Below are 57,671 nucleotides of genomic sequence, written 5' to 3' on the forward strand. Positions count from 1 at the left end.
AGGACGTTGCCAGGCAAATCAAAGGACAACCTAAAATGGTTGTCCTTTTACTTTTTATCAGTAAAGTGAAAACTTAAGGTAAAAAAGTACGAAATGTTTATTAAGAAAACAATTATAGACATACACCCAATTGAAGATTACGACATACTATATTAATGGCGAAAGAGAATTCGAAAAATTGTATACAAATTAAAATTAAGGACAGAATGGGTGTATGGAGGTGGAGGGATTGAGTTCATTTTTAGCACATAAACATTATCTGGAAACGTGCGTTATTTGTGAGAATCTTAAACCAAAAGGCATACATCTATACACTTCTTTTATTTGTACAGAATGTGAAAATGATTTAATTCAAACTGATACAAATGATCCAAAATATAAATATTTTCTAAAACAGCTTAAAAAAATAACAAACCCAGAAATTTTTTCGTAACAAGTCCTTTTATCCCGCATTAACGGCAGTAAGCCCCCTCCAAGAATATAAAGGAACTAAATAGAATAAGCGGAGAGACAACTGCCCGTAAAAGCCCAATTGGTTCAACTAACAAACAGTGGGGGAGAATAATCCCCACTGTTTGAAGGTTCACCCTATGGGCTTTATTTTTTTTGCGAAAAATAGGAAAGGCTATCGTTTTTTGTTAAAATAGATAAGACTCTTATAAGGAAGATAAAATATGAACACTCAATGGAAAAAACCTTTATACAAAGCATTAATAGAACATGTAAACAAGAAGCCAATTTCTTTTCATGTCCCTGGACATAAATATGGATTAATTGATCAATCGGATGAGGATCATTTTTTTAAGCAACTATTAAAAATTGATGCAACAGAGTTATCGGGTTTAGATGATCTCCATTCGCCTGAAGGGGCTATATTGGAAGCGGAAATGCTTTTAGCTGAGTTATATCACACGAAAAAAAGTTTTTTTCTTGTGAATGGTTCAACAGTAGGTAACCTTGCGATGATTATGGCAGCCTGCTCGGAAGGGACACAAGTCCTTGTAGAAAGAAATTGTCATAAGTCTGTGTTAAATGCTCTTAGATTAGCGAAAGCAAGGCCAGTGTTCCTAGAGCCGGAATATAATCAGGAGTGGAAAATAGGAGCAGGCGTTAGTGTGGAAACGGTAAAACAGGCTATCAACCGATATCCAGACGCAAAAGCCATCATTTTGACTTATCCAAACTATTATGGAATGACCTATGATTTACAAGGAATTATTGATCTGTCCCACCAACATCATATTCCTGTATTGGTTGATGAGGCACATGGGCCGCATTTCATCGTCGGGGAACCTTTTCCAGCATCAGCTGTTCAATTGGGTGCAGACATGATCGTGCAATCAGCACACAAGACACTTCCCGCAATGACAATGGGTTCTTTTTTACATGTTAATAGTGACTTGATCAACATGGAGAAGGTAAAGGAATACCTTGAAGTATTCCAATCCAGCAGCCCATCGTACCCAATAATGGCATCACTGGATTTAGCAAGGAATTACTTAGGTACATATGAACAAAAGGATTTATCTTTTTTGCTGACTGAAATTAAGCACTTTAAAGAGGAGTTAGCTAAAATTCCAACGATTAAAGTGCTAGATTTTCCACTAAACCATGGGGATTTGCTAAAAATTACTATTCAATCAAGATGTGAGCTAAGCGGATTTGAGCTCCAAAAGAGATTAGAAGAGTCAGGGATTTATACAGAACTAGCAGATCCAAATAATGTGTTATTCATTCTGCCATTATTAAAGGATGGGCAGCATTATCCATTGGGAGAGGCAGCAAAGAAAATACAAAGGGCTCTTTTAGGTTTGTCTTTTTTCGAAGTGAGGGAAGAATTCATAATGGATCGTCACAAGATCTCAGAGCTAGCTATTCCCTATGAAGATATGGCAAGCCTAACCGTGAAAGAGGTAACTATTACTGAAGCAGCGGGATTTACTTGTGCGGAAACGATCATCCCCTATCCACCGGGGGTTCCATTAATATTAAAGGGCGAGAGAATAACAGGGGAAAAGCTTAAACAGCTTAATCGATTGTTACAATCCGGGGCAAGGTTTCAAGGCGGCTCCACTATAAAAAAAGGTAGGATAAAGATATTTAGTACAACTTAAGAAACATACATTTTGGAGGGTTTATTTTGAAGAGCAGCGGAACATTTATTACGTTTGAGGGACCGGATGGAGCGGGCAAGACAACGATTATTAAATTGGTAGCCCAAGAGCTTAACAACGCACTTCTTACAAGGGAACCAGGCGGGATTGAAATAGCTGAGCAAATTCGCAGAGTTATTTTAGATAAAGGAAATACGGCAATGGATTCCCGAACTGAAGCACTGCTTTATGCAGCAGCACGGAGACAGCATTTAATTGAAAAGGTAAAGCCGGCATTAGACAAGGGAAGAGTTGTTTTATGTGACCGGTTTGTTGATAGTTCATTGGCATATCAGGGCTATGCACGGGGGTTAGGAATGGACGAGGTGTTTACGATTAATCAATTTGCAATCGAGGACTTCATGCCTGAACTGACAATCTACTTTGATATTGAACCAGAGATAGGTTTAAAGCGGATTAATAAAAATAAAGGGCGAGAAATTAACCGATTGGATTTAGAGGATCTCGATTTCCACAAAAAAGTTAGAGAGGGATATCATCTATTAATGGAACGTTTTCCACATAGAATTGTGCGGATTGATGCTTCCGGTACAATGGATGAGGTTTTTCAAAAAACGATGCAGCTTGTAGAAGCAAAATTAGCAGAAAAAAGGCCTTCAATATAAGGCTTTTTTTCGTGGAAAAAGGGCGGAATGCAGCAATAAAAAGTTGGTTTATCTTGTCTTAGTGGAAAAAATCAACATACCATTTTGGATTAGTGAAGCTAGGCTCTGCTCACATCCTTTTGTTTTTACTAATAAAATTTTAAATTTAATAGTGTGTTCCTTCTACTTGCAAATGTAAGCGGGGCAATTACCTGTTATAATATAGATAGAGGAAACTAGAGTTGTAATAAATAGAGGAGAGGGTGTTTTCAAATGAAACTCATCATAGCCGTTGTACAAGATCAGGATAGCAATCGTTTATCTAAGGCATTAGTCGATAATAATTTTAGAGCGACCAAATTAGCTAGTACAGGTGGATTTTTGAAGTCAGGGAACACCACGTTTATGATAGGTACCGAGGATATCCGGGTTGACCGGGCTCTCCAAATTATTAAGGACAACTGCAAGTCGAGAGACCAGCTGGTAGCCCCTGTTTCACCGATGGGTGGGAATGCCGACTCTTATGTCCCTTATCCAGTAGAGGTCGAGGTAGGCGGAGCAACAGTATTTGTCTTACCTATTGAGCAATACATGCATTTTTAAACTTTTGTTGTTAATTTTTTGATAAGTGAGTGATTATATTGGGAAAAACATGGGATCAACTAGAAGAACTGCAGCCGACCGTGTTAAAAATGTTAAAAAACAGTTTGGTGAAAAATCGAGTGGCCCATGCGTACCTTTTTGAAGGCATGAGAGGGACAGAAAAAAAAGAAGTAGGTTTATTACTAACGAAGGCTCTTTTCTGTGAATCGTTAATAGAGGGCTATAAACCATGCGAGGAATGTAATAATTGCCGTCGGATTAATAGTGGAAATCACCCTGATGTTCATATTGTCGAGCCAGATGGGTTATCGATTAAGGTTGACCAGATCAGAAATCTGCAAGCAGAGTTTTCGAAAAAGGGTGTTGAATCCTTAAAAAAGGTGTACTTGATTTCTCATGCTGATAAAATGAGTGTGAGTGCATCGAATAGTTTGTTAAAGTTTCTGGAGGAACCAAGTCCTGGGACGGTTGCCTTCCTTTTAACAGAACAGCAGCAGCAAATTCTTCCAACCATACTTTCTAGATGCCAAATATTAGCATTCCATCCGTTAGCACCCCAAGTGATGGTGAAACAGCTAGTTGAAAATGGCGTAGAACCAGTAAAGGCACCCTTGCTTGCCCAGTTAACCAATAATCTGGATGAAGCACTCAAATTAAATGTCGATGAATGGTTTGCACAAGCCCAAAAAATAGTGGTAAAATTATTTGAGGTGTTGAAAAAAAATCCGTTGGAGGCGATGGTAACGCTCCAGGGAGATTGGTTTTTACACTTTAAAGAAAAAGAACAGATTCAACGTGGGTTAGATCTTTTACTTCTTATTTTTAAGGATTTACTTTATATACAATTAGATAAAGAGGAGCAAATTGTTTTTATACAGGAAAGTGAGCGGTTAAAGCAATTTGCCCTAAAAACATCTGGACGGCGCTTATCGGATCAAATGTCAGCTATTCTTGATGCAAAAAGGAAGCTGCAGGCAAATATGAATCCTCAGCTGATGATGGAACAGCTTGTGTTAAAATTGCAGGAGGGATCTTCATTTGTATGATGTTATAGGAGTACGCTTTAAAAAGGCGGGGAAAATCTATTATTTTGATCCAGGAGACCTCTCAATCGAAAAGGATGACTTTGTCATTGTCGAAACGGTCCGCGGCGTTGAATACGGCAGAGCGGTTATTGCCCGTAAACAGGTAGAGGAGCATGATGTTGTCCTTCCTTTAAAAAAGGTTGTCAGAATTGCCGATCAGAAGGATCGAATGATTGTGGAGGAAAATAAGCAGGAAGCCCAAGAGGCTTATGAGGTTTGTAATGAAAAAGTGAATGAGCATCAGCTGGATATGAAGCTAGTCGATGTTGAATATACATTTGATCGAAACAAGGTAATCTTCTACTTTACCGCGGATGGAAGAGTTGATTTTCGTGAGTTAGTAAAAGATTTAGCAGCGATTTTTCGGACACGCATTGAATTACGTCAGATTGGCGTCCGTGATGAAGCAAAAATGCTTGGCGGTATTGGACCGTGCGGGAGAATGCTATGCTGTTCTACCTTTTTAGGTGATTTCGATCCCGTCTCTATCAAAATGGCGAAGGATCAAAACCTTTCATTAAATCCTACAAAAATATCCGGTTTATGCGGCAGACTTATGTGCTGCTTAAAATATGAAAATGATGAATATGAATCCGCTAAAGAGGCTCTGCCGGATTTAGGGGAAATCATTGAAACACCGCAGGGTACAGGGAAAGTGGTAGGACTAAATATATTAGAGCGGGTACTTCAGGTGGAATTAAAGGAACAAGAACGGGTCCTAGAGTATACTTTGGATGAAATTATTAAAGAAGGTGCTTTTTCTATACAATCCACAGATTAATGAGGTGGAAGCCGTGGATAAAAAGGAAATATTTGAATCAGTAAGTAATATGGAAACACAAATCGGCCATCTTTACCAAAAGCTAGGAGAATTGAAGCAGCATTTAGCCGAAATACTAGAAGAAAATCATTATTTAAAGCTTGAAAATGAGCATCTAAGGCGCCGTTTAGATGTAACGATGGAAGAAGAAAAGGATGAAACAGATAATAAAAAGTCCGTAACAGGAGTCCAGGCTGTATCTCCGGGGGGGAAGCCCTTTGATATTGGGGAAGGATATGATAACCTCGCTCGTCTTTATCAGGAAGGCTTTCATATTTGCAACCTCCACTTTGGGAGCTTACGAAAGGAAGGCGATTGTTTATTCTGTCTCTCCTTTCTTAATAAGAAATAACATTAAGAGGCTGACCAACATCAGCCTCTATTTTCAGCTAATAAGGAATTATGAACTTTCTGTGGGAAGTTCATAATTCCTTATTTCGCATAAGTGCACAAAGGAAAGCTTCGAAGCATAAGCATCGCAGTCGAAAAGCTGTGCTTTTCGACGAACTATGCCTCTGTCTTCGCCTAACGGCTCGCCAGTCGGCAAGTTTTCTTTAGCCGATAGGAAAGTAAAACTTCCTATTAGGCATAAGTGCAACTACGCCTCTGTCTTCGCCTAAGGGCTCGCCAGTCGGCGAGTTTTCTTTAGCCGATAGGAAAGTAAAACTTTCCTATTAGGCATAAGTGCAACTACGCCTCTGTCTTCGCCTAAGGGCTCGCCAGTCGGCGAGTTTTCTTTAGCCGATAGAGAAAGTTTTCTTTATACTTTTAAAGAATAGGATGGTATTTGTGGTCAATTTGAGAGAAGATGAACGGTTAGATTATTTGTTAGCGGAAAACTTAAGGATCATTCAAAGTCCATCTGTTTTTGCTTTTTCGCTCGATGCCGTATTATTGGCGCGATTTGTTTACGTTCCCATTCAAAAAGGAAATTTAATTGATCTTTGCAGCGGAAATGGGGTTATTCCCTTATTTTTGAGTGCCCGCACAAAGGGGAATATAACGGGTGTGGAAATCCAAGAACGACTATATGATATGGCGATTAGAAGTATTGAATATAATGGGCTTCAGGAACGGTTAAAAATGATTTACGGTGATATTAAGGATATGCCCCAAAAACTTGGATTTGGAAAGTTTGATGTGGTGACCTGCAATCCGCCTTATTTTACGACTCCATCAAAAGAAGAAATAAATCCGAATGAACATTTGGCCATTGCCCGCCACGAGATTCTCTGTACGCTTGAAGATGCTGTAAAAGCTTCGAGTCAATTAGTACGGCAGGGGGGGAAAGTGGCTTTTGTCCACCGTCCGGGCCGCCTCAATGATCTGATTACGTTAATGCGCCAGTATCGGCTTGAGCCAAAGCGAATTCAGCTTGTCTACCCAAAGCTTGGCAAGGAAGCCAATATTCTTTTAGTTGAAGCGATAAAAGACGGGAGTCCTGATTTAAAAATCCTTCCGCCTCTAATTGTTTATAATGAGGTGGATGAATACACTCCAGAGATTAGAGAGATTTTATATGGAGAATAGCAGCCATTACTTTTATGTCCTAACCTGTTCGGATGGAAGCCTGTATGGCGGCTATACCAATAATTTGGAGCGTCGGATTAAGCTGCATAATGAAGGAAAGGGGGCTAAATATACTCGGGGCAGGGGACCAGTCGAACTGACATTTTTTAAAGGCTATGATCATAAAAGTGATGCGTTAAAAGCAGAGTATCAATTTAAACAATTAACAAGAAAGAAAAAGCTTGAATTTTTACGAAATAATACAAATAATGCTTTGAACTTTGAAAACAGTCTTGCTTCAGCGCCTAGCAATTAGTGTACTTCGCGCTTCTCCCTACGATAAGTTAACATCGACGCTTGCGCTCTTCGTGTGTTTTCTTTATCTCAGTCGGAGAGCTTTAGTCCATACGTTGCTGAACGGGCGCTTCAGCTTTAATAATTGGAAATAGGTGATAATGATGTGGCAGCAAAAAAGCTTCGAGAACGAAGAGCATAAAGGAATCCTATATCTAGTTCCTACTCCTATTGGGAATCTGGAGGATATGAGCTTTCGGGCAATTAGAATATTAAAAGAGGCAGATTTGATTGCTGCTGAAGATACAAGAAATACAAAGAAGCTATGTAATTATTTCGAAATTGGTACTCCTGTTGTCAGTTATCACGAACATAATAAGGAAACGAGCGGGGAGAAATTGATTGAAAAAGTAAAGCAAGGCTTAAAAATTGCTCTTGTAAGCGATGCAGGAATGCCTGCTATTTCTGACCCAGGATATGAACTTGTTGTGGCAGCCATTAGTGAACAAGCGGCTGTTGTTCCGTTACCAGGAGCAAATGCAGCACTTACCGCATTGATTGCCTCGGGACTACCCTGCCAGCCCTTATATTTTTATGGGTTTTTAAATCGAAACAAGAAAGACAAGCGAGCAGAATTAGAAGGGTTGAAAAAGCAATCTGCGACGTTGATTTTTTATGAATCTCCACATCGTATAAAGGAAACTTTATCGATCATGCTTGATGTTCTTGGTAACAGGAATATGGCTCTATGCAGGGAGTTAACTAAAAAGTACGAGGAATTTATTCGTGGAACCCTTGAAGAATCAATTGAATGGGCGCATCAGGATGAAATTCGAGGTGAATTTTGTATCATAGTTGAAGGGTCGAATTGCCAGCAAGAAGAAGAGTCCAGCTGGTGGCAGCATTTATCTCTTGAAGAACACGTAAATCACTACATATCAGTAAAAAGTATGCCGTCAAAGGAAGCGATTAAACAAACAGCAAAAGACCGCGGGCTTAACAAACGCGAAGTTTATCAGGCCTATCATATTGAGAATCATTAAAAAAAGCTCCAGCACTTATTTGGTGCTGGAGCTTGCTTCCTTACAAATATGCCTCTGTCTTCCTAAAGGCTCGCCAATCGGCGAGTTTTCTTTATTACTTCGCTACTTCAAAGTTTTTTTGAATTTCTTCTATTAATTGCTCTGCACCTTCACGGCTTAGAATTAATTTACCGCCTGCAAGAGCCATATTATCATCAGATACTTCACCAGTTACTTGGCAAGTCATATTTGGCTTGTATTTTTTTAAGATAATGCGCTCATCGTCAACATAGATTTCAAGTGCATCCTTTTCAGCAATTCCAAGAGTACGTCTTAATTCAATCGGAATAACCACACGACCTAATTCATCAACTTTACGAACAATACCTGTAGATTTCATACAATAATCTCCTCTCGTTAGTACACATATTTTTTAGCCGATAGAAAAGTAAACTTTCCTATCAGGCATAAGTGCAACTACGCCTCTGTCTTCGCCTAACGGCTCGCCAGTCGGCGAGTTTTCTATATCTATTTTTTAATTCGTCATTATTCGACAAATTTCTTATAAACCCATAATACCAGTACTTCCCATATCCGTCAATTATTTTATTTTGAAAAATAACAGAAATTTTTTCCAGTAATACGTTTATTGATTTGATAGGGTTTACCCCAATATTGATTCAATCAAACTACCATTTTAATATTATTGTTGTTTAAACCACAATTAACATTAGTTAGATATTATTCGACAAAATTCTACATTCATCAACCTTATCGCTCATATGTTTCGAAGGTTCACAATCCTTTATGGGTGCATCAGGAATAAAATTAAAAAAATTGCAAGTCTATGAATGACGCTTTCTTGCACAAATGTTCATTTTTCGGTATATTTTGATGATAGAAGCAGCAAAAAGAGGCAATAATGAATTAATGGAGTTTACGTTGCCTGCCTATTGGAGGGATAAGAAAATGGAGGAAAAATTAAAGACTTTTTATCTGACGACACCGATTTACTATCCAAGTGGAAATTTACATATTGGTCATGCTTATACTACTGTTGCCGGTGATGCAATGGCACGTTACAAGCGGATGCGCGGCTATGATGTGATGTATTTAACGGGAACAGATGAACATGGACAAAAAATTCAACGTAAAGCAGAAGAGAGTGGGATTACACCACAGCAGTATGTGGATGGAATTGTTACTGGAATCAAAGAACTTTGGAATAAGCTTGATATTTCTTATGATGATTTTATCAGGACAACGGAAGAAAGACATAAACAAGTTGTAGAAAAAATCTTTGCCAGACTTCTTGAACAAGGAGATATTTATCTTGATCAGTATGAAGGATGGTATTGTACACCTTGTGAATCCTTTTTTACGGACCGCCAGTTAGAGGATGGAAAATGTCCAGATTGTGGTCGTCCAGTTGAAAAAGTAAAAGAAGAATCATACTTTTTTAGAATGAGTAAGTATGTTGACCGTCTTTTACAATACTACGAAGAAAATCCTGATTTCATTCAGCCGGAATCCCGCAAAAATGAAATGATTAATAACTTTATCAAACCTGGTTTAGAAGACTTAGCTGTATCTAGAACAACTTTTGATTGGGGTATAAAGGTACCCGGGGATCCAAAGCATGTTATCTATGTATGGATTGACGCCCTTTCCAACTATATAACAGCTCTTGGCTATGGCACCGAAAATGACTCAAAATATTTAAATTACTGGCCGGCAGATGTTCATCTTGTCGGAAAGGAAATTGTCCGTTTCCATACAATTTATTGGCCGATTATGTTAATGGCATTGGATTTGCCGCTGCCTAAAAAGGTATTTGCCCATGGCTGGTTATTGATGAAGGATGGGAAAATGTCTAAGTCGAAAGGGAATGTGGTTGATCCTGTCACATTAATAGACCGCTACGGCCTTGATGCATTAAGGTATTATCTATTACGCGAAGTACCATTTGGTGCAGATGGAGTATTTACACCGGAGGGATTTGTCGAAAGAATAAATTTTGACTTGGCCAATGATCTTGGTAACCTGTTAAACCGAACGGTTGCGATGATTGAGAAGTATTTTAATGGTGTGATTCCTGATTACACCGGTTCTGCTGGGGAATTTGACGAGTCATTACTTCAAGTAAATCGTGAAACCATGTCAAAATACGAGGAAGCTATGGAGAAAATGGAGTTTTCTGTTGCCTTAACTTCCATTTGGCAATTAGTCAGCCGTACGAATAAATATATTGATGAAACACAACCGTGGACATTAGCTAAGGATGAGGAACGTAAAGGGGAACTTGCAAGTGTCATGGTTTACTTGGCAGAATCACTGCGAAGAATTGCTATTCTACTAAAGCCATTTTTAACCCGTACACCTAATGGGATTTTTAAACAGCTTGGCATACATGATGAGAATCTTAAAACATGGGAAAGTCTTGAAAGCTTTGGTATGATTCCAAGCGGAACAAAGGTGGAAAAGGATGCCCCGCTATTCCCAAGACTTGAAATTGCGGACGAAGTGGAATTCATCAAAACAAAAATGCAAGGCGCTAAACCTGTTGTTGAAGAAAAGAAAGAGGAAAAACCAGAGGCAATTGCTGAAATTGCTATTGATGATTTCATGAAAATTGATTTGCGAGTAGCCGAGGTTATTCAAGCAGAGCCGATTAAAAAAGCGGATAAACTGCTTAAGCTTCAACTTGACCTTGGTTACGAAAAGCGGCAAGTCGTTTCAGGGATTGCCCAGTACTATAAGCCTGAAGAATTAGTCGGTCGGAAAGTTATTTGTATTACAAATTTAAAACCAGTTAAATTACGTGGTGAATTATCACAAGGAATGATCTTAGCTGGATCAAAGGACGGACAGCTTTCTCTTGCCACTGTTGATCAAACATTACCAAATGGTGCGAAAGTGAAATAATGTAATAAAAGCGCCTGATTAGGGCGCTTTTGTTTTTGGAAATAGTGCCTCGGGGTCATGAGCTCCCGTTCAAGGCGCTTCCGCTTTTCGATGTTCCACGTGAAACAAATTTCGGGACATTTCCTTTTTTTAATTTGATTTTTGACATTGAAAGACAGAAAGTGCACATTTTAGAGAAAAAAATAGAAAAGAGGGCTTGATGTATTATGCTATTCGACACACATGCACACTTAAATGACACCCAATATAATGAGGATTTGCAAGAAGTCATTAATAGGGCTCAAAATGAGGGAGTTACCAATATGGTTGTTGTCGGATTTGATCGTCCGACTATTCAAAGGGCAATGGAGCTAGCGGAAACCTATGAATTTATTTATGCCTGTGTTGGCTGGCATCCCGTCGATGCCATTGATATGACGGATGAGGATTTAGTATGGATTGAGGAATTAGCTTCCCACCCAAAGGTAGTCGCAATCGGTGAAATGGGCTTGGATTATCATTGGGACAAGTCTCCAAAGGAGATCCAAAAGGAGGTATTTCGCAAACAAATCAGGCTGGCCAAAAAAGTGAATCTCCCAATCGTTATTCACAATCGTGAGGCTACCGCCGATATTGTGGAAATATTGAAGGAAGAAGGAGCTGAGGAAGTAGGGGGCATTATGCACTGCTTTAGCGGCAGCCCAGAAGTAGCACAGGAATGTGTAAAAATGAATTTTTATATTTCTCTTGGCGGCCCTGTTACCTTCAAAAATGCTAAAAAACCAAAAGAAGTGGCCGCTGAAATACCATTGGAAAAACTGTTGATTGAAACAGACTGCCCGTATTTGGCCCCGCATCCCTATCGTGGAAAACGGAATGAACCAAGTTATGTAAAACTAGTAGCTGAAGAAATTGCCGAAATAAAAGGGTTAACATTCGAAGATGTAGCGGTAGCAACGACACGAAATGCTAAAAAAATATTCGCCATAAAATGATAAGGGAAATTGTCGAAAGCCCTAGAAGCTTGTCCTAATTATTTCTAATAACAAAAAGTTCTACACGTCTCCTTTTCAACATAGGATAACCGTGTCGATAAGTTTTTCTTTGCAACATTTCCAGATTTGTGCATAATTAGAAATACGTTCACTGGATATGCAAGGATTGACAGCCGGCAGCATGGTATTAATTATCTCTCCAAGAAAAGGAGGCGTTTTTCATCGTATTCAAAAACATGAAAAACCTGTTTTCCCAGTCTTTGAGTAGGAGGTCATTGATCATTGTTTTTGCTAGTTTCGTAGTTTTGCTAACAGCTCTTGGAATTCTTTTTTTTGAAGGTTCGAAGAACACGGTGGCAATAACACTTAATGGCAAGCACGAGGTCGTAAAAACGCATGCAGATACCATCAAGGAATTATTAGATGAACTGGATGTACCTCATCGCTCACAAGACTACTTGTCTCCAAAGGCGAATTCGAAGGTGAAAGACCACATGAAAGTCGTTTGGAAACAGGCAAACAAGGTTCACATTGTTAAAGACAACGAGAAGAAAACGGTCTGGACTACAGCCGGAACTGTGGCTGAGCTCCTAAAAGAGCAGAAAATTGTATTGAAAGAGCAGGATCAAATATCACCAAAACCACAAACGGCAATAAAAAATAAGATGAATATTGATCTAAACATCGCATTTCATCTTACTTTTGTGGACGGAGGTAAGGAGCAGAATGTTTGGGCCACTTCGACTACGGTCGTTGACTTTTTAACCCAGCAGGGGATCAAGCTAAATGAATTAGACCGAGTTGAACCATCATTAACAGATACCATCTCAGAGAATGGTGTTGTTAACGTCATTCGCGTAGAAAAAGTCACCGATGTAGTGGAAGAACCAGTTCAATTTGCCGTGGTAACAAAAAAGGATGAAAGCTTAGAAAAAGGGAAAGAAGAAATCGTAGCCCCTGGTAAGCTGGGCCGTGTGTCTAAGCAATACGAGGTTGTGCTTGAAAACGGCAAGGAAGTTTCAAGAAAATTAATCAATGAGCAAAGCATTACAGAAAAGCAGGATAAAGTAGTGGCTGTCGGAACGAAGGAATTAGCCCTGCAAGTTTCACGTGGTGCAGATGAAACTGGAACAGAGTTTTACGTTACTGCAACTGCCTATACAGCCTCTTGTAATGGCTGTTCAGGACGTACTGCCACTGGTCTTAATCTCCGTGCTAATCCGAATATGAAAGTCATTGCGGTTGACCCAAGTGTAATTCCGCTTGGAACAAAGGTGTATGTGGAAGGCTACGGCTACGCTGTTGCTGCTGATACAGGCGGAGCAATTAAAGGGTATATCATTGATTTATTTATGCCATCGAAAGCGGAAGCGTACCGCTGGGGGCGTAAGAAGGTAAAGATAAAGGTTTTGCAATAATTTACTCTATGCAGAGGATCGTTTCCTCTGCATTTTGCTTTTTCCGAGATTTTCTTTATACTTACATCGATACAGTATATTTTTTCCGGTTTCTTACTTTCATTGTATGAATACGTTTAATAATATAGACGATGGACGTTACAAAAATGTTTCAATTATTTTTCATTTTTTACTAGAAAGTATAAAATTTTGACTTTGAGAAATGTCTAGATCCAGTGCTTAGCGACTAGGTAGTGACTTATCTAAACAGGCGCTTGCTCTTTTCTCATTACGGAGGCTTTTACATTTACCATGAGGATAAAAGAAATTATTGTCGTTGAGGGAAAAGATGATACGACAGCGATTAAACGGGCAGTTGACGCAGATACCATTGAGACGAACGGCTCTGCAGTGAATCAAACTACGATTGAAAAGGTACTGCGTGCCCAAGTGACACGAGGCGTGATTATTTTTACAGATCCAGACTTTCCTGGTGAAAAAATCAGGAAGACGATTGCAGCTGCAGTACCTGGCTGTAAACACGCTTTTCTAACGAAGGAAGCGGCGATTGCTAAAGGCGGCAGAGGTCTTGGTGTTGAACATGCGAGTCCAGAGGCAATTAAAGAAGCATTGAAGGATGCTCAAATCATGCATGAAACGATATCAGAAGAAATTACCCAAGAAGATTTACTTACTGCCGGTCTTATCGGCGGTGAGGGTGCGAAGGAACGAAGAATTATTCTCGGCAAACTTTTAAAAATTGGCTATACAAATGGAAAACAATTGCACAAGCGCTTAATGATGTTCCAAATCAGCAGGCAGGAATTTGCACAAGCACTAAGTGTTATACGTCAGGAGGAACAAAATGAATAAAGATATTGCAACCCCTGTGAGAACTAGGGCTATTCTCGAAAAATATGGTTTTTCTTTTAAGAAAAGCCTTGGTCAAAACTTCTTAATTGATACAAATATTTTAAAAAAAATCGTTAGCTTTGCCAATCTGAATGAGAATTCCGGGGCAATAGAAATTGGCCCGGGTATTGGCGCCCTTACCGAGCAGCTGGCACGGACGAGTAAAAAGGTTGTCGCTTTTGAAATCGATCAAAGATTATTACCCATCTTAAATGACACATTATCACCATATGAAAATGTCGAAATTATTCACAAGGATGTATTAGAGGCAGACATTCAAGTGGTGATGGAGGAAAAGTTTAAAGGCATTGACGATATAATGGTTGTTGCCAATTTACCCTATTATGTGACAACTCCTATCATCATGAAGCTCCTGGAGGATCGGCTGCCGATTCGCGGAATCGTTTGTATGCTCCAAAAAGAGGTTGCTGACCGTATTTCTGCTAAGCCTGGTACGAAGGACTATGGCTCGCTTTCGATTGCCATTCAATATTATACAGAGGCAGAGACCGTGATGATTGTTCCCAAAACTGTTTTTGTTCCGCAGCCGAATGTCGATTCTGCTGTGATCAGACTGATAAAACGGGAGCAGCCAGTTGTGACCGTAAAAGATGAAGCTTTCTTTTTTCAAGTAACAAAAGCCAGCTTTGCCCAAAGAAGAAAAACCTTGCTCAATAACTTAACAAGTCAGCTTCCTGAGGGGAAACAAAAAAAGGAGGAGATTCTCGCTGCCTTGAATGCGAGTGGGGTTGAACCTACCAGAAGAGGAGAGACTTTATCTTTAGAGGAATTTGGCCGTTTAGCCGATCAACTATATCCTTATTTCCATTAGACCTTTTTCTAAGAAGGTCTTTTTTTTGTGCATAAAAAGTCACCCATTTTCAAATACAGATTTTTCTCACATGGACACCATTGTTTGCATAGCCTATGAGAGAAACCCTATCCTGCATTAACGGGCAGTCAGACCTCCATTCCTTTTAGGAAACCTACCAAGGAATAGTGAGGGGCAACTACCCGTAAAAACACGATTGTTTCGACTAATTATCAGTGGGGAAAGACCACTACAGATGGAAGTTTCAACTTATACGAAGGGCCTCTTTTGCTGGTCTTATTGGAGTGACGGCAGTGGATATAAAAATAAATGATATTGTCGGTAGAAAATCATATAACTGTGATCTTCTATTTCGTGTGATTGATATGCAAAAAATAAATGACCAGAAATTCGCAATCCTTTATGGCGAGGATTTTCGTCTTGTTGCCGATGCACCTTATGCTGATTTAGTTGTTGTTAACCAGCATGAAAGGGTGAAACTAAGACAAGAATACAGGACGCTTGAAGAACAGTCGTTACGGCTTTTTACACAGGATGTTGATTTGTTAAAATCCAGGCAGGAATATGAAGTAACTGGAGGCTATGTTAAACCGAGCAATTATTTTCAAATCCCTGGGAAGGTTCTCCATTTGGATGGTGACTCTTCCTATTTGAAAAAATGTATGACATTATATGAAAAAATCGGGATACCGGTTTTAGGAATACACTGCCACGAAAAGGAAATGCAGAATAAAATTGCTGGATTAATTGACCTCTATCGTCCAGATATTCTTGTCATCACCGGGCATGACGCCTATTCAAAGGCAAAGGGGAAGATGACGGATATTAATGCTTATCGCCATTCAAAACATTTCGTCCAAACTGTTAGAGAGGCACGGAAAAAAATCCCTCATTTAGATCAATTAGTCATCTTTGCCGGTGCATGCCAATCCCATTTCGAATCGCTCATCCACGCGGGGGCAAACTTCGCAAGTTCCCCATCAAGGATCAATATTCACGCACTCGACCCTGTCTATATTGTCGCAAAAATAAGCTTTACCCCCTTTATGGAAAGAATTAACGTTTGGGATGTCTTACGAAATACATTAACAGGAGAGAAGGGGCTTGGGGGCATTGAAACAAAAGGTGTGTTACGAACAGGGATGCCATACAGACCCGTAAATGACCAAGAAGAATAAGCCTTAAATAAAATTATGAGGGAAATACTTTGAGAATTGTCCAGCTGCAGCGCCCAGCGACTAGTGGCCATCTCACTCCTCCCTACGATAAGTCAACATCGAATCGCTGTCGCTCTCCGTGTTGTCTAGCTGCAGCGCCTAGGGGCTCGGGGTCATAAGCGTGTCTAGTTGCGGCTCCTTAGGACTCGAGTCGTAAGCCACCCCCTGAAGAAGGCAAAAAGCGCCTTCTTCAGGGGTCGTCTTACGCTTTTGCTTTTCTGATTAGCTTATTTTTTGAAGCAATACATATTCCACCATAAAAAAGGTTACGATAAGAAATGTTGAAAATTAGAAGAAAAAGTAGAATAAAAAACATTGACAAACTTTTTGTCGGACTGATATAATTTATATTTTTGTTTGACAGGACTATGTCAGTGTGTTATACTTTACATAGTGAGGTGGATTGAATGCCAAAAACCTTAGCCGATATCAAAAAGGCTCTTGACACGAATTTAGGGAAAAGGTTGTTGCTAAAAGCAAACGGAGGACGCAGGAAAACGATTGAACGTTCAGGTGTTTTAGCTGAAACTTACCCATCTGTTTTTGTTATTGAATTAGATCAGGATGAAAATTCATTCGAGCGTGTTTCTTACAGCTATGCGGATGTATTAACAGAAACAGTTCAAATTACTTTCTACGATGATGCAACAGGACATGTAGCTTTAAGCTAGCATATAAGCAATGGATGGCAGTAAACATAGGGTTTACTGCTTTTTGCTATTTAAAGGATTATTTGGATATCATGAAATTCCTTGAGTATCTCATACTATGAATGCTGTGGTATGAAAGGGGTTGTTTAGATGGCTAGAAGAAGAGGTATTATGTCCGACCGTTTTAAAGAAGAGTTGGCAAAAGAGCTTGGATTTTATGATGTTGTTCAAAAAGAGGGATGGGGCGGTATCCGGGCAAGGGATGCAGGGAATATGGTGAAACGTGCCATTGAACTTGCAGAAGAACAGTTGATCAATCAGGGTCATAAGACTTAAGTCCCGAATAACCACTTTCGCATTTCGTTTAAACAAATCTTGACCACAGCCAGGCCAGTGAAGGGAAACCGAAAGGTCCCCTTGCTGGCTTTTTTCTTTACTCATTGTCCAAAAAATGACTTTTTCGAGTGCGTAATTAATGATAAAATATTAAATTTGACAGGATATATCATATCTCACGTCTTACATTTATCGTTTTGTGGTAAAATAGGACAAAATGTGGAATTTGGAATAGGGAATGCGGAAGCGCCTTTGGGTGCTAGAGCTGGACAAAACAAAAGTAGGTGGACGTAGTGAAGCTTTTAGTCAAAGCACCGGCCAAAATAAATTTAGCATTAGATGTTTTACATAAACGTTCCGATGGCTATCATGAGGTTGAAATGATCATGACCACTATTGATTTGGCTGATCGGATAGAACTAACTTTATTAAATCAAGATAAAATACATATTCTTTCTCATAATCGATACGTTCCTGATGACCAGCGCAACTTGGCCTTTCAAGCAGCACAACTGCTAAAGGACCGATTTGATGTGAAAAAGGGTGTGCTGATCTCAATTGAAAAAACGATTCCAGTTGCTGCAGGGTTAGCAGGAGGAAGCAGTGATGCTGCTGCAACCTTAAGAGGCTTAAATAAACTTTGGGATCTTGGCTTATCCATGGATGAATTAGCAGAGCTTGGGAGCGAAATTGGGTCGGATGTTTCTTTTTGTGTTTATGGAGGAACAGCTTTAGCAAAGGGAAGAGGAGAGGTCATCACTGAGCTGCCTGCGCCTCCGACATGCTGGGTAATCCTTGCGAAGCCATTCATTGGGGTTTCGACAGCAGAGGTTTACCGCCGGCTTGATGTGAATCGAACGAATCATCCTGATATTGCCGGCATGATTGAGGCCATTAACAATCATGACTATCAAAAGGTATGCGGGAAAGTTGGTAATGTTCTAGAGAATGTTACCTTAACCCTTCACCCTGAGGTTGCCCAAATAAAGGAGCAAATGAAGCGTTTTGGGGCAGATGCTGTATTAATGAGCGGCAGTGGACCAACCGTGTTTGGAATTGTCCAACATGACTCAAGAATGCACCGTATCTATAACGGATTAAGGGGATTCTGTGATCAGGTTTTCGCTGTTCGTATGCTTGGAGAACGACACTCGCTTGATTAAAGGCGTACAATAATGGTATCCTTAATTTAGAATATTCGGCTTTCTGGGGGTTTATGATGAAATTTCGCCGCAGTGAACGTTTAATTGATATGACGAATTATTTGCTGGATCATCCTCGCCAGCTTGTACCGCTCACCTTTTTTGCCGAGCGTTATTCGTCTGCGAAGTCTTCTATTAGTGAAGATTTGGCGATCGTAAAAGAGACTTTTGAACAAAGAGGAATCGGTACGTTACAAACAGTTCCAGGGGCTGCCGGTGGTGTTAAATTCTTCGTAAAAGTAAGCAGGGAAGAAGCGGAGCCCTTTATTAATGAATTATGTCAATTAATTGGGAATCCTGAACGGCTATTACCCGGCGGTTATTTATATTTAACCGATATTTTAGGAGATCCACAGGTTGTGCAAAAGGCCGGACGCATTATTGCCTCCGCCTACGCTGACACAAAAATTGATGTGGTTATGACAGTAGCGACAAAAGGAATCCCCCTTGCTTATGCAGTAGCAAGTCAGTTGAATGCACCGGTAGTGATTGTCCGTAGGGACAGTAAAGTAACGGAAGGACCGACAGTAAGCATTAATTATGTTTCCGGGTCTGCTAAGAGAATCCAGACAATGGTGCTTTCAAAGCGAAGCATGAAGCAGGATTCACGGGTCCTTATTGTTGATGACTTTATGAAGGCTGGCGGAACCGTAATGGGAATGATCAGTATGCTAGAGGAATTTAATGCCCATTTGGCGGGTATTGCTGTTTTAGTCGAAGCGGAAAAAATACAAGAACGATTAGTGGATGAATATTTATCGCTCGTCCAATTATCTGATGTCGATGTAAAAGACAAAAAGATTAGTGTACACGAGGGAAACTATTTTAACATTTGGAGGAGATAGCATGAAAGCAGTTCAAACCAATCAAGCACCTGCTGCCATTGGCCCCTATTCACAAGGGATCATTGTGAATAATCTGTTTTATAGCTCTGGACAAATTCCATTAACTGCTGAAGGAAACATGGTGGAAGGTGATATTAAAGAGCAAACCCACCAAGTTTTTCGTAATTTACAGGCTGTTTTAAGTGAAGCTGGTGCATCGCTTGAAACGGTTGTAAAGGCAACAGTCTTTATTAAAAATATGGATGAATTTGCTGCAGTAAATGAAGTATATGGTGAGTATTTCTCCACTCATAAGCCAGCCCGTTCCTGTGTTGAGGTTGCCCGTTTACCAAAGGATGCTTTAGTTGAAATCGAAGTTGTCGCGCTCGTGAAATAACGGGCGTTTTTTTTCGGCTAAATTAGTTCATAGTTGTTTCACTTTTCTGTCATTTATTGTCGACAATGTCCATTTTTTACAAAAGTTCACTATTTTGCCCTAATTTTTCAAAAAAATTTCAAATTTAAGAAGGATTATCAAAATAATTGTTGAATTTATTTAACTAGCTTTTATATAACAAAAGAGGGTGTGAGCACATGGAAGTAACTGACGTAAGATTACGCCGGGTTAACACGGATGGCCGAATGAGAGCGATTGCATCCATCACATTGGATAATGAATTTGTAGTTCATGACATACGTGTGATCGACGGAAACAACGGTTTATTTGTAGCTATGCCAAGTAAACGTACTCCAGATGGAGAGTTTCGTGACATTGCGCATCCAATCAATTCAGGAACACGCGGTAAAATCCAAGAGGCTGTTTTGGCTGAGTATCACCGTTTAGGTGAATTGGAAGTAGAATTTGAAGAAGCCGGAGCTTCCTGAGGATTTTTACAACTAGGGCCTTTCTTCTGAGTAAGGCTCTTTTTTTGTTTAGGAAACTTTTTTATGATAAAGTAAAATATCTGATCAAGGTCAGATTGCCCCAAGAATTTCCTCTATACTTCTCTCCTAATTTACTTAATATTGAAATATTAGACAATTCCTGTTCATTCCTTGAAAAGCGAGCCCATTTACGTTAATATTTTTAATGGATAAAAAGGTAAATTGGAGGACTGGCCATGTCTAATCGTTATGCTGTGATTTTAGCCGCAGGGCAAGGAACTCGGATGAAATCAAAGCTATATAAAGTATTACACCCAGTATGCGGCAAACCGATGGTACAACATGTAGTTGATCAAATAACAAAGCTAGACATTCAAGAAATGGTGACCATTATTGGCCATGGAGCTGAAATGGTACAGGCACAATTAGGTGACAGCAGTCATTTTTGCTTACAGGAGAAGCAGCTAGGAACTGCTCATGCTGTAATGCAGGCTGCGAGGCTGCTTGAAGGTAAAGAAGGCGTAACGATTGTTGTTTGCGGTGATACCCCATTAATTAAAGCTGAAACAATGGAGTCCCTTTTTAAACACCATGAGGAATTAGATGCAAAAGCCACGATCCTCACAGCAAGGATAGATGACCCGACAGGATACGGCCGGATCATTCGTAATGAAAACGGTCTTGTTGAAAAAATTGTTGAACACAAAGATGCGCAAGAAGCAGAACGGGAAATAAATGAAATTAATACAGGTACGTATTGTTTTGATAACCGTTCTTTATTTGAGGCGTTACAAAATGTATCCAATGACAATGTTCAAGGGGAATACTATTTACCAGATGTTATTGAAATCCTGAAAAAACAGGGTGAAGTGGTCACAGCCTTCCAAACAAATGAATTCGAAGAAACATTGGGTGTGAACGACCGTGTTGCCTTAGCTGAAGCAGAACGTATCATGAGTAAACGGACGAATGAAACTCATATGCGTAACGGGGTAACGATCATTGATCCTGCCAATACTTACATTGGAACAGATGTCGAAATTGGACAGGATACTGTTATCTATCCAGGAACTGTAATAAAGGGCAAGACTACCATTGGTGCTGAATGTCTTATTGGTCCAAACTCAGAAATTGATACATGCAAAATTGGAAATGAAACGGTAATTCGCCAATCAGTGGCACATAATAGCTCGATTGGTTCCCATGTCAACATTGGCCCATTTGCTCATATTCGTCCAGATTCAAATATAAGTGATGATGTGAAAGTCGGAAATTTCGTCGAAATCAAAAAGGCTGTTTTCGGAAAAGGAAGCAAGGTATCGCATCTTAGTTATATCGGTGATGCCGAGGTTGGCAGTGATGTAAACATCGGCTGCGGTTCGATTACAGTGAATTACGACGGTAAAAATAAATATTTAACAAAAATTGAAGATGGAGTCTTTATCGGCTGTAACTCCAATCTTGTTGCCCCAGTTACAATTGGAAAGGGTGCCTATGTGGCTGCCGGTTCTACAATCACTAAGAATGTACCAGGTGAAGCGTTATCTATTGCACGTGCACAGCAAGTGAATAAGGAAAATTACGTTCAAAAGCTTAATCTTAAGAAATAAGCAATGATAATTGGAGGGCCCTCATGTCAAATCAATATTTAGATCCGAATTTAAAGGTATTTAGTTTAAACTCAAATTTGCCGCTGGCAAGAGAAATCGCTAAAGTAATCGGAGTAGAACTTGGAAAATGCTCAGTCTCACGGTTTAGTGACGGTGAAATCCAAATTAATATTGAAGAAAGTATCCGCGGCTGTGACGTGTATGTAATTCAATCAACTAGCTTACCTGTAAATGACAATATTATGGAATTATTAATCATGATTGATGCGTTAAAAAGAGCTTCGGCAAAAACAATTAATATTGTTATGCCTTATTATGGCTATGCACGCCAGGACAGAAAAGCACGTGCCCGCGAGCCGATTACTGCAAAGTTATTTGCTAACTTGTTAGAGACTGCTGGTGCAACCCGAGTAATCTGTTTAGATTTGCATGCACCGCAAATTCAAGGATTCTTTGATATTCCAATTGACCACTTAATGGGTGTTCCTATTTTATCAGAGTACTTTAAAAACAAAGAATTGAATGGCGATATTGTGATTGTGTCTCCAGACCATGGCGGCGTGACAAGAGCTCGTAAAATGGCTGAACGCCTAAAAGCACCGATTGCAATTATCGATAAACGCCGTCCAAGACCGAATGTGGCTGAAGTCATGAATATTGTTGGGAATATCGAAGGGAAAGTAGCGATTTTGATTGATGACATCATTGATACAGCAGGAACCATTACACTTGCTGCTAATGCATTAGTCGAAAACGGTGCATCCGAAGTGTATGCTTGCTGTACACACCCAGTTTTATCTGGCCCTGCAATTGAAAGAATTGAAAATTCAAAGATTAAAGAATTAGTCGTAACGAACTCTATTGCTCTTCCAGAAGAGAAAAAAAGGGAAAAAATTATTCATCTATCTGTTGCGCCGTTACTCGGCGAAGCCATTATTCGTGTCCACGAAGAACAATCTGTCAGCACATTGTTTGATTAAAGAATGTTTAGACCTTCCTGTTTTAGGGCATTTTTATATTGTCTAGCCAGTTTTAACTAAAATAGGAAGGTGACTAAACACATGAGTACTGTTTTACATGCAAAGGAACGGAAGGAGCTCCGTCATTCTGCGTTAAGGAAAATCAGAGAGAATGGAAATATTCCCGCCATTATTTATGGTGCGAAGGTTGAGAGTAAACCGGTGTTTGTTAGTTCAGCTGATTTAACAAAAACGATTCGTACTGTTGGCAGGAATGGCGTTATTTCTCTCGATGTAGATGGCAGCAAGCATGATGTTGTGTTAACCGATTATCAAGAGGATTTTATAAAAAATGAAATTATTCATGTTGATTTTCTAGCGGTAGACAAATCTTCGAAGATCAATGTCGAGGTTAGACTTGTCCTTGTTGGGGACGCTGCCGGAGTAAAAGATGGCGGTGTCCTGCAGCAGCCCGTTCATCAAATATCGATTACTTCTACTCCAGACAATATTCCACCGCAAATTGAAGTGGATATAACGAACCTGCAGGTAGGAGAAACCGTTTTGGCTGGTGACATACCATCTGCTGGTGCATTTACCATTAATCATGAGGACGAGGAAGTTGTCGCCTCCATCCTTCCACCAAAACAGGAAGAGGAAATTAACGCAGGTGAACAGCAAGAAGAAGGCCACCCGGATAATGAAGAGGGAAGAGAAACAACTCGAGTCGAGGGTGAATAGAATGAAAGACGTAACCTCATAAAGGTTACGTCTTTTAACGCATGATTTAAGGGATTATTATAGTATGGGAGAATGGCGATGTTTCGAAAAATTTTTAACAGGCTGGCCGAACCGAAAGAGGTGGGACCCATGAAATGTATCGTTGGTTTAGGTAACCCTGGAAAGCAATATGAACAGACAAGACATAATATCGGTTTTGAAGTCATTGACGCCCTATCCAATCAATTTTCTATTTCGCTAAATCAGTCAAAATTTAAAGGCTTATATGGGATTGGTTTTTATAATGGGGAAAAGGTATTACTATTAAAACCCTTAACATATATGAATTTATCAGGGGAATCGATAAGGGCAGTTTTGGATTACTATCAAATAGAGTTAGAGGATTTAGTAGTGATTTATGATGATCTTGATTTGCCAGTCGGCAAGATCAGGCTTCGTCAAAAAGGGAGTCCGGGCGGACACAATGGGATCAAGTCAACAGTCGCCCATCTTGGCACGCAACAGTTTAATCGAATTCGGATTGGAATTGACCGGCCGCAAGCAGGAATGAGTGTTCCTGATTACGTCCTTGGAAGATTTCGGCCTGACGAAAAGCCCTTTACCGAGGAAGCTGTGAAAAGAAGCGCAGATGCCTGTGCTGCTTGGATGAGTAAGCCATTTTTGCAAGTCATGAATGAATATAATCAGTAATTGTTCATACTACATGCCGTTCTGTCATACATTTAGGTGAAACTGCAAAAAGTGAATTGAATATGAATAGATGGTGCACCATTAAGCTTGATGAATAAGTTCCTCCGCTAAGGTTAATACTACTAAGGAATCATAGATCAGGGAGGGACAGGCGTGGCCATCCATTACCATTGTCGTCATTGTGGTACAAAACTTGGTTCCATTGATAAAGCCTCAATACACTCCGAAACACTTGGTCTTCATAAATTAACGGACCAGGAAAGACAGGAAATGGTTGCGTATGACTCATCTGGTGATATTCATATAACAGCCATTTGTGAAGACTGTCAAGAAGCTTTAGAGCGGAATCCAGATTATCACCAATACGACTTCCTTATTCACTAGAATATAGAGTTTGTGTTTATCTACTTAGACAATTAGCTCCAGCGCCTAGCCCCTAGTGTACTTCGCGCTGAACGGGCGCTTCCGGTTTTCTAATTAGCTTTGGACATCACTCCAAAGCGTTTTTCTATTTTCTAATTTCTACTATAAAAATTTTATTAATATTAATTTTGTAGGAAGGGAGGAGAAACCTTTGAACGGTTTAAAGTCATTATTCCTTCAGCAGGAAGATGTCCACTCGGTTATTGCCGGTGTGGAGGAAGGATTGAAGGAACAGCTTGTTGCCGGCTTATCAGGTTCGTCAAGAACGGTACTAACCGCTTCCATTTACGAGCAGATGCAAAGGCCCATCATGCTCGTCACCCACAATCTATTACAAGCACAAAAACTCTATGATGATATTGTCAATCTACTAAGCGAGAAGGAAGTTTTTCTTTTTCCAGCCAATGAGTTAATTGCCGCCGAGCTAAGCATTGCGAGTCCAGAATTAAAAGCACAAAGAATAGAAGCCTTAAACCACTGGAGTAAATCTAAACAGGGGATACTAATTGTCCCGATTGCCGGTTTAAAGAAACTCATTCCGCCAAAGTCCCTATGGAAACAATATCAACTGCCGTTAACAGTAGGGGAAGATATAAATATAGATAAATTGTTAATTACATTTGTCAAAATGGGCTATGTACGTGCCGAAATGGTCACAACTCCAGGGGAATTCAGTGTCAGGGGCGGGATCATCGACATTTATCCTCTTACAGAGGCAGATCCGCTTAGAATTGAGTTATTTGATACAGAAATTGACTCGATTCGCTATTTTTCTCTTGAAGACCAGCGCTCCAAAGGGAAGGTCAAGAAGATCTTGATTGGGCCGGCAACAGAAATCCTGCTAGAAGATGAGGATTTTAGCCGGATGATTGGCAAGCTTGAAGAAGGATTAGCTCATAGTTTAAGAAAATTAAAAGATGATAAAGCAAAAATGCAACTGAGTCAAAATATCAGCCATGAGCTTGAGCAATTAAAAAATGGCCAAAAGCCTGACCAAGTCTATAAATACTTATCACTTGCCTACGACAGACCTGCTAGTTTGCTAGACTATCTTCCAAGTAATGGCCTTGTCTTTATTGATGAGATCAGCAGGGTTCAAGAGATGAATGATTCCCTTGTGAAAGAGGAAGCAGAATGGTATACAGGTTTACTAGGTGAAGGACAGATCATTCATGACTTACATATCTCTCATGACTTACCAGCCTTGTTGCAAAAAAGGGAATTTCCGATTCTTTATATGTCGATATTTTTACGGCATGTAGCCAATACAAGCCCGCAAAATATCATTAATATTTCCTGCAAGCAAATGCAAAACTTCCACGGGCAAATGCATTTATTAAAAGCAGAAATTGACAGGTGGAAAAAAGGGAATTATTCAGTTGTTTTTTTAGGGCAGGATGAAGAGCGGGTAAAGAAGTTAGAGCGTGTACTTGAGGACTATGAAATTGATAGCAGCGTCCTAAAGGGTGACCAGAAGCTTTTACCTGGTAAGGTTCAGATTATGAAAGGGACCCTGCATACAGGTTTTGAACTGTCAATTCAGAAAATAGCCGTCATCACCGAGGAAGAATTATTTAATAAACGCGTGAAAAAATCTAAAAGCCGGCAAAAACTATCCAATGCTGAACGGATTAAAAGTTACTCCGAGCTTAAAATTGGTGATTATGTTGTTCACGTTAATCATGGGATTGGAAAATATTTAGGAATTGAAACACTTGCCATTAATGGAGTTCATAAAGATTACCTGAACATCCGCTATCAGGGAACAGATAAGCTGTATGTACCTGTTGAGCAAATTGACCTGGTTCAGAAATATGTTGGTTCTGAAGGGAAAGAGCCAAAGGTATATAAGCTTGGCGGCAGCGATTGGAAAAAGGTTAAGAAGAAAGTCGAATCATCTGTTCAGGATATTGCTGACGATTTAATCAAGTTATACGCGGAACGTGAAGCGGCTGTTGGCTATGCCTTTTCCCCGGATGGAGATATGCAGCGGGAATTTGAAACATCGTTTGCCTATCAAGAAACAGACGACCAGCTGCGCTCTATCCATGAAATTAAAAAGGATATGGAAAGACCGCGACCAATGGATCGCCTGCTATGCGGTGATGTGGGTTATGGAAAAACAGAAGTTGCGATTCGCGCTGCCTTCAAGGCGATTGCTGACGGAAAGCAGGTAGCTTTTCTTGTGCCAACAACAATATTAGCGCAGCAGCATCATGAAACATTAAGGGAGCGATTCCAGGACTATCCGATTAATTTTGGTTTGTTAAGCCGTTTTCGTTCGAAAAAGCAGCAAACGGAAACAATTAAAGGTTTAAAGGCTGGGACAATCGACATTGTTGTCGGAACCCATCGCTTGCTTTCAAAGGATATCGTCTATCGTGATTTAGGGCTGTTAATTATCGATGAAGAGCAAAGATTCGGGGTTACCCATAAAGAAAAAATCAAGAAGTTAAAAACGAATGTAGATGTCTTAACCTTGACGGCAACACCAATCCCAAGGACACTTCATATGTCGATGCTTGGTGTCCGGGATTTATCGGTCATCGAAACGCCTCCGGAAAATCGTTTTCCCGTGCAAACCTATGTGATGGAGTATAATGGCTCGTTGGTACGGGAAGCGATTGAGAGGGAGCTTGCGCGCGACGGACAAGTCTACTTTTTATATAACAGAGTAGAAGATATTGAACGAAAAGCAGAGGAAATTTCCATGCTTGTTCCGGATGCACGGGTTACCTGTGCCCACGGGCAGATGACGGAAAACGAATTGGAATCAGTGATGATTAGCTTTCTAGCAGGAGAGTTTGATGTTCTTGTAAGTACAACGATCATTGAAACAGGTGTCGATATACCGAATGTGAATACTTTAATTGTCTTTGATGGTGACCGCATGGGGCTTTCCCAGCTTTATCAGCTGCGCGGCCGTGTTGGCAGATCTAATCGTGTCGCTTACGCCTATTTCACATACCGTAAAGATAAAGTGCTAACGGAAGTGGCGGAAAAGCGTCTCCAGGCTATTAAAGAGTTTACGGAGTTAGGCTCCGGTTTTAAAATTGCGATGCGTGATTTATCGATACGGGGGGCCGGGAATTTATTAGGTGCCCAGCAGCATGGTTTCATTGACTCCGTGGGTTTTGACCTTTATTCTCAAATGCTAAAAGAGGCGATTGAAGAACGGAAGGGAGACCTCGGAGCCGAAGTAAAGAAATCAGTTGAAATTGACCTGGAAATTGATGCCTACATTCCAGATACATATATTAAGGATGGGCATCAAAAGATCGAAATGTATAAGCGGTTTAGGGGTTTGCAGTCACTCGAGGATATGGAAGAGCTTCAAGCAGAGATGCTTGACCGTTTTGGTGAATATCCAGATGAGGTTGCCTATCTGTTCCAAATTGCTGAAATAAAGGTGTATGCCCTTTTAAATGGTGTGGATCAAATTAAACAAGTCAAACAAGAGGTAACCATTTTAGTGAATGAGCAGGTTACCAACACGATTGATGGAAGTAAAGTATTTGCTATTGGCAACCAGTTTGGCCGAAATGTAAATCCTGGTATGGAAGGCTCAAGGTTAAAAATCGTAATTAAAACGAAAGAGTATGATACAGCCCAATGGCTTCACATTGTCAGCGAAATGGTAAAAGGAATTCCATTAGCTAAGAGGGGAAAGGAAAACCCTGTTAAATAATTTGCTGTAAATCTCACTTTTTTTGGCCATATTTGCCGCTTCTTTTGACAGGTATCTTCAGCTAAGATTGGAGTTTTCCATGTATTTTTGAAAAAATATTTCGATAGTGTATAGAACTTTCCAGATGAAAGATACTAAGTTCAAAGTTGGTGATGATTGTAAGTAAAGGAAAGTTTGTCATTACCAAGTTGAAAAATCATCAGATGAAAGTGAGGCAACATTGGATGAAAGCAACTGGAATAGTTCGTCGAATCGATGATTTGGGTCGTGTTGTTATTCCCAAAGAAATACGCAGAACTTTGCGTATCCGTGAAGGGGACCCGCTGGAGATTTTTGTAGATCGTGACGGAGAAGTCATTTTAAAGAAGTATTCACCAATCAGCGAATTAAGCGATTTTGCCAAAGAATATGCAGAAGCCCTGTTTGATAGCCTCGGTAACCCTGTTTTAATTTGTGATAGAGATACGTATATTGCCATCGCCGGCGGTTCTAAAAAGGATTACTTAAATAAGAATATCAGTGAATTAGTGGAAAAAACAATGGAAGAACGGAACTCGGTGCTCCATACCCAGCAAGGTGACATTGCTTTGGCTGATGGAAATGATGAAACCGTCTCTTCTTATACTATAGGGCCGATTATTGCAAATGGTGATCCAATTGGTGCAGTTATTATTTTTTCTAAAGAAGGAACCCTTGGAGAAGTAGAACAAAAAGCAGTTGAAACAGCAGCAGGGTTTTTAGCACGACAGATGGAATCATGAAAAAAGAGACAGCTTAGGCTGTCTTTTTTTATGATGAGAAAGTATAAAAAATATTGATTTTGAGAAATGTCCAGTGCAAGCGCCCAGCGGCTAGTAGACTTCGCTAATCGGGCGCTTGCGCTTTTCTTTAGCTAATAGGAAAGTATAAGTGTAACTACGCCTCTGTCTTCGCCCTTAGGGGCTCGCCAATCGGCGAGTTTTCTTTAAGGAATCATAAATGTTAGGACAGTATTCTGTAACCAACGATGATACCAATAATAAAAAAATCCCTCCATTCTTTTAGAGGAAATTCCAATATGGATACAAATTATTTGAAAATAGGTATAATTAAATTTGCATTAAAGTTGGGAATTGTTTAAAGGGGCTCTGATAATGAATTATAAAAAAATTAAACCGAAAAAAATTTATGAAGAGGTCGCCGAAGCAATTTATGAAATGATTCGGTCAGGTCAGCTTAAACCTGGCGATAAACTTGACTCTGTGCAACAACTCGCTGAAAACTTTCAGGTAGGTCGTTCCGCCATTCGTGAGGCGTTAACTTCATTACGGGCGATGGGACTTGTTGAAATGAAGCAGGGTGAGGGAACCTACATAAGGGAATTTGAAAAGGACCAAATTAGGTTTCCATTATCAACCGCCATTTTAATGAATAAGGATGATATTGCCCAATTATTAGAGGTACGGAAGATTATCGAAAGCGGGACCGCAGCAGCAGCTGCAAAACGAAGATCAGACCAGCACCTTTCCATGATGTGGGCTGCCCTTGAAGCGATGCTTGATGCAAAAGGGGATGAGGAGCTAGGCGAAAAAGCCGATTTACAATTTCATTTGGCACTTGCCGAGGCCGCACAAAATCAGCTATTGATGAATTTATTGAACCATGTGTCGGATCTAATGGTGGAAACGATGCGTGAAACGCGCAAGTTTTGGCTATTTTCAAAACAAACAACAATCGAGCAGTTATATAAAGAGCATTTGGACATTTATGAAGCAATCAAGGACCAGGATGAAGCGGCGGCACGAAATAGAATGCTTATTCACCTTGATAATGTTAGTGCCATTTTAAGAAAATATTTCCGTCATACAACCATGTTTAAATAACTTTACCGGCAAAGAAATATAGGAAAAACAAAGGGTTTCTCAGCTTTTGGGAAACTCTTTTTTGAAACTTAAACAAGGTGAAAATAGTATTTTTTTATGAAAACCCTTTCTAAGCTTGATACTTTTATTGTAAGATATAAAATATTAATAACGTTAGGTCATCAGATGACCAGTTGACTAAAATATAAACATGGTGAAATTTGATTAATTGTTGAGAGAGGGAGAAAAAATGAAGGTTACTCTATTTGCAACTTGTATCGTCGATATGTTCCAGAGCAATGTAGGCAAGGCAACAGTTGAACTGCTTGAAAGACTAGGATGCGAAGTTGAATTCCCGGAATCGCAAGTATGCTGTGGTCAGCCTTCTTATAACAGCGGCTATGTCAAGGAATCCAAGGAAGCGATGAAGCGAATGATTGAAACGTTTAGTGACGCGGAGTACGTTGTTTCGCCATCTGGGTCATGTGCTTTCATGTTCCATGAATATCCTCATATTTTTGCAGGAGATCCTGTTTGGGAACTAAAAGCAAAACAATTAGCGGAAAAAACATACGAACTGACACAATTTATCGTTGAGGTTTTAAAAATAGAAGATGTAGGTGCCAAGTTTGAAGGAACAGCAGCCTATCACACTTCATGCCACATGACAAGATTATTGGGTGTAAAAGAACCGCCAATGATTTTATTGAAAAATGTTAAAGGCTTGAAGTTCACCGAGTTACCGGGTAAAGAACAATGCTGCGGCTTTGGCGGCACCTTCTCAGTAAAAAATGCGCAAATATCAGAGCAAATGGTCGATGAAAAAGTCTGTCATGTCGAAGAAACAGGGGCTGAGTACCTAATTGGTGCAGATGGCGCCTGCTTAATGAATATTGGCGGGCGTATGGAGAGATTAGGGAAACCGGTTAAAGTATTGCATATTGCGGAAGTGTTAAACAGTCATTAATAAATGTATATTGTTCGGTGTCTTTCTAAAAAATTGATTTTACAGGGGAGGTAAATTCGTATGGCAATGAAGATTAGCACGGAGCAATTTAAGGAACGTGTGGATCATGGCATTCATGATCAATTTATGCGTGGTGCTGTCGCCGGTGCACAAGACGGTATGGGGGTTAAAAGAAAAGTTGTCACCACAGAAGAATTAGATAATTGGGAAGACTGGCGCAATCATGGTGAAGAAATCCGGCAGCACGTCCTCGAAAACCTCGATTATTATTTGGAGCAGTTAAGTGAAAATATTGCTAAGCGCGGCGGCCATGTCTTTTTTGCGCAAACGAGGGAAGAGGCAAATGAATATATAAGAGGCGTTGTGCAGCGCAAAAATGCCAAAAAAGTAGTGAAAGCAAAATCGATGGTTACCGAGGAAATCAGTTTAAATGGAATGTTGGAGGAAGAAGGCTGTGAAGTGGTCGAAACCGACCTCGGTGAGTATATTCTACAACTCGATGAGCATGATCCGCCATCACATATTGTTGTACCTGCGCTTCATAAAAACAAAGAGCAAATTCGCGAAGTATTTGCGAAAAAACTTGGTTATACGAAAACATCAAAGCCGGAAGAACTTGCCTGCCAAGCCCGGGTTACGCTTCGTGAGAAATTCCTCGAAGCAGATATCGGGATTACCGGCTGTAACTTTGCGGTAGCCGAGACGGGTTCCTTTAGTTTAGTGACGAACGAAGGGAATGCCGATTTAGTTACAGCCTTGCCAAAAACACAAATAACCGTAATGGGAATGGAGAGAATTGTTCCAACCTTTGAAGAAATGGAAGTTCTTATTAGTATGCTGACCCGAAGTGCGGTTGGGCAGAAGTTAACAAGCTATATTACCGTTCTAACTGGTCCGCGTGAAGAATTGGATGTCGATGGTCCAGAAGAATTCCATCTTGTGATTGTCGATAATGGCCGGTCTGAAATTCTTGGCAGTGAGTTCCAATCCATCCTTCAATGTATCCGCTGCGGGGCTTGCATCAATGTTTGTCCAGTTTATCGTCATATTGGCGGACATTCTTACGGTTCGATTTATCCAGGACCTATAGGTGCCGTTCTCTCTCCGTTACTAGGTGGATATGATGAATATAAAGAGCTGCCATATGCATCGACCCTTTGCGGTGCTTGTACAGAGGTATGTCCGGTGAAAATTCCGTTACACAATCTCCTTCATAAACATCGTGAAGTCATTGTTGAAAAAGAAGGAAAAGCACCTGTTTCAGAAAAATTATTAATGAAAGCCTTTGGGCTTGGAGCGGCATCACCGACTCTTTATAAAATAGGTACTAAAATCGCACCAGCTGCGCTGAATCCATTTACCTCAGGAGACAAAATCTCTAAAGGGCCTGGACCACTTAAGGCGTGGACGGATATTCGGGAATTCCCGGCTCCGAATAAAGAGAGATTCAGAGATTGGTTTAAAAATCGCGAGAAAGGAGACAAATAACCATGATCGGCACCATCCAAAATCGAGATAAATTTTTAAATCAAATTGCCGGCCGTCTTAATCGGCAGCGGATTTCTTCCCCGATTGCAAGGCCAAACTGGAAATACCAGCCGCAGCATGAGGTATTAAAGGATGCAACGCAGGATGAGCTTTTAGACGTATTGAAAGAGCATTGTAATAAAATCCATACTAAAATTTTTACTACTGACCTAAAAGGACTGCCGGCAGTCGTAAATGATGTGGTTCTTGACTATGGCGGCGGTCCGGTTGTCACATGGAAGGACGAACGCTTCTCGCAGTGGAGACTCGATTCTTTATTAAAAACAGAATGGCCGGGCCAAGATATAGATGTTTTTGAATGGGATTACACCTTAGGAGACGAGAATATCCGAAAAGCAGAAAACGCAAATGTCGGCATCACGATTAGTGAAATAACTCTTGCCGAATCCGGTACAGTCGTCCTCTTTAGTGATAAAGACAAGGGAAGAACCGTTAGCTTTTTACCTGCAACCTCAATCATGCTGATTCCAATAAGCTCTCTAGTTCCAAGAATGACCCAGGCCGCAGTGAAAATGCGCGAAATCTATCAACAGACAGGCCATGTTGCTTCCTGCATCAATTTTATCACTGGTCCAAGTAACTCTGCTGATATTGAATTAAACCTTGTTGTCGGCGTACATGGTCCTGTGAAAGTAACTTATATTGTGATTAATGATTTGTAATTTTGTCTAAAGAAAAGGAGCTGCGTCAAGAAGAACGCAACTCCTTTTTTCACTTATTCTATTAAGGGCTTAATTTTTGGAAAAAGCTTTACCGCATTATTGAAAAACAGGTCTTCATGCGCCTCCTGAGGAATTAACTCCTGCAGCATCTCGATATAGGGCTTTACCGGAACTAAAGGCCAGTCAGTGCCAAACAGAAACTTCGAGTAATCATCGGTAAAGGCAAGCGCATGTTTTAGATGGTTAAAGAAGTAGGGTGACTCCAGCTTTTTCTGCAAATCAACCTTTGTACCGACTAGCAGCCCGGACAAATCTGCATACAAATTGCGATTCTTATACAAAACTTCAGCACCATCAAGGACCCACGGATCACCAAAATGCGCCATCATGAAATTTATGTCCCTATATTTAACCGCCACTTCATCCAATGTAAGCGGATGGGCATATTTCAGTAAGCCCCGTTCAGAATACGTATCTCCGGTATGAAACACGACAGGCAATCGATATTTAATCGCCAATTCGTAAACAGGACTGTAAACCTCGTCATAGGCATAGAACGGATAGTAGCCAAGATATATTTTAATCCCGACTACCTCAGGCTTCTCAAGAAGCACCTCAAGTGCCGCCAATTCCCTTTCCCCTAATCGATAAGGGTTAATCCCCGGACAATAACAGATGTTTGCGGGAATCTGTTCTTCTAAATCAAGGCCCATTGGAGTCGCTGCCCCATAATCCGGGAAGCCATGCGCTTTCGTTTCCATTAAGCCCATGGCAATTCCAATTACCACATTTGCATCGAGATACTCTTGCGATAAACCAGCGGATGAATAATCCAGCTTTGATAAATTACTGGCAGTCTCTTTAAAGCTAGTAATATTTGAAAAATGCATATGGGCATCAATAATTTGCATCATTTGTCTCCTTTCAACCGCCAGCATTTTTAAACCGAATCTTTTTTAAATCTTGCAGCGCATCTTCTGGAATAGCTTGATTGTTAAAAAGATAGAAGATCGGTGCGGTCCAGTAGGTTTCCCCATGCCTTAAACGCAGCTTTGAAAAGACATTATGATGGGCCACTTCTTTATTTAGATAAAGGTCTGATTCTCCCATCTGGTAATCAGAGATGACCTGCAGTTTTTCAGGTGCAGCTTCATGACAGATGATGAAGCTTTGGTTCACATCGATTTCCATTTCACCTTTTCCAAAATTAGCTTTGTGACTCGTGGCGACATCAGGATGATACTCAACCCAGCCATTTTTCACATTTTTAAAAGCAGTTTGGCAATACCAGCCTTCATTTCTAAAGTATTGATTGGTATCCTGCAGAATTTCGGTTGAATGGCACATCACTGGTGCACCCGGTTGCAGTAAAAAATATTGATTATAGGCAAGCCCTTTAAAGGATTCATGATGTAAAATTTGAACCCGGACCTTGATTCCCATCCATTGATTGCCTTTGTTATCGGTGATGGTGACAAACTCCGCCGACCGCTGCTCCTTTAAAAGTGAGTTGCCGGATATATTCATTAATGCATTACGAATCCCGCCAGGCCAAGGGTTCCACCACGATTTTGGCTTAAGTGCAGGAAAGGATGTATCCAGCCACTCTTGCCCTTTATAGGATAACGAGTAAAGAGCAGGAAAGAAATCCGGAGCTGATTTGATACTGACTAACCCATTATCAACTTGATAAACGGGTATGCCACCTTCGTCATATTGGTCTGTTTGAATCGCTGTATTGTCAGTAAAGATGATAAGAGAACGATGCTCCGATTGTCCAAATTTAAAGTCGGCGTTAAGCTTGAGCTGCTTTATGCCTGATTGGCCTTCGAAATGAAGCGGAAAAACAGCTTCATTTATTCCATTCTCCTCGGAAAAACGTTGTTTCTCTACTGATTTTTGACCATCCACCTGAACACAAATATCACCATCAAAATGGGCCAGCTTCACATCCTTATAATGAACGGTGGTCTGTTCTTGAACAAACGGATTATGATCCTTAGGATAAAATTGCACCGGCTGAGCGGTTACAGCTTCAATAGAATGGGCCTTTTTAAGCGCAAAAGCCCGGAAAGCCTCTAAGGATGTAAAAGCCCCGATTGAAAGATAAGTCGGTTTAGTCTTAGCCACCCCATTGGCTGAGATAACCCCAAGTTTGTGTTCAAAGAATAAGAACCAATGTAGGAATTGAACTTTGGCGTCACCGCTCCAGCAAAACCCGCAAGGAAGAGACGGATGGCGCTTGAAAATCCAATTCTCATCCACTTTATCACTTTGCCAATAATCAACCATTCCATCCTTTAATTCATCAATTTCAATTATCTGGCCATCATAAGGAATAACCGATCGGTACATTGTCTGAATGAAAGTATGACTATCGTTTAACCAAATTTCCTGCTTGGTTGCCGCGGCGGCTAGATTATGAATTTCATAATGATGCTCCATCAGTCCTTCGGCATAAACCTTGGCAAATGAGTGCAGCTGTAGGTCAGGGCTTGACTGCGAATGATATACAGCCTTTAGACAAACCGCCCCTTTTTCTTCAAAAAATTCTACAAGATTGGGCCGTTTTTTCGAGAATTCGCTTGAAAAAGGTTTGCCCAGCTTCGGATAGAAAAAGTAAGGCACTTCTTCATCTGAGGAACCGGCGCGTCCAAAATAGAGGCGATTATCAAATTTACTTAAGTATGCATATGAGAATCCATTATAGACATGCCAATAGTCTTCACATTCCCCGGATAATTTGGAGCCGATCCCGTAAAACGCTAAGCCGATTTCCTTCGTAAATAGAATCTCTTCACCTGATTTCTTGATAGCCTTTATTTCTAATTGCTGTTGATAAAAGCCGTATTCCGTTAGGAGGTAAGTAATCGGGAGGAGCTTCCGTTCTTTTGCATCCAAAGATATTTGGATATGGTCATCAACAAAATTAATAAAGTGTACCTTCGGTAATGCAATAGAGATGTGAACTTCTTCATTGAATTGATTCTCAATCTCCAAATAGAGCTCTGAGTCGGTCTCAAGAAAGGGCAGTTCATTCGGAATTTTCGCAGTTACCCGGGCAGGGGGTTTGCTATTAATACCAAGCTTGAAAATGGCTTCTTTTCCATTGATCGTCACTTTAGCAGCTACGGTTGGATGAGTGCGCCAAATATTTTGTTCTTCGGTAATCTCACCGACTAAGAATTTACCTTCGACAATCACAGAGTCAGTCACTGTCAGCTGCTTCGAAAAATCAAAGTGGATATTTTGATCGTCGAACCCTTCAATGGCAATATTTAATGGTTCATTTGTTTTGGTTTTAATCGAAAAAAGAATCGGATATTCTGCGCCAAAGATTAAATCCTGCTGATCAATCGAGGCAGAGATTAAATATTGGTCCGTTTCAATCAATCTTAGACCTCGGCCCTTGCGTTCATATTCCATCCGCAGCTGCACGCCATCCTTCTCCCACTTATACTCATAAAAATCAAAGCCATTTTCTTTTCTGCCATCGGGCTTAACTTCAATTTCCATTTTGCGATCATGGTACCAATCTGCTTTTTTGAAAAAGTCTTGTACAGCCTCTGTGGTGAGTACAGAGGGGATGAAGTTCATCAGATGGACGGTGTCATCACGGTTTTCCCAGAAAAAGCCGCATTTCTTATATAAGGGAACTGCCTTTGTATTTCCGCCCCAAGTATAGAGGTCAAGCCTCGGCCAGCCTAACTCAATAGTTCGTTCGACTGCATTTAGCACCAGTTGCTTGCCGATTTTTTTACCTTGATACTCTTCACGAACGTTAAGCAATGGGATGTAGAGTGCACCGCTATCCTCGCGGTATTCACTAACACCGCAATATCCGGCGACACAGTTTTCATCGATTGCTAAATAGGTATTTATATTAATTGAATTCTCTTCCTGCTGCCGGACACTTTCGGCGGTTGAAATATCATTTCCACCCCCCCAGCCCTCACGGCTATGATTCCACATATTTGCTACTTTTTCGGCTAAATCATGAGTGTATTCAACTATTTTCGTATTCATTCGTTTACTCCTCAATTCGTACTTTTATATCTAACCATCCTCGATTACCTCAACGTTAGAAAAATTGGTTAACTGAAAAATGATCATGCTAAAAACCCCCTTTCGTAAATTTGGGAAAAAATAAAAGACCCTGCAGCTACAAGGTCTTTCATCAACAAGATGTAATTTCTAAACAAAACGGCTTAACCAAATTGTTAGAAATAGGATGGTAGACTGGTAGGAATATACAGGTTATTTATAATTAAATTAAGCTTTAACATTTTTGAAAACATCCTGTATCCCTCCTTTTAAGGAAATTACTACCACACGGATAATTATATAATAAAATATTTAGAAAAGTAAATTAATTTTATAACATTGGTATTTACTAGGATTATTAATCCAACACATTATTCTTTTCCAACACTATGCTATAATTACCTTCGAGTTTAGTTGGTAGGTGGAGTAATGAAATCGATGAATCAATCAACTGTGCTGTTTAAAGGCGCCTTTATTTTAACGATTGCAGCACTTCTTACGAAAATTTTAAGTGCGTTTTACCGTATTCCTTTTCAAAACATCGTTGGGGATATTGGTTTTTATATTTATCAGCAAGTATACCCGTTTTATGGAATGGCGATGGTCCTGTCAACCACTGGCTTTCCGGTTGTGATTTCGAAGCTTTATGCGGAACAAAAGGAGAAAGGGGACAATGAAAAATCCCGTCTGCTTCTCTTCGTTTCATTTGTATATTTACAGATCATCGGCATCCTTTGTTTTATAATTCTTTACGCCGGGGCAGATCAAATTGCCCGGTGGATGAATGACCCTCATTTATCAATCTTAATAAGGGTTGTCTCGATTGTGTTTTTGATCTTTCCGTTTGTTTCACTATTAAGAGGATATTATCAAGCAATTGGAGAAATGGTCCCGACGGCGTTATCGCAAGTGGGTGAACAAACAACTCGTGTCTTGACAATTATTTTTCTGTCCTACCTTTTCATGGAAAAAGGCTATTCCCTCTATTTCGTCGGCGGTGGGGCCATGTTTGGCTCGATTACCGGAAGTATGATTGCGAGCCTTATTTTGTTTATGTCTTTACGGAAACGTAAAGAATGGAAAGTAATTGCTCCAAGCAGGGGGATGATTCAAAATAACCCTGTCGAAGTGAAGCGGATTGTCAAAATGCTTACTTTCCAAGGGCTGATGATTTGTTTAAGTGGAATGCTAATGGTCTTTATGCAGCTAGCAGATTCCTTGAATTTATTCTCCTTACTTGTCTCAAGCGGTACAGAAAGAGATATCGCTAAAAGCTTAAAGGGAGTTTTTGACCGCGGTCAGCCATTAATCCAATTAGGGACTGTCGCTGCTACATCTATGTCGTTAGCACTTGTTCCGCTCATAAGCCGCGAGCGATTAGCCGCAAAACCGGATTTTTTATATCACAAAATTCAAGTGGCGATTAAGATAAGTATTGTGATTGGACTGGGCGCTTCAACGGGTTTGTGGGCGATTATTGAGCCTACCAATAGGATGCTGTTTGAAAATGCAAATGGTTCAGCGGTATTAGGAGTGCTAAGTTTTGTTATTCTATTTACCTCGATAATATCAACCATCATTGCGATTATGCAGGGACTTGGCAGTCTTCTATATCCTGCGATAGCAGTAGTGCTCTCGTTTCCGCTGAAATATATTTTGAATATGGTGTTCATTCCGTTATATGGGACAATGGGGGCTGCTATTTCTTCGCTTCTGGCTTTGGGGCTGGTAACCATTTTCCTATTCATTAAATTTAAAAAAATGATTATCGTCCCGCTGTTGACTTCTCGCTTTTTAGGAATAGTCCTAACAGCGGCGATTACGATGGTTTTTGTTTTAAAAGGCTATTTATTTTTAACGAATCCAATTGTTGCCACGCTTGGGTCAGAACGGCTGGGAGCAGCCTTGCAATCGTTAAGTGCTGTTTTGCTAGGAGGTTTCCTCTTTTTTATTATTATCGTAAGGGGGAACGTATTTCATGAGGAAGAACTGGGTTTATTCCCATTTGGAAGAAAATTAATTCATTTACTATCGCGAAAGGACAGGGAGTAAACAATGGTCAAAAAAATTGAAATTGTCGGGTTAGGAGCAGGCGACCTTGAGCAGCTGCCAGTTGGGATTTATAAGAAATTACTTCAAGCACCGCTCCTGTTTTTAAGAACAAAAGAACATCCAGTCATTCCCGAACTGGAACAAGAAGGATTAACCTATACTTCTTTTGACAGTATTTATGAAAAATACGATCAGTTTGAGTCAGTATATGAGGAAATCACCAGGACATTATTGAGCAAAGCACAAACAGATGTGATTACATACGCTGTTCCGGGACACCCACTCGTTGCTGAGCGAACTGTACAGCTCCTTTTGGAATATGGGCCAAGCGAAGGTGTAGAAATTATCATAGGCGGCGGGCAGAGTTTCCTAGATCCTCTTTTTGCTTCATTAAAAATCGATCCTGTGGAAGGGTTTCAATTGCTTGATGGCACAGCACTCTCAGCCTCCAAGCTGCAAGTTGACCAGCATATAATTATTAGCCAGGTATATGACCAATTCGTAGCCTCGAATGTAAAGCTAACCTTAATGGAGAAACTACCAGATGATTATCAGGTGTATATCGTCACGGCTGCGGGAAGTAAACAAGAGCACATCGAAAAATTGCCCTTATATGAGCTGGACCGCAATGTTTCAATCAATAACCTCACATCGGTTTATGTCCCGCCAGTGACGGAAGAACAAATTTTATTGAAAAATTTTTCTAAGCTGCGCGTGATTATTGCCGAATTAAGAGGTCCAAACGGCTGCCCGTGGGATAAGGAGCAAACTCACGAGTCGTTAAAAAGGTACTTAATTGAAGAAACCTATGAAGTCATTGACGCGATTGACAATGAAGATATTGATCACTTAATCGAAGAGCTTGGAGATGTCTTGCTCCAGGTCATGCTTCATGCGCAAATTGGCGAGGATGAAGGGTATTTTTCCATTGATGATGTCATCGAAGGATTGTCAGCCAAAATGATTCGCAGGCATCCGCATGTATTTGGAAATGCTCATGCGGCGAATAGCGAAGAAGTCTTGATAAACTGGCAGGAAATTAAGAAACAGGAAAAGACTGAAGCATCGTCGTCATTACTTGAGGGTGTGTCAAAATCGTTACCGAATTTGTTAAGGGCCTATGAATTACAAAAGAAAGCGGCAATGGTTGGATTTGACTGGCAGGAGATTACCCCTGCTGTAGAGAAAGTGAAGGAAGAGCTAGATGAATTTGTCGATGAATTAGATGGAACCACGGAGGGCTTCATACGTGCTAAAAAAGAATTTGGTGATTTATTATTTGCCTTTGTCAATGTGGCGAGATTCTTAAAAATTAATCCGGAAGAGGCGCTCAATGAAACAAATCAAAAATTCACTCGGCGGTTTCAATATATCGAGGATAAGGTGAAGGCAAGTGGCAGGCCGTTTGAAGACTATACGCTGGAGGAACTCGATAAGTACTGGGACGAAGCAAAATTAACAGGACTATAGAAAAGAGGGGAATTACTTATGCGTTTAGATAAATTTTTAAAGGTTTCAAGATTAATTAAGCGGAGGACATTAGCCAAAGAAGTATCAGATCAGGGAAGGATTGAAATTAACGGAAAAGAAGCAAAGGCAAGTTCGACCGTTAAAGTCGGCGACGAATTAACAATTCGTCTAGGGCAGAGAAAGGTAACTGCAAGAATTGACCGGATTCAAGAAACATCCCGAAAAGAGGAAGCGGCAGAGATGTACACGATTTTGAATGAAGAGAGACTTGGCACAAACGACTAAAGCAAGTTGTCTAGCTCCAGCGGCTGATCAAGGCGCTGGAGCTTTTCGATGTTCTAATTCTAATTTCTTTCACATACATTTTACCAAAAGGTTGTACAAATGATTGTGAGGGATGAAGGATGAGCCAATATTATGACAGCAATCCGACGAAGAGTAGTGTTCCGGATCATGATGTCATCATGAGAGGAAGAAAGCTGCTTGATATTACCGGTGTGAAACAGGTAGAAAGCTTTGATAATGAGGAATTCTTATTAGAAACGGTAATGGGATTTTTAGCAATAAAAGGACAAAACCTGCAAATGAAAAACCTTGATGTCGAAAAGGGGATTGTCTCCATCAAAGGAAAGATTTTTGACTTAGTCTATCTTGATGAGCAGCATGGGGAGAAAGCTAAAGGTTTCTTTAGCAAGTTGTTCCGATGACCCTTTCAACACAATTTTTTACCATGCTTTCCATGATAGGTATGGGGTCGTTATTTGGCGCCATGTTTGATACGTATCAACGGTTTTTAAATCGGCCGAAGAAAAAAGCTTGGATTGTTTTTATAAATGATTTATTATTTTGGATTATTCAAGCTTTGCTTATTTTTTATACGTTATTCTTGGTGAATAATGGAGAATTGAGATTTTATATATTTATCGCGCTTGTTTGTGGCTTTGCAGCCTACCAGAGCTTGTTTAAAGGAATTTATCTGCGTTTATTGGAAATGGTGATCCAATTCGTTATCGCCATAGTTAAATTTTTGAAAAAAACCTTCCAGCTCCTGATTTATAAGCCTGTCGTTGGTCTTATTCAGTTTGTTATAACAATCGGTCTCGTACTTGGCAGGGGACTATTCACCCTTGTCAAATTTGTTTTTAAGGTTTTATTATTGTTATTAAAGATTATACTAGTCCCATTAAAAAAAATAATGTTATTATTTTGGAAACTTTTGCCGAAAGGTATTAAAAAAATAGTCGAGAAGTTATATAATAGAACGGCAGGAAATTTTATGAAAATCAGGAATTATATTAATAAGTGGATAAATAAATGGAAGAGTAGGAAAGAGTAAGGAGGGTAAGGGAAATGGGTGCGGAACGAAAAAGAAATGTATCAAAGATCCAGACAACCTATGTAAAGCAGCAGGAATATGCGGAAATTGCTTCAGCTAGAAAAAGAAAATTGTTACTCAGACGATTATCGTTATTTTTCGTTTTTGCTAGCGTACTATCATATCTGATGATATCCAGCTATCTTTCCCAGACCACTAAGCTCGAGGCAAAAGTTGCCCAAAAAAAGAAGCTTGATCACCAGCTTTCTGAATTAAAAAAGCAGGAAGTTATCCTAAACGAGGATATTATTAAATTAAATGATGATGAATACATTGGTAAGCTGGCAAGAAAAGAGTATTTTTTCTCGGAAAAGAACGAAATAATCTTTAATATTCCGGAAGAAAAAAAGGAAAAATGAACCAATTTCGCGAGTTATTGACACTGAATTTTTCCTTTTTGTATAATATATAGTAAGATTGAGTTTTTATACTTTTAAGGAGGAACATTCTTTTTATGTCAATTGAAGTAGGCAGCAAGTTACAAGGAAAGGTAACAGGGATTACAAATTTCGGTGCGTTTGTGGAGCTGCCGGATGGCTCAACGGGGCTGGTACACATTAGTGAGGTTGCTGATAACTATGTGAAGGATATCAATGACCACCTTAAGGTTGGCGAACAGGTTGAGGTAAAAGTCATCAATGTTGAAAAAGATGGAAAAATTGGCCTATCGATTAAAAAAGCAAAAGATAGACCTGAGCCGGAAAGAAAACAACATTCGCACTCACAATCACAACGTCCTCGTCAAGGCAGATCAAACGATCGTAATAACAATAGAGGGGAAACCTTCGAGTCGAAAATGGCAAAATTCCTAAAAGATAGTGAGGATCGTTTATCTTCCTTAAAGCGAAACACGGAAACCAAGCGTGGAGGAAGAGGAGCTAGACGGGGTTAACTTGCTGCTTATTAATTGAATAAGGCAGGTTTCACTTAATAACGATATATTAAAAGACAGGTCAGGCGACTTGTCTTTTTTATTTTTACTATAGTAGTGGTGGAAAGGTCAGGCACCATGTGAAATTTTCACATGGTGCCTGACACCCTTTTTCCTTTATACGACATGGTTATAGTATTTGGGTGAATTTAGTGAAAAGCGTCGAACGATTATTTAATCTTATTCACTATTTTGACAAACTTTTAATTCTATTAATTTTATAATAATGGGCAACGATGAAAGAATAGGGAGTGTGATTTATGGAAAAGGCAAACGTGAGTTTTATAGAACCGGTCGGAGAAGTCAGCGTTCATTCATCTAAATGGGATATGGGTAGGGTCCTAAGGAAAATTAATTTCATGCTTGAGTCCTTTTTTATAAAAAAGGGTTATCTCTTATTATTTGTTGGCTTTTTGCTTGGACGAGCCTTAATTTTAGCGAAGCTAACCCCCTTTTGTCTGCCTTTTTTTGCCTCCGTCTATTTAATTAAAAGAGATCGGGCACCGCTTGCCTTGATCGGATTGATTGTTGGGGCAGCAACGATTTCATTGTCCAATGCCGTCTTTACCTTCATAGTCACCATTGTCTTTTTAGTTATTCTTCGGATCAGTCAAAAATGGTTGACAAATGAAATGCGATCACTCCCTTTTTTTGTCGGCATTATTCTTGGAGTGGCGAAATTAGCTGAAGCCTTCATTTTATCAAAGCAATTAACGCTTTATGATGTATTGATGGTTGGTGTCCAGGCAAGCCTCGCGTTTATTTTGACACTCATCTTTTTACAAAGTATTCCATTACTAACAATGAATAAACGCAGACAATTGTTAAAAACAGAAGAAATCGTTTGCCTTATCATCATGCTTGCTTCAATTTTGTCTGGAACCATTGGCTGGAAGGTTTACGATTTGTCGATTGAACATATTATGTCGAGATATTTGGTATTGGTGTTTTCCTTCATTGCTGGGGCAACGGTTGGCTCTACCGTTGGGGTCGTGACTGGGCTTATTTTTAGCCTGGCAAGTGTTTCAAGCTTTTATCATATGAGTCTCTTAGCTTTTTCTGGTGTTCTCGGCGGTTTGCTGAAGGAAGGGAAAAAAATAGGTGTTTCCATCGGCTTATTTATTGCCACTCTGCTTATCGGCATGTATGGAGAGGGCGGTGGCTCCATCTTACAGACTGTTTTAGAGACAAGTGCAGCTGTTCTCCTGTTCCTCTTTACACCACAGGCATTTACATCCAGATTAGCAAAATATATCCCTGGGACACCAGAATACACGGCCGAGCAGCAAAAATATATGCGCAAAATGAGAGACGTAACGGCGCAGCGGGTTTCACAATTTTCTAATGTGTTCCATGCCCTTTCTAAAAGCTTTTCACAAATGGAAGTACTGCCGGATGAAGATGAATATGATCGGGAAATGGATTACTTCATGAGCAATGTTACGGAAAGGACATGTCAAACATGCTTTAAAAAGGACCAATGCTGGACAAAGAATTTTAATACAACCTATGCATTCATGGAGAAAATTATTCACGAAATGGATCAAAGTGATGGGAATGTTTCTCCACGCCTGTCAAGGGAATGGGAAAAGCATTGTTCACGTTCTAAAAAGGTATATGAAACAATCGGCCAGGAATTAACCTTTTTTCAAGCTAATCTGAAGTTAAAGAAACAGGTTCGCGAAAGCAGAAAACTGGTCGCTGACCAATTATTAGGTGTTTCCGAAGTAATGGATAATTTTGCAAAAGAAATTCAGCGGGAAAGGGAAAACCATCATAAGCAGGAAGAACAAATTATGGAGGCGATTCAAGAGTTTGGGCTCCAAATTGAACAGGTGGAGATCTACAGCCTTGAACAAGGAAATGTTGATATTGAGATGGCGGTTCCTTTTTGCAATGGCCACGGAGAGTGTGAAAAACTCATCGCACCGATGTTATCCGATATTCTTGGGGAAACGATTATTGTTAACAAGGAGGAATGTGCCGCCATTCCGCATGGATTCTGTCATGTGACCTTTCGTTCATCTAAGGCTTTTAAAGTGGAAACAGGGGTAGCCCATGCGGCCAAGGACGGCGGATTAATATCAGGTGATAGCTACTCCACAATCGAACTGGGCCTCGGCAAGTATGCCATTGCAATTAGTGATGGCATGGGTAATGGAGAAAGAGCACACTATGAAAGTAATGAAACACTGCAGCTTTTGCAAAAAATCTTACAATCAGGGATTGATGAAAAAACAGCGATTAAATCCATTAATTCCATCCTTTCACTTAGGACGACAGATGAAATTTTTTCTACACTAGATTTGGCGATGGTTGATTTGAAAAATGCCTCAGCGAAATTCTTGAAGATCGGCTCGACACCGAGTTTTATTAAAAGGGGGAATAAGGTTATTAAAATTCAGTCAAGTAATCTGCCGATAGGGATTCTTCAAGAATTTGAAGTGGATGTCGTCAGCGAACAATTAAAAGCCGGTGATCTATTAATTATGATGAGCGACGGCGTGTTCGAAGGACCAAAACATGTTGAAAATTATGATTTATGGATGAAACGAAAGGTGCAGGAATTAGAGACAGATGACCCGCAAGAGGTAGCGGATTTAATTATGGAGGATGTGATCAGGTCAAGGTCCGGAATAATTGAGGATGACATGACCGTGACGGTGGCAAAAATAAAACATAATACACCGAAGTGGGCATCCATTCCTGTTTATAAAAAACAAGCATAAGTCTCAATTTCCAGCCTATAAACAGAAGGGAAAATATTTGAAATGAGTTGTACAACAACATAATAAAGGCGTTGAACAAAGCTGGATTTCACTTCATTCGTTGTAAAAATATTTTTTTACATGACGATTGGATGCACGTATTCGCTGTTGCAGTGATCCGCCCTTTTCTGAAGAAAAAAGCATAATAGATTATTTTACGCTGTCCATACTTAAAATATGTATAAATCACCCTGATCCCGTCGAAAATGGTACCAATACATTTCGTGGAGGGAGAAATTTATGTATACAGGAAAAATCCGTCAAATCTTACTAATTACAGATGGATGCTCAAACAAAGGTGAGGATCCAATTGCCATGGCTGCACTCGCGAATGAACAAGGAATTACGGTGAATGTTATCGGTGTAATAGAAAAGGACCTTATGGATGAAAAGGGGATGACTGAAATCGATGGCATTGCGATGTCAGGCGGCGGAGTCAGCCAGATCGTTTATGCAGAGGCACTTTCACAAACCGTGCAAATGGTAACACGTAAAGCGATGAACCAAACCATTCAAGGTGTGGTAAACAGCCAATTACAGCAAATATTAGGCCGTTCACAAACGATGGAGGACCTGCCCCCGGAAAAACGCGGGGAGGTTATGGAGGTTGTCGATGAATTAGGAGAAACTGTCGAATTAGAAGTGTTGATTCTTGTCGATACAAGTGCAAGTATGAAGCATAAGCTTCCAACGGTAAAGGAGGCGCTTCTTGACCTCTCTCTAAGCTTGAACGCCCGAACAGGCAATAACCAATTTTCTGTTTATGTATTTCCCGGGAAAAAGAATGATGTCGAAAAATTGCTGGATTGGACACCAAAGCTGCAAACTTTGACAAGTGTTTTTTCCCAGCTATCTACGGGAGGAATTACACCGACTGGTCCGGCTTTACGGACTGCCCTATCCGCCTTCAATCAAAAACAATCATTAAGGAGTCTGCTTTCACGTGATGATGAATCATACTTTGAAGAATCGATGTAAGGTAAGTCCGGGAACAATCATTACAGGAAAATGGCATTCACATAACTATACAATTATAAAGGAACTAGGATTTGGCGCAAACGGCGTGGTCTACCTTGCAAAATTCAAAAACACTCAAGTAGCTATGAAAATGAGTGATAACAGTATGTCCATCACCTCTGAGGTAAATGTGCTGAAATCCTTTGCAAAGGTCCAGGGCCCCCCAACCCTAGGGCCTTCTTTGCTTGATGTCGACGATTGGCAAAGTCCCCTCGGTCGAATATCCTTTTATGTAATGGAATATATTCAAGGCCCGGATTTCCTTACTTTTATTCATGAAAAGGGGAAATCATGGACGAGCGTTTTATTTTTACAGATGCTTAATGATTTGGATATCCTCCATGAAAATGGCTGGGTGTTTGGGGATTTAAAACCGGAAAATTTAATTGTTACTGGACCGCCTCCGAAAATAAGGTGCATTGATGTAGGCGGAACTACCATACAAGGCAGGGCAATTAAGGAATTCACTGAGTTTTATGACCGTGGCTATTGGGGCTTAGGCTCGAGAAAAGCAGAACCGTCCTACGATTTGTTTGCTGTGGCAATGATCATGATCAACACCGCGTATCCGAAACGCTTCAATAAAACAACTGGAGGAATTTCCCAACTAAGAGAGGCTGTCCGGCAAAAGCCAGAATTGATAAAGTTTGAAAAAGTTATCGTAAAAGCACTACAAGGGTATTACACCACTGCTAAGCAAATGAGGGCCGATTTATTTAACATAATGGTTGAGAAAAAGATTCCCAATCCTCCATTACGGTCAACAGGAGCAGTTTTTCATTCCTCTAGTCAAACTCAACAGAAAAAAATGAAGGGGAATCAGCCTATCTCAAGGCAGGCCTATCGACGAAAGAAGAAAAAAAGTGGCTGGATGGAATTTTTGTTTATTTCTGTTGTTCTAGGAATTTTATATGCTTGGTATACTTTAAATAATTTACCATAATAATTGAAACCGATTCAGTATTTGCACGTATATAAAGAAAGCCAATTATTAACTGACGTGATCAGCAATCAAATGGAAAAATTTTTAACATTTTTGTAATACCTATGTTTTGATAGTTCATTCTTAAAAGTGGTAAGCTAATATGAAAAGCGGAAGTGCCTGTTAAGCGGCGTATGGAACGGACCGCTCCGCATGAGATAAAGGAAACACGGAGAGCGAAAGCGATCCGATGTTGACTTATCGTAAGGAGGAGAGGACCAATACACTAGCCGCTGGGCACTGGAGCTGGACAATTTTTAAACTATTTTGTATTAGAAAGAGTGCAATCATATGTTGGAATTAAAGGTCGAGTCCTTTCTTAATCGCCACTCATTCATACTTGAGAATAAAAAAATCATTGTTGGTGTATCAGGAGGTCCGGATTCTTTAGCACTGCTTCACTACTTACTTAAGGAAAAAGAAAAAAGGAACTTGTCTATTGTTGCCGTACATGTTGATCATATGTTTCGCGGCGAAGAATCCTTTCTTGATGCGATGTTTGTAAAAAGCTTTTGTGAACAGAATAGCCTTCCCTTTGAAATGGTACGAATCAATGTCTCAAAAATTATGGAAGAGACTGGAAAAAGCTCGCAAATTGCAGCAAGAGAGGTAAGATATGAATTTTATTTAAAAATGATGGAGAAGTACCAAGTTCCTTATTTAGCTCTTGGTCATCATGGTGATGATCAGGTGGAGACCATGCTCATGCGGCTGACAAGAGGAAGCAGTGGAAAAGCAAGAGCGGGCATTCCATTTTCACGCCCATTTCATGATGGTACAATATTCCGTCCTTTCTTATGTTTAACGAAGGCTGAGATTCAGAACTATTGTAAAGAACACAACCTTACACCAAGGATAGACCCAAGTAATGAGAAAGGGATTTATAGCAGAAATCGATTTCGTAAACAGGTTCTTCCATTTTTAAAGACCGAAAATAACCATGTTCATGAACACTTTCAGCGGTTTAGTGAAGAACTCGAAAGTGATGAAGCATTTCTACAGGAATTAACGGTCGAACGGCTGAATACAGTTGTGACAAAAAAAGAAGATGACAAAATTACTATTGACATTAAAAGATTTCTTAAGATGCCTTTACCTTTACAAAGGAGAGGGATTCAACTAATATTAAACTATCTTTACAATGAAAAACCAGCATCTCTTTCTGCCATACATATCGATCAAGTATTTTCCTTAATTCATCATAGCGATCCTTCAGGTAGACTAGATTTCCCAAATGGATTGAAGGTTATTCGCTCCTATTTTCAGTTATCGTTTCAATTTCAGCAAATAACAGCTGAACCTTATGTATTTGAACTAAATGAACCAGGGACGATTATGCTGCCAAATGGGAGGAGTATTAGAATAGATTATTTTGATAGGGAATTTCCTGATGCCGAGCATAATACAGCCTTTTTTAATGCTGACCGTATTAAGTGGCCGATTATCATCCGTACAAGGAAAAATGGCGATCGAATGACATTGAAGGGAATCCAAGGGTCAAAAAAATTAAAGGATATTTTTATTGATCAAAAGGTTCCGGTACAGGAACGAGACAGTTGGCCTGTCATAACGGACAAAGAAGGTTTTATTATTTGGCTTCCAGATTTAAAAAAATCTTCTTTAGAAGGTATAGATACATTCGCAAAACAATATATTCAACTCACATATCATTAGTAATGATCTTCTAGGGGGCACAATTTATGATGAATCAGGATATTGAAAAGGTGTTAGTTTCAGAAGAAGAAATTCAAGAAAAGATAAAGGTGTTAGCGGCCGAGTTAACTGAAGAGTATAAAGATCGCTTCCCGCTTGCAATTGGCGTTTTAAAAGGAGCAATGCCTTTTATGGCTGATTTATTAAAACGGATGGATTGCTATCTTGAAATGGATTTTATGGATGTTTCAAGTTATGGTACAGCTTTTGTATCATCTGGAGAAGTAAAAATCTTAAAGGACTTAGATACTTCTGTAGAAGGAAGGGACATATTAATTATTGAAGATATTATCGATAGTGGATTAACACTTAGTTATTTAGTTGATTTATTCCGTTATCGAAAAGCAAAATCAATCAAGATTGTCACCTTACTTGATAAACCTACAGGCAGAAAAAGTGCCATAAAAGCAGATTATGTAGGATTTATTGTTCCAGATGAGTTTGTTGTCGGTTATGGGTTGGATTATATTGAAAAATATCGAAACCTCCCATATATTGGCGTATTAAAACCGGAAGTTTATAGCAATAATCAATAAGTAATATCCCCATTGAAGGTTTTCTCCTTTAATCGACCGGGGTATTTCAGACACTTCTAAATGAGAGTAATTCCTTGAATTAGTAAGTTTTTCTATGATACTATTTAATATAGTTTTTACCCGCGGGAGGAGGTAAGAGATGAATCGGATTTTCCGTAATACCATCTTTTATTTATTGATATTTTTAGTCATTATAGGCGTTGTTAGTTTCTTTAATGGAACCAATGAGCCTACAGATCATATTTCATATGATAAGTTCGTTTCCCAACTAGAAAATGGTGAGGTCAAATCATTTTCCATGCAGCCCGAACGAGGAGTTTTTGAAGTTCGCGGTGAGCTTGAAGAAAAAGGTAAAAAGTTTATAACCTATGTTCCTAACAGCGAGAAGATTCTTGACCGTATTGATAAGGCAGATTCAAAAGTAGAAGTGATGCCCGCAAAAGAAACTAGCGGCTGGGTAACCTTTTTTACTTCAATTATTCCGTTCGTGATTATCTTTATTTTATTTTTCTTCTTATTAAACCAAGCTCAGGGCGGCGGCAGCCGAGTGATGAACTTTGGCAAATCCAAGGCCAAGCTTTATAACGATGATAAGAAAAAGGTTCGTTTTAGAGATGTAGCTGGTGCTGATGAGGAAAAGGCTGAATTAGTTGAGGTTGTTGAGTTTTTAAAAGATCCGCGCAAGTTTGCTGAGCTTGGAGCCCGGATTCCGAAAGGCGTTCTGCTTGTTGGACCTCCAGGGACTGGTAAAACATTGCTAGCACGGGCTACTGCCGGTGAAGCTGGCGTGCCGTTTTTCTCCATCAGTGGGTCTGATTTCGTTGAAATGTTTGTTGGGGTCGGTGCATCCCGTGTTCGTGATTTATTTGAAAATGCTAAGAAAAATGCTCCATGTATTATTTTTATCGATGAAATTGATGCAGTTGGACGTCAGCGTGGTGCCGGCCTTGGCGGTGGTCACGATGAGCGTGAACAAACCTTGAATCAATTGTTAGTTGAAATGGATGGATTTGGAGCTAATGAGGGAATTATCATTATTGCTGCTACAAACCGAGCGGATATTCTCGATCCTGCGTTATTACGTCCAGGACGTTTTGACCGCCAAATTACCGTTGATCGTCCAGATGTGGTTGGACGTGAGGCTGTACTAAAAGTTCATGCACGTAATAAACCATTAGATGAATCTGTAAACTTGAAAAATATCGCCATGCGTACACCTGGTTTTTCAGGTGCCGATTTGGAGAATTTATTGAATGAGGCAGCTCTAGTTGCAGCTCGTACCAGTAAAAAGAAAATCGATATGGAAGATATCGATGAAGCAACTGATCGAGTTATTGCCGGTCCAGCTAAGAAGAGCAGGGTTATTTCAGAAAAAGAACGGAATATTGTTGCTTTCCATGAGGGTGGCCATACGGTGATTGGTTTAGTGCTTGATGAAGCGGACATGGTTCACAAAGTTACCATCGTTCCACGTGGGCAAGCAGGTGGATATGCCGTCATGCTTCCTAGAGAAGACCGTTACTTTATGACAAAGCCGGAATTGCTTGATAAAATTGTTGGTTTGTTAGGCGGACGTGTCGCTGAAGAGATTGTTTTTGGTGAAGTAAGTACGGGCGCACATAATGACTTCCAACGTGCTACAAATATTGCTCGTAAGATGGTGACTGAATACGGAATGAGTGATAAGCTTGGACCATTACAGTTCGGTCAACCACAAGGCGGTCAGGTTTTCTTGGGCCGAGACATTCATAATGAGCAAAATTATTCTGATGCAATTGCCTATGAAATCGATCTTGAAATTCAAAGCATTATTAAAGAGTGTTACGAAAGAGCTAGAAAGATTCTTACTGAAAATCGCGATAAGCTGGATCTAATTGCTAAAACTCTTCTTGAGGTAGAAACACTTGTTGCTGAACAGATCAAATATTTGGTTGACCATGGTCGTATGCCGGATCCATCTGTTCACTTAGATTCTGTGAAGATTGGGCCAAAAAAGGCAGATGATGTGAAAGTAAACATCAACACAAAAAAAGACGAGGATGAAAAAAAGGAAGAATCCTTTTTAGATAAACCTTCGGATGAAATTGATTATAAGTAAATTGTCAAAAAGAGTGCTTCCTGTGAAGCGCTCTTTTTTTTCACACATATACTATTTATGGTATGATGTTCCCATGTAAAGAAAACTCGCCGATTGGTAAGCCCCTAGGGCGAATAAGAGGCGTAGTTGCACTTATGCCTGAGAGAAAGTTTACTTTCCTATCGGCTAAAAAAGAAAAATCGATAAAGCGAGTGATAGATTTGATTTTCGTATTTGATGTGGGTAATACCAATATTGTATTAGGTGTTTATCAAGGTGATGAACTTAAATATCATTGGCGGATAGAAACGAACCGTAATCGCACAGAAGACGAATTTGGCATGAGCATAAAAGCTTTGTTTGATCATTCTGGTCTTTCTTTTTCAGATATTGACGGGATTATTATTTCTTCCGTTGTTCCCCCTATTATGTTTGCATTGGAAAGAATGTGCCAGAAGTACTTTCATATTAAGCCCCTTGTGGTTGGGCCAGGCATGAAAACAGGGCTCAATATTAAATATGAAAACCCAAGAGAAGTGGGTGCTGACCGGATTGTAAATGCCATCGCAGCTATTCACGAATATGGAAGTCCCCTAGTTATTGTCGATTTTGGAACGGCAACGACGTATTGTTATGTGAATGAGGAACGTCAATATATGGGCGGTGCGATTGCGCCTGGAATCGGGATTTCTACTGAGGCACTTTATTCAAGGGCGGCAAAACTGCCGCGGATTGAAATTGCCCGGCCTGAAGGGGTTATTGGGAAAAATACAGTGGCCGCAATGCAGGCTGGTATTGTCTATGGGTATGTAGGACAAGTCGAGGGGATTGTCAAAAGGATGATGGCCCAAAGCGGGAAGAAGCCAACCGTTATTGCCACTGGCGGGCTTGCTAGTTTAATTGCCCAGGAATCAACGATTATCGATGTAGTCGATCCATTTTTAACTTTAAAGGGTTTGCACCTTATCTATAAACGAAATATGGGATAAGCTAAAAAGAAAAGCGGAAGCGCCTTCGGAACAAGCACAGCTTGTTCCTGCGAGGATTATTCTAAGGAGCTTTCCTTAGTTCTCAGGGGCGATATAGGGAGAATTATCGAATGGCAAGCAAAGTGAAGCCAGAGATTAGTCTCTCTTAATGCGTACAGAAAGCGATAGCTTTCAGTAGCCAGGCATAAGACGAGCCGGCGAGAAGGCTGCATTTTAGCCTTTTTGACGGATTGGCTTATGACCCCGAGCCCCTAGGCGCTGCAGCTGGACAAGTGATACAGCTAGAAGGGAGTTATACAATGAAGGATTATTTAGTTAAGGCACTTGCCTATGATGGAAATATTCGTGCATATGCCGTTCGCACGACAGAAACGATTAGTGAAGCGCAGCGGCGTCATCAAACATGGAGGACTGCTTCTGCAGCACTTGGCCGCACGATGACCGCAGGGCTGATGATGGGGGCGATGCTTAAGGGTGATGATAATCTTACCATTAAAATAAACGGCGGCGGCCCGCTTGGTCCTATTGTTGTTGACAGTAACGCTAAAGGTGAAGTACGCGGTTATGTTACCAATCCGGAGGTTGATTTTGAATCAACAGAAAATGGGAAGCTGGATGTCCGCCGTGCGGTTGGAACAGATGGTATGTTAGCTGTTGTTAAGGATATCGGCATGCGTGACTTTTTCTCCGGTCAGGTTCCACTTGTATCTGGTGAATTAGGAGAAGATTTTACCTATTATTTTGCCACGTCGGAGCAAGTACCCTCTTCCGTGGGTGTTGGAGTTTTAGTTAACCCGGATGATACCATTTTAGCCGCAGGAGGATTTATTTTTCAATTAATGCCTGGCACGCCAGATCCTATCATTTCGAAACTCGAGGAACGGTTAAAAACGATTGAGCCTATTTCTAAATTAATTGAACGAGGTCTAACACCTGAGCAACTCCTGGAAGAATTGTTTGGAAGAGAGCATGTAAGGGTATTAGAAACGATGCCGGTTAGTTTCCAATGTAATTGCTCTAAAGAGCGCTTTGCTAATGCTATTGTTGGATTAGGTGCTGCAGAAATTACCGCTATGATTGAAGAAGATGGACAGGCCGAGGCTCACTGTCATTTCTGCAACGAAAAATACCTATTTTCCAAGGAAGAATTAGAAGAATTAAAAAAGGATACCAAATAAATGTCTTTGCTAGGGATGAAAGGGTTAGGGAAGAAGCAGCTTTGGATGGTTATTGCAGGCCTCATTATGCTTAATTGCTTAACGATTGCTTTTTTTCTAACGAGGACGAATGTGGCCGGCGGTGAGGCGCCCAATGATGAGGCAGTGGCAACCGTAGGAAAAAAATCCATATTAAGACAAGAATGGCTGAATGAACTGGAGTCCAGATATGGAAAAGTCGTTTTAAAGGAAATGATCGATCAAAAGGTTGTCGAGGAAATGGCGGCAAAATATAAAATAAAAGTTTCTGATCAAGATGTCGAGCGGGAATTTAGGATGCTGCAGACCACATATAATTCCTTCAATTCTAAAAACAATCAAAACGAGAAAAAGTGGAAGGAACAAATTCGAAATACTCTTTTATTAGAGGAACTTTTAACGAAGGACGTGAAAGTTTCGAATAAAGAATTGAAAAGCTATTATGATAAAAATAAAAACCTTTTCAATGTTCCACCTGCCTACCATTTATCGCATATTATTGTGAAAACAAAGAAAGAAGCTGAAAAGGCTGCGAAGGAGTTAGCCAATGGGTCAAGTTTTTCCACATTAGCGATGGAACGCTCCATCGAGGAGTTTTCTGCGAATGAAGGCGGAGATATTGGGTATATTAGCGAAGAAGATGAGCGATATCCGAAACAATATATTGAAACTGCTAAACAGCTAAAAAAGGGAGCCTATAGTAAACCGCTTAAGGTTAAAGAAGGATATGTCATTTTAAGGCTGGAAGGGAAAATTAACGGAAAAAAATATCCTTATAATGATGTTAAAGAGTCAATTCGCCGGCAAATTGCTCTTGAGCAAATGAAATCACCAGCTTCCGCAGCAACCTTTTGGGATGAGGCAAAGGTGGAATGGTTTTATGGCAACAATAAAAAGTCCCAGTAATAGCACAGAATAAATTTCTGTGTTTTTCTTTTTATAAAATAATCATAAAATTCCCTGTGTAAAACAATTGACAAAACAAGTATAATACTGGTAAATTCTTTATAAAACCAATAAAAATACTCGGAATAGAGAGGGGTTCCCTGATGGTTCGTGTAGCAAATTCAGTTGCCGAATTAGTCGGCCAAACACCGATTGTTAAGTTAAACAGATTAGTAGATGAAAACAGTGCAGAAGTTTATTTGAAGCTCGAATATTTTAACCCTGGCAGCAGTGTTAAGGATCGTATCGCTTTAGCAATGATAGAAGCTGCTGAAGAACAAGGTCTAATCAAACCAGGTATTGATACCATTATTGAGCCGACAAGTGGAAATACAGGCATTGGTCTAGCGATGATTGCCGCAGCAAAGGGATACAAAGCAGTATTTGTTATGCCGGAGACAATGAGCTTGGAAAGAAGAAACTTGCTTCGTGCTTACGGGGCTGAGTTAGTGTTGACACCTGGTCCAGAAGGTATGAAGGGCGCAATTGCTAAAGCAGAAGAGCTTGTCAAAGCACACGGTTATTTTCTGCCGCAGCAGTTTAAGAATGAAGCTAATCCTGAGGTCCATAGAAGAACAACCGGTAAGGAAATTGTTGAGCAAATGGATCGATTGGATGCATTTGTATCGGGAATCGGAACAGGGGGAACCATTTCAGGTGCAGGCAGTGTGCTCCGAGAAACATTCCCGGAAGTAAAGATTTATGCAGTTGAGCCGAAAGATTCTCCAGTCCTATCCGGCGGCAAACCTGGCCCGCATAAACTTCAAGGACTTGGTGCAGGATTCGTTCCTGAAACGCTTAATACTGAAATCTATAATGAAATTATTCAAGTGGGAACGGAGGAAGCATTTGAAGCTTCCCGCCGTGCCGCTAAAGAAGAAGGAATTCTTGGCGGTATTTCGTCAGGTGCAGCCATTTCCGCAGCTCTAAAGGTGGCGAAGGAACTAGGAAAAGGTAAAAAGGTGCTTGCGATTATCCCGGATAACGGCGAACGTTATTTAAGTACACCACTTTACCAATATGATGTTGAATAACAGGAATAATGGATGCTCCCGTTTAGCACTCCTCGAAAAAGCTTTTGCTTTTCCATCGTGAGCTGCTATTGCTGCCGAAGTCTTCCTTGTGGAGCTGGACAGTTTTGATATAAAAATAATGAGAGGTGTTGGCTATGGTGCCTATGCCTCTTTTTTTTGTAAACTAAATAAAGTTTCTTATATGATACAATAAGTGAAAACGAGCATAGGGGGGATATGGTTTGAAAACACCTCAAGAACAAATTCATTGTGGCCCATATACCTTGGACTTTACGAAAAAGACAATTGTAATGGGAATTTTAAATGCTACTCCAGATTCCTTTTCGGACGGCGGCAAATTTAATCAAATCGAACGTGCAATTGAACGTGCGATTGAAATGGTGGCAAATGGTGCGGATATCATTGATATCGGCGGCGAATCGACACGCCCGGGCTTTGCTGCTGTTTCTGTAGAGGAAGAGCTTGAACGGGTGATTCCGGTGATAAAAGCCATTTCCGAGCATGTACAAATCCCGATTTCAATTGATACCTATAAAGCAGAGGTGGCGAAGCAGGCCATTGAAGCAGGTGCCCATATCATTAATGATGTATGGGGCGCAAAAGCGGATAAACAAATGGGAAAGATTGCTGCTGAGTACAATGTACCAATCATCTTAATGCATAACCGTCATGACCGAAATTATCAGGTATTCTTTCGGGACGTGATGAATGATCTTTATGAAAGCATCGCCAATGTGAAAAAAGCTGGCGTAAGGGATGAAAATATTATTCTAGACCCGGGCATTGGTTTTGCAAAGGACTATCAGGAAAATCTTCTCATGATGCAAAACTTAGATAATTTGGTAAAGCTCGGCTATCCTGTCCTTTTAGGGACATCACGAAAAACGATGATTGGACAAGCTTTAAATCTCCCAGTTAATGAAAGAATGGAAGGCACAGGGGCAACCGTATGCTACGGCATTCAAAAAGGCTGTCAAATCATTCGTATTCACGATGTAAAGGAAATGAGCCGAATGGCAAAAATGATGGATGCGATGATGGGGAAGGGTGTAATGATTGGATAAAATATATGTTAATCGGATGGAGTTTTATGGATATCACGGAGTTTTCCTGGAAGAAACTCGGCTTGGTCAGCGATTTGCTGTAGACTTATCCGTTTCCGTCGATT

The 57,671-nt window shown here is 40.1% G+C and carries 55 protein-coding genes (1 of these 55 running past the window's edge); 52 read left to right on the plus strand and 3 right to left on the minus strand.

Annotated elements, in window-relative coordinates; all coding sequences use genetic code 11:
- Nucleotides 1-214: 214 nt before the first annotated feature.
- The 10 genes from V7150_RS14470 to rsmI all read left to right on the plus strand — a co-directional run bounded on the left by V7150_RS14470 (nucleotide 215) and on the right by rsmI (nucleotide 8,112).
- The gene (locus tag V7150_RS14470) at nucleotides 215-433 is read left to right on the plus strand and encodes a sigma factor G inhibitor Gin (RefSeq protein ID WP_335519441.1); all 219 of its coding nucleotides are present in this window, start codon (nucleotides 215-217) and stop codon (nucleotides 431-433) included.
- A gap of 241 nt (nucleotides 434-674) precedes the next feature.
- Nucleotides 675-2,114: an aminotransferase class I/II-fold pyridoxal phosphate-dependent enzyme gene (locus tag V7150_RS14475; protein ID WP_335519444.1), complete on the plus strand. Its 1,440-nt coding sequence runs from the start codon at nucleotides 675-677 to the stop codon at nucleotides 2,112-2,114.
- Between the two features lie 26 nt (nucleotides 2,115-2,140).
- Nucleotides 2,141-2,779 carry a dTMP kinase gene (tmk, locus tag V7150_RS14480; RefSeq protein ID WP_335519447.1) on the plus strand — a complete coding sequence of 213 codons (639 nt, stop codon included), beginning with the start codon at nucleotides 2,141-2,143 and terminating at the stop codon, nucleotides 2,777-2,779.
- Between the two features lie 252 nt (nucleotides 2,780-3,031).
- On the plus strand, nucleotides 3,032-3,361 hold the full coding sequence (locus V7150_RS14485; RefSeq protein WP_101648623.1) for a cyclic-di-AMP receptor: 330 nt from the start codon (nucleotides 3,032-3,034) through the stop codon (nucleotides 3,359-3,361).
- Between the two features lie 38 nt (nucleotides 3,362-3,399).
- Nucleotides 3,400-4,407, plus strand: coding sequence for a DNA polymerase III subunit delta' (gene holB, locus V7150_RS14490; RefSeq protein WP_335519452.1), 1,008 nt, complete (start codon nucleotides 3,400-3,402; stop codon nucleotides 4,405-4,407).
- On the plus strand, nucleotides 4,400-5,227 hold the full coding sequence (locus V7150_RS14495) for a PSP1 domain-containing protein (RefSeq protein WP_335519455.1): 828 nt from the start codon (nucleotides 4,400-4,402) through the stop codon (nucleotides 5,225-5,227). The genes holB and V7150_RS14495 overlap by 8 nt, the downstream gene beginning before the upstream one ends.
- Nucleotides 5,181-5,618 carry a DNA replication initiation control protein YabA gene (gene yabA, locus V7150_RS14500; RefSeq protein WP_335519458.1) on the plus strand — a complete coding sequence of 146 codons (438 nt, stop codon included), beginning with the start codon at nucleotides 5,181-5,183 and terminating at the stop codon, nucleotides 5,616-5,618. The genes V7150_RS14495 and yabA overlap by 47 nt, the downstream gene beginning before the upstream one ends.
- Before the next feature lie 428 nt (nucleotides 5,619-6,046).
- On the plus strand, nucleotides 6,047-6,796 hold the full coding sequence (locus V7150_RS14505; RefSeq protein ID WP_335519461.1) for a tRNA1(Val) (adenine(37)-N6)-methyltransferase: 750 nt from the start codon (nucleotides 6,047-6,049) through the stop codon (nucleotides 6,794-6,796).
- Nucleotides 6,786-7,091: a GIY-YIG nuclease family protein gene (locus V7150_RS14510; RefSeq protein ID WP_335519466.1), complete on the plus strand. Its 306-nt coding sequence runs from the start codon at nucleotides 6,786-6,788 to the stop codon at nucleotides 7,089-7,091. The genes V7150_RS14505 and V7150_RS14510 overlap by 11 nt, the downstream gene beginning before the upstream one ends.
- A gap of 142 nt (nucleotides 7,092-7,233) precedes the next feature.
- Nucleotides 7,234-8,112: a 16S rRNA (cytidine(1402)-2'-O)-methyltransferase gene (gene rsmI / locus V7150_RS14515; RefSeq protein ID WP_335519469.1), complete on the plus strand. Its 879-nt coding sequence runs from the start codon at nucleotides 7,234-7,236 to the stop codon at nucleotides 8,110-8,112.
- Nucleotides 8,113-8,206: 94 nt separating this feature from the next.
- Here rsmI and V7150_RS14520 read toward each other — a convergent pair whose 3' ends face one another.
- The gene (locus V7150_RS14520) at nucleotides 8,207-8,491 is read right to left on the minus strand and encodes an AbrB/MazE/SpoVT family DNA-binding domain-containing protein (protein WP_283920990.1); all 285 of its coding nucleotides are present in this window, start codon (nucleotides 8,489-8,491) and stop codon (nucleotides 8,207-8,209) included.
- Nucleotides 8,492-9,060: 569 nt separating this feature from the next.
- Between V7150_RS14520 and metG the strand changes: the two genes are divergently transcribed.
- The 23 genes from metG to V7150_RS14635 all read left to right on the plus strand — a co-directional run bounded on the left by metG (nucleotide 9,061) and on the right by V7150_RS14635 (nucleotide 33,374).
- Nucleotides 9,061-11,016 (plus strand): methionine--tRNA ligase, encoded by a 1,956-nt coding sequence (gene metG, locus V7150_RS14525; RefSeq protein WP_335519473.1) that lies wholly within the window; start codon nucleotides 9,061-9,063, stop codon nucleotides 11,014-11,016.
- 206 nt (nucleotides 11,017-11,222) lie between these two features.
- The gene (locus V7150_RS14530; RefSeq protein WP_335519475.1) at nucleotides 11,223-11,990 is read left to right on the plus strand and encodes a TatD family hydrolase; all 768 of its coding nucleotides are present in this window, start codon (nucleotides 11,223-11,225) and stop codon (nucleotides 11,988-11,990) included.
- Nucleotides 11,991-12,226: 236 nt separating this feature from the next.
- A complete protein-coding gene (locus V7150_RS14535) occupies nucleotides 12,227-13,408 on the plus strand; it encodes a ubiquitin-like domain-containing protein (RefSeq protein WP_335519478.1) in 1,182 nt (393 codons plus the stop codon).
- Between the two features lie 291 nt (nucleotides 13,409-13,699).
- Nucleotides 13,700-14,260: a ribonuclease M5 gene (gene rnmV / locus V7150_RS14540; RefSeq protein WP_335519480.1), complete on the plus strand. Its 561-nt coding sequence runs from the start codon at nucleotides 13,700-13,702 to the stop codon at nucleotides 14,258-14,260.
- Nucleotides 14,253-15,131, plus strand: a complete 879-nt coding sequence (gene rsmA / locus V7150_RS14545; protein WP_335519483.1) for a 16S rRNA (adenine(1518)-N(6)/adenine(1519)-N(6))-dimethyltransferase RsmA — start codon at nucleotides 14,253-14,255, stop codon at nucleotides 15,129-15,131. The genes rnmV and rsmA overlap by 8 nt, the downstream gene beginning before the upstream one ends.
- Before the next feature lie 293 nt (nucleotides 15,132-15,424).
- Nucleotides 15,425-16,309, plus strand: a complete 885-nt coding sequence (gene yabG / locus V7150_RS14550) for a sporulation peptidase YabG (RefSeq protein WP_335519486.1) — start codon at nucleotides 15,425-15,427, stop codon at nucleotides 16,307-16,309.
- Between the two features lie 446 nt (nucleotides 16,310-16,755).
- Nucleotides 16,756-17,019 carry a biofilm formation stimulator Veg gene (gene veg, locus V7150_RS14555; protein WP_283920997.1) on the plus strand — a complete coding sequence of 88 codons (264 nt, stop codon included), beginning with the start codon at nucleotides 16,756-16,758 and terminating at the stop codon, nucleotides 17,017-17,019.
- A gap of 129 nt (nucleotides 17,020-17,148) precedes the next feature.
- Entirely contained in the window at nucleotides 17,149-17,334 is a 186-nt protein-coding gene (locus V7150_RS14560; protein WP_335519489.1) for a small, acid-soluble spore protein, alpha/beta type, read from the plus strand.
- Nucleotides 17,335-17,627: 293 nt separating this feature from the next.
- Complete coding sequence (gene ispE / locus V7150_RS14565; protein WP_335519492.1) at nucleotides 17,628-18,497, plus strand: 4-(cytidine 5'-diphospho)-2-C-methyl-D-erythritol kinase; 870 nt, start codon at nucleotides 17,628-17,630, stop codon at nucleotides 18,495-18,497.
- 56 nt (nucleotides 18,498-18,553) lie between these two features.
- Nucleotides 18,554-19,381: a pur operon repressor gene (purR, locus tag V7150_RS14570; protein WP_335519495.1), complete on the plus strand. Its 828-nt coding sequence runs from the start codon at nucleotides 18,554-18,556 to the stop codon at nucleotides 19,379-19,381.
- Between the two features lies 1 nt (nucleotide 19,382).
- Nucleotides 19,383-19,757, plus strand: a complete 375-nt coding sequence (gene ridA, locus V7150_RS14575) for a 2-iminobutanoate/2-iminopropanoate deaminase (RefSeq protein ID WP_335519498.1) — start codon at nucleotides 19,383-19,385, stop codon at nucleotides 19,755-19,757.
- A 197-nt stretch (nucleotides 19,758-19,954) separates the two neighbouring features.
- Complete coding sequence (gene spoVG, locus V7150_RS14580; RefSeq protein WP_003347151.1) at nucleotides 19,955-20,245, plus strand: septation regulator SpoVG; 291 nt, start codon at nucleotides 19,955-19,957, stop codon at nucleotides 20,243-20,245.
- 236 nt (nucleotides 20,246-20,481) lie between these two features.
- Complete coding sequence (gene glmU / locus V7150_RS14585) at nucleotides 20,482-21,855, plus strand: bifunctional UDP-N-acetylglucosamine diphosphorylase/glucosamine-1-phosphate N-acetyltransferase GlmU (RefSeq protein WP_335519501.1); 1,374 nt, start codon at nucleotides 20,482-20,484, stop codon at nucleotides 21,853-21,855.
- A 23-nt stretch (nucleotides 21,856-21,878) separates the two neighbouring features.
- Nucleotides 21,879-22,835 (plus strand): ribose-phosphate diphosphokinase, encoded by a 957-nt coding sequence (locus V7150_RS14590; protein ID WP_335519503.1) that lies wholly within the window; start codon nucleotides 21,879-21,881, stop codon nucleotides 22,833-22,835.
- Nucleotides 22,836-22,916: 81 nt separating this feature from the next.
- On the plus strand, nucleotides 22,917-23,555 hold the full coding sequence (locus tag V7150_RS14595; RefSeq protein WP_335519507.1) for a 50S ribosomal protein L25/general stress protein Ctc: 639 nt from the start codon (nucleotides 22,917-22,919) through the stop codon (nucleotides 23,553-23,555).
- Between the two features lie 129 nt (nucleotides 23,556-23,684).
- On the plus strand, nucleotides 23,685-24,245 hold the full coding sequence (gene pth, locus V7150_RS14600; protein WP_335519587.1) for an aminoacyl-tRNA hydrolase: 561 nt from the start codon (nucleotides 23,685-23,687) through the stop codon (nucleotides 24,243-24,245).
- Nucleotides 24,246-24,398: 153 nt separating this feature from the next.
- Nucleotides 24,399-24,629: an anti-sigma-F factor Fin family protein gene (locus V7150_RS14605; RefSeq protein WP_283921004.1), complete on the plus strand. Its 231-nt coding sequence runs from the start codon at nucleotides 24,399-24,401 to the stop codon at nucleotides 24,627-24,629.
- Nucleotides 24,630-24,819: 190 nt separating this feature from the next.
- Complete coding sequence (gene mfd / locus V7150_RS14610) at nucleotides 24,820-28,356, plus strand: transcription-repair coupling factor (RefSeq protein ID WP_335519510.1); 3,537 nt, start codon at nucleotides 24,820-24,822, stop codon at nucleotides 28,354-28,356.
- 224 nt (nucleotides 28,357-28,580) lie between these two features.
- A complete protein-coding gene (spoVT, locus tag V7150_RS14615) occupies nucleotides 28,581-29,117 on the plus strand; it encodes a stage V sporulation protein T (protein ID WP_335519590.1) in 537 nt (178 codons plus the stop codon).
- Nucleotides 29,118-29,489: 372 nt separating this feature from the next.
- The gene (locus V7150_RS14620; RefSeq protein WP_335519513.1) at nucleotides 29,490-30,218 is read left to right on the plus strand and encodes a FadR/GntR family transcriptional regulator; all 729 of its coding nucleotides are present in this window, start codon (nucleotides 29,490-29,492) and stop codon (nucleotides 30,216-30,218) included.
- A 229-nt stretch (nucleotides 30,219-30,447) separates the two neighbouring features.
- On the plus strand, nucleotides 30,448-31,164 hold the full coding sequence (locus V7150_RS14625; RefSeq protein ID WP_335519516.1) for a (Fe-S)-binding protein: 717 nt from the start codon (nucleotides 30,448-30,450) through the stop codon (nucleotides 31,162-31,164).
- Between the two features lie 60 nt (nucleotides 31,165-31,224).
- Complete coding sequence (locus V7150_RS14630) at nucleotides 31,225-32,652, plus strand: LutB/LldF family L-lactate oxidation iron-sulfur protein (RefSeq protein ID WP_335519518.1); 1,428 nt, start codon at nucleotides 31,225-31,227, stop codon at nucleotides 32,650-32,652.
- Between the two features lie 2 nt (nucleotides 32,653-32,654).
- Nucleotides 32,655-33,374 carry a LutC/YkgG family protein gene (locus tag V7150_RS14635; protein ID WP_335519521.1) on the plus strand — a complete coding sequence of 240 codons (720 nt, stop codon included), beginning with the start codon at nucleotides 32,655-32,657 and terminating at the stop codon, nucleotides 33,372-33,374.
- 53 nt (nucleotides 33,375-33,427) lie between these two features.
- Here the strand turns inward: V7150_RS14635 and V7150_RS14640 are convergent, their stop codons facing one another.
- Entirely contained in the window at nucleotides 33,428-34,285 is an 858-nt protein-coding gene (locus V7150_RS14640) for an amidohydrolase family protein (protein ID WP_335519593.1), read from the minus strand.
- Nucleotides 34,286-34,298: 13 nt separating this feature from the next.
- Entirely contained in the window at nucleotides 34,299-37,400 is a 3,102-nt protein-coding gene (locus V7150_RS14645; protein WP_335519524.1) for a GNAT family N-acetyltransferase, read from the minus strand.
- 456 nt (nucleotides 37,401-37,856) lie between these two features.
- Between V7150_RS14645 and V7150_RS14650 the strand changes: the two genes are divergently transcribed.
- From V7150_RS14650 to folB, 19 genes are all read left to right on the plus strand, one after another.
- Complete coding sequence (locus tag V7150_RS14650) at nucleotides 37,857-39,470, plus strand: putative polysaccharide biosynthesis protein (protein WP_335519527.1); 1,614 nt, start codon at nucleotides 37,857-37,859, stop codon at nucleotides 39,468-39,470.
- Between the two features lie 3 nt (nucleotides 39,471-39,473).
- On the plus strand, nucleotides 39,474-40,940 hold the full coding sequence (gene mazG, locus V7150_RS14655; RefSeq protein WP_335519530.1) for a nucleoside triphosphate pyrophosphohydrolase: 1,467 nt from the start codon (nucleotides 39,474-39,476) through the stop codon (nucleotides 40,938-40,940).
- An 18-nt stretch (nucleotides 40,941-40,958) separates the two neighbouring features.
- A complete protein-coding gene (locus V7150_RS14660) occupies nucleotides 40,959-41,225 on the plus strand; it encodes an RNA-binding S4 domain-containing protein (RefSeq protein WP_335519533.1) in 267 nt (88 codons plus the stop codon).
- Between the two features lie 119 nt (nucleotides 41,226-41,344).
- Nucleotides 41,345-41,647 (plus strand): sporulation protein YabP, encoded by a 303-nt coding sequence (gene yabP, locus V7150_RS14665; protein WP_283921014.1) that lies wholly within the window; start codon nucleotides 41,345-41,347, stop codon nucleotides 41,645-41,647.
- Nucleotides 41,644-42,276 carry a spore cortex biosynthesis protein YabQ gene (yabQ, locus tag V7150_RS14670; protein WP_335519537.1) on the plus strand — a complete coding sequence of 211 codons (633 nt, stop codon included), beginning with the start codon at nucleotides 41,644-41,646 and terminating at the stop codon, nucleotides 42,274-42,276. Before yabP ends, yabQ begins: the two co-directional genes overlap by 4 nt.
- A gap of 14 nt (nucleotides 42,277-42,290) precedes the next feature.
- Entirely contained in the window at nucleotides 42,291-42,674 is a 384-nt protein-coding gene (locus V7150_RS14675) for an FtsB family cell division protein (protein ID WP_283921016.1), read from the plus strand.
- A 95-nt stretch (nucleotides 42,675-42,769) separates the two neighbouring features.
- A complete protein-coding gene (locus V7150_RS14680) occupies nucleotides 42,770-43,207 on the plus strand; it encodes a S1 domain-containing RNA-binding protein (protein WP_335519541.1) in 438 nt (145 codons plus the stop codon).
- A gap of 299 nt (nucleotides 43,208-43,506) precedes the next feature.
- On the plus strand, nucleotides 43,507-45,975 hold the full coding sequence (gene spoIIE / locus V7150_RS14685) for a stage II sporulation protein E (protein ID WP_335519543.1): 2,469 nt from the start codon (nucleotides 43,507-43,509) through the stop codon (nucleotides 45,973-45,975).
- A gap of 279 nt (nucleotides 45,976-46,254) precedes the next feature.
- Entirely contained in the window at nucleotides 46,255-46,992 is a 738-nt protein-coding gene (locus tag V7150_RS14690) for a VWA domain-containing protein (RefSeq protein WP_335519546.1), read from the plus strand.
- Nucleotides 46,961-47,974, plus strand: coding sequence for a protein kinase domain-containing protein (locus tag V7150_RS14695; RefSeq protein WP_335519549.1), 1,014 nt, complete (start codon nucleotides 46,961-46,963; stop codon nucleotides 47,972-47,974). The genes V7150_RS14690 and V7150_RS14695 overlap by 32 nt, the downstream gene beginning before the upstream one ends.
- 330 nt (nucleotides 47,975-48,304) lie before the next feature.
- Nucleotides 48,305-49,687 carry a tRNA lysidine(34) synthetase TilS gene (tilS, locus tag V7150_RS14700; RefSeq protein WP_335519552.1) on the plus strand — a complete coding sequence of 461 codons (1,383 nt, stop codon included), beginning with the start codon at nucleotides 48,305-48,307 and terminating at the stop codon, nucleotides 49,685-49,687.
- 29 nt (nucleotides 49,688-49,716) lie between these two features.
- Complete coding sequence (hpt, locus tag V7150_RS14705; protein WP_438825753.1) at nucleotides 49,717-50,262, plus strand: hypoxanthine phosphoribosyltransferase; 546 nt, start codon at nucleotides 49,717-49,719, stop codon at nucleotides 50,260-50,262.
- Nucleotides 50,263-50,401: 139 nt separating this feature from the next.
- On the plus strand, nucleotides 50,402-52,360 hold the full coding sequence (gene ftsH, locus V7150_RS14710; RefSeq protein WP_335519559.1) for an ATP-dependent zinc metalloprotease FtsH: 1,959 nt from the start codon (nucleotides 50,402-50,404) through the stop codon (nucleotides 52,358-52,360).
- Between the two features lie 200 nt (nucleotides 52,361-52,560).
- On the plus strand, nucleotides 52,561-53,328 hold the full coding sequence (locus tag V7150_RS14715; RefSeq protein WP_335519595.1) for a type III pantothenate kinase: 768 nt from the start codon (nucleotides 52,561-52,563) through the stop codon (nucleotides 53,326-53,328).
- A 299-nt stretch (nucleotides 53,329-53,627) separates the two neighbouring features.
- Nucleotides 53,628-54,506, plus strand: a complete 879-nt coding sequence (gene hslO, locus V7150_RS14720; RefSeq protein ID WP_335519562.1) for an Hsp33 family molecular chaperone HslO — start codon at nucleotides 53,628-53,630, stop codon at nucleotides 54,504-54,506.
- Nucleotides 54,507-54,521: 15 nt separating this feature from the next.
- On the plus strand, nucleotides 54,522-55,430 hold the full coding sequence (locus V7150_RS14725) for a peptidyl-prolyl cis-trans isomerase (RefSeq protein WP_335519565.1): 909 nt from the start codon (nucleotides 54,522-54,524) through the stop codon (nucleotides 55,428-55,430).
- A 143-nt stretch (nucleotides 55,431-55,573) separates the two neighbouring features.
- Nucleotides 55,574-56,503: a cysteine synthase A gene (gene cysK / locus V7150_RS14730; RefSeq protein ID WP_335519568.1), complete on the plus strand. Its 930-nt coding sequence runs from the start codon at nucleotides 55,574-55,576 to the stop codon at nucleotides 56,501-56,503.
- 221 nt (nucleotides 56,504-56,724) lie between these two features.
- Nucleotides 56,725-57,567: a dihydropteroate synthase gene (gene folP / locus V7150_RS14735; RefSeq protein WP_335519571.1), complete on the plus strand. Its 843-nt coding sequence runs from the start codon at nucleotides 56,725-56,727 to the stop codon at nucleotides 57,565-57,567.
- Nucleotides 57,560-57,671: the beginning of a dihydroneopterin aldolase gene (folB, locus tag V7150_RS14740; protein ID WP_335519574.1), read on the plus strand. Its footprint extends 248 nt past the window's final position; only the first 112 of its 360 coding nucleotides appear in the window; its start codon is at nucleotides 57,560-57,562; its stop codon lies off the right edge, out of view. The genes folP and folB overlap by 8 nt, the downstream gene beginning before the upstream one ends.

It is taken from the genome of Neobacillus drentensis (genome assembly GCF_036965245.1).
GTDB lineage: Bacteria > Bacillota > Bacilli > Bacillales > Cytobacillaceae > Neobacillus > Neobacillus drentensis_G.

Coding starts and splice junctions, on each gene's coding strand:
- hslO (WP_335519562.1), top strand. CDS start 53,628: ATGAAGGATTATTTAGTTAAGGCACTTGCCTATGATGGAAATATTCGT.
- V7150_RS14470 (WP_335519441.1), top strand. CDS start 215: ATGGAGGTGGAGGGATTGAGTTCATTTTTAGCACATAAACATTATCTG.
- V7150_RS14560 (WP_335519489.1), top strand. CDS start 17,149: ATGGCTAGAAGAAGAGGTATTATGTCCGACCGTTTTAAAGAAGAGTTG.
- cysK (WP_335519568.1), top strand. CDS start 55,574: ATGGTTCGTGTAGCAAATTCAGTTGCCGAATTAGTCGGCCAAACACCG.
- yabQ (WP_335519537.1), top strand. CDS start 41,644: ATGACCCTTTCAACACAATTTTTTACCATGCTTTCCATGATAGGTATG.
- V7150_RS14680 (WP_335519541.1), top strand. CDS start 42,770: ATGTCAATTGAAGTAGGCAGCAAGTTACAAGGAAAGGTAACAGGGATT.
- V7150_RS14645 (WP_335519524.1), bottom strand. CDS start 37,400: ATGAATACGAAAATAGTTGAATACACTCATGATTTAGCCGAAAAAGTA.
- rsmI (WP_335519469.1), top strand. CDS start 7,234: ATGTGGCAGCAAAAAAGCTTCGAGAACGAAGAGCATAAAGGAATCCTA.
- tilS (WP_335519552.1), top strand. CDS start 48,305: ATGTTGGAATTAAAGGTCGAGTCCTTTCTTAATCGCCACTCATTCATA.
- glmU (WP_335519501.1), top strand. CDS start 20,482: ATGTCTAATCGTTATGCTGTGATTTTAGCCGCAGGGCAAGGAACTCGG.
- rsmA (WP_335519483.1), top strand. CDS start 14,253: ATGAATAAAGATATTGCAACCCCTGTGAGAACTAGGGCTATTCTCGAA.
- hpt (WP_438825753.1), top strand. CDS start 49,717: ATGAATCAGGATATTGAAAAGGTGTTAGTTTCAGAAGAAGAAATTCAA.
- V7150_RS14650 (WP_335519527.1), top strand. CDS start 37,857: ATGAATCAATCAACTGTGCTGTTTAAAGGCGCCTTTATTTTAACGATT.
- V7150_RS14590 (WP_335519503.1), top strand. CDS start 21,879: ATGTCAAATCAATATTTAGATCCGAATTTAAAGGTATTTAGTTTAAAC.
- V7150_RS14510 (WP_335519466.1), top strand. CDS start 6,786: ATGGAGAATAGCAGCCATTACTTTTATGTCCTAACCTGTTCGGATGGA.
- veg (WP_283920997.1), top strand. CDS start 16,756: ATGCCAAAAACCTTAGCCGATATCAAAAAGGCTCTTGACACGAATTTA.
- spoVG (WP_003347151.1), top strand. CDS start 19,955: ATGGAAGTAACTGACGTAAGATTACGCCGGGTTAACACGGATGGCCGA.
- V7150_RS14630 (WP_335519518.1), top strand. CDS start 31,225: ATGGCAATGAAGATTAGCACGGAGCAATTTAAGGAACGTGTGGATCAT.
- V7150_RS14660 (WP_335519533.1), top strand. CDS start 40,959: ATGCGTTTAGATAAATTTTTAAAGGTTTCAAGATTAATTAAGCGGAGG.
- purR (WP_335519495.1), top strand. CDS start 18,554: ATGAAATTTCGCCGCAGTGAACGTTTAATTGATATGACGAATTATTTG.
- V7150_RS14535 (WP_335519478.1), top strand. CDS start 12,227: ATGAAAAACCTGTTTTCCCAGTCTTTGAGTAGGAGGTCATTGATCATT.
- V7150_RS14625 (WP_335519516.1), top strand. CDS start 30,448: ATGAAGGTTACTCTATTTGCAACTTGTATCGTCGATATGTTCCAGAGC.
- V7150_RS14695 (WP_335519549.1), top strand. CDS start 46,961: ATGATGAATCATACTTTGAAGAATCGATGTAAGGTAAGTCCGGGAACA.
- metG (WP_335519473.1), top strand. CDS start 9,061: ATGGAGGAAAAATTAAAGACTTTTTATCTGACGACACCGATTTACTAT.
- V7150_RS14475 (WP_335519444.1), top strand. CDS start 675: ATGAACACTCAATGGAAAAAACCTTTATACAAAGCATTAATAGAACAT.
- spoVT (WP_335519590.1), top strand. CDS start 28,581: ATGAAAGCAACTGGAATAGTTCGTCGAATCGATGATTTGGGTCGTGTT.
- V7150_RS14640 (WP_335519593.1), bottom strand. CDS start 34,285: ATGCAAATTATTGATGCCCATATGCATTTTTCAAATATTACTAGCTTT.
- spoIIE (WP_335519543.1), top strand. CDS start 43,507: ATGGAAAAGGCAAACGTGAGTTTTATAGAACCGGTCGGAGAAGTCAGC.
- V7150_RS14675 (WP_283921016.1), top strand. CDS start 42,291: ATGGGTGCGGAACGAAAAAGAAATGTATCAAAGATCCAGACAACCTAT.
- rnmV (WP_335519480.1), top strand. CDS start 13,700: ATGAGGATAAAAGAAATTATTGTCGTTGAGGGAAAAGATGATACGACA.
- ridA (WP_335519498.1), top strand. CDS start 19,383: ATGAAAGCAGTTCAAACCAATCAAGCACCTGCTGCCATTGGCCCCTAT.
- V7150_RS14505 (WP_335519461.1), top strand. CDS start 6,047: ATGGTATTTGTGGTCAATTTGAGAGAAGATGAACGGTTAGATTATTTG.
- V7150_RS14485 (WP_101648623.1), top strand. CDS start 3,032: ATGAAACTCATCATAGCCGTTGTACAAGATCAGGATAGCAATCGTTTA.
- V7150_RS14595 (WP_335519507.1), top strand. CDS start 22,917: ATGAGTACTGTTTTACATGCAAAGGAACGGAAGGAGCTCCGTCATTCT.
- mazG (WP_335519530.1), top strand. CDS start 39,474: ATGGTCAAAAAAATTGAAATTGTCGGGTTAGGAGCAGGCGACCTTGAG.
- V7150_RS14520 (WP_283920990.1), bottom strand. CDS start 8,491: ATGAAATCTACAGGTATTGTTCGTAAAGTTGATGAATTAGGTCGTGTG.
- V7150_RS14635 (WP_335519521.1), top strand. CDS start 32,655: ATGATCGGCACCATCCAAAATCGAGATAAATTTTTAAATCAAATTGCC.
- V7150_RS14690 (WP_335519546.1), top strand. CDS start 46,255: ATGTATACAGGAAAAATCCGTCAAATCTTACTAATTACAGATGGATGC.
- V7150_RS14530 (WP_335519475.1), top strand. CDS start 11,223: ATGCTATTCGACACACATGCACACTTAAATGACACCCAATATAATGAG.
- ftsH (WP_335519559.1), top strand. CDS start 50,402: ATGAATCGGATTTTCCGTAATACCATCTTTTATTTATTGATATTTTTA.
- V7150_RS14725 (WP_335519565.1), top strand. CDS start 54,522: ATGAAAGGGTTAGGGAAGAAGCAGCTTTGGATGGTTATTGCAGGCCTC.
- V7150_RS14620 (WP_335519513.1), top strand. CDS start 29,490: ATGAATTATAAAAAAATTAAACCGAAAAAAATTTATGAAGAGGTCGCC.
- yabA (WP_335519458.1), top strand. CDS start 5,181: ATGAAATTATTAAAGAAGGTGCTTTTTCTATACAATCCACAGATTAAT.
- pth (WP_335519587.1), top strand. CDS start 23,685: ATGAAATGTATCGTTGGTTTAGGTAACCCTGGAAAGCAATATGAACAG.
- yabP (WP_283921014.1), top strand. CDS start 41,345: ATGAGCCAATATTATGACAGCAATCCGACGAAGAGTAGTGTTCCGGAT.